This is a genomic window from Nocardia elegans NBRC 108235, from assembly GCF_001612845.1.
GTDB classification, from domain to species: Bacteria; Actinomycetota; Actinomycetes; order Mycobacteriales; family Mycobacteriaceae; genus Nocardia; species Nocardia nova.
In genome coordinates this window covers 1-57671 of record NZ_BDBF01000050.1, presented here as the reverse complement: position 1 = coordinate 57671, position 57671 = coordinate 1, and the positions used below count along the sequence as shown (strand labels likewise).

Sequence of the window (57671 nt, the reverse complement as noted above, 5' to 3'; positions counted from 1 at the left end):
CGGCGACGACGGCGAGGCAACGTGGCTGGTTTGGAGACGTCCCCGATGGTGGTCGTGGCATTGCCCGACACACCACACACACCGACGGCCGTCGAGTTCCTGACGACCGAAGTTCTGCCGAGTTCGGATCTGTTGTTGCGTGCGTGCCGGGGGCACCGCGTGATCGGCGGCCCGATCCTGTGGTTCGCGCGCGACCTGGCGGTGCTGTTCGAACGCCAGCTCGGCCGCGGCGGTTCCACTCCGGATCCGGACTCCGCCCTGATGATCGAAATCGGCAGACGGCGAATGGAATTGGTGATGGCGATCGACGATTGGATCGTCCGCGCCGTGCCGCAGCAGGGTTCCGGCGCCACCTTGCACACCGAAACGATCGGCGCCGTCATCGACCGGCTGGCCGAAGCGTCGGTCCGCGCGCACCACGCGCTGATGACCCTCGACGCGAACGACGATGTGCTGCACAGTGCCTGGCATCACCTGGCCGAATTGGCCGACGGTTACGACGATCTCGTGCGTGAGGTCCTCGCCGGACGGCGTCGCCTGCCGACCTGGTGAGTCGGCCTAGTAGCTCAACGATCGGCACGAGCCCGCCATCCGCGGTGCGCGGCTGAGGCGTGACCGATCCGCCGGCAGCGGTGCCGGATTCAATCGGGTCACCCGCCGTGGTCGTGACCCACCGGCCAGTTCGGTGAAGCGAATCGTGTTCCAGCCGAACGGCATCAGGTGGACCAGTTCGCCGCGTTCCTCCAGGCGCTCGGTGAGCTCGGACACGACGTCCAGCGCATCCGCCAGGCCGGTGAGTACGTCGTCAGGTGCTCCGCCGCCGGCGCGTCGATCGTTTCGTGCCCACGGCGCCACGCTTTCGACGACGATGTAGCCGGCGTCGTTGTGTAGCGCAATGGTTTTCACGACCTCGACCGCCGCCGGAAGTACCGCGGCATCGCCCGGCTCGACCGCGATCTGCAGGACCAGGCAGTCCACGAACATTTTCCGGGCGCGCACGGCCGCCGGATCCAGCGCGACCGCGCACGGCCCTGCCGCGGTGACCTCGTATTCGAAGAGGTGACACGCACTGCTCACGATGCGCATCGTGCACCTCTGTTCGCCCACACCGTCATACCGGAAACCCTAAGCGGTGGATACGCGCAATATCAGTGTCGTATCCGACGCATTCAGTACTGTTTGCGACATGGATGTCGCGGTTTTCGTCGTGGATGGCGTCGGAGACCTCGGTCTCGCCGCCGTGCTGGAGGTCTTCAACACGGCGAACTCGCTCGTCGACGATCCGGAGCTGGAACCCGAGCCGTGGCGGGTGCACACCGTCGCGCTCGGCGGCAGCGTCCGCTCGGGCCACGGCCATCTGATTCCCACCACACCGTTGGCCGAGGTACCCGCCGACATCGGCCCGATCATCGTGCCCGCCGTGCTGGCCATGGATGCGGACGCGGTGGTCGACCTCATCGCCGCGCCCGCCAACAGGCCGGTACTGGAACGCATTTCGCAGGCACACCTGGCGGGGACCGGGCTGGCCGCCGCGTGCACCGGAACCTTCTTCCTCGCCGAGGCCGGGGTGCTCGACGGCCTGCCCGCGACGACGAGCTGGTGGCTCGGTCCGGCCTTCCGTCGCCGCTATCCGAACGTCGACCTGGACGAGGGGCGCATCCTGTGCCGTTCCGGTCATATCGCGACGGCCGCGGCGGCCCTGGCGCACCTCGACCTCGCATTGGCCACGGTGGCCGGTCGCAGTCCCGCCCAAGCCGAACGCGCGGCCCGGATGCTGTTGGCCGGCAGCGGAGGCGAACAACGCGACTACATCGTCCCGCAGGTGATCGCGCGCGGGAATTCGCTGGTGGCGGCGTTCGAACGCTGGGTGCGCGGCCATATCGCCGAGCAGTTCCGGATCACCGACGTCGCTCGCGAACTCGGCGTCACCGTGCGCAGCCTGCAGCGTGCTACCCAGGCCGAAATCGGGATGTCACCACGGGATTTCGTGAACGAGATCCGCCTCGAGCGCGCCACCCGGCTGCTGCGCACCACCAACGCCACCGTGGAGACGGTGGCCGCGCGGGTCGGCTACCTCAACGCGGGCACCCTGCGAAGCCTGTTCCGCCGCCGCCGCGGACGCAGTATCGCCGAAGTCCGGGCGACCCCGCTCACCTGGCAGGACCGCGGCACTCAGTAACCGCCGAACCGCCGATGGTCGGTGGCGAAATCGTCGGCCACCGTCGCGGCCAGTTCGACCAGCGCCCGCTTGGTGTTCTTGTGCAGCCGGGCCAGATCGATCTCGGCGCCCTCGGCCAGATGCGGGTCGTAGGGGATGACGTGCACGGCGCGGCAGCGGGCCAGAAAGTATTCGCGCAGATGCTGAATCGCCACATTCGGCGACCCCTCGCGCGGCAGATTGATCACCACCACGGCATTGCGCACCAGGTGATCGTGCCCGTGCAGGGAGAGCCAGTCCAGCGTCGCCGCCGCACTACGGGCGCCGTCGATCGCCGACGACGAGATCAGCACCAGCGAATGCGCCAGATCCAGCACACCCGCCATGGCCGAATGCATCAGTCCGGTACCGCAGTCGGTGAGGATGATGTTGTAGAACCGCTGCAGGACGCGCAGCACCTGGCGGTACTCGTCCTCGCTGAACGATTCCGACGCCGCCGGATCACGCTCACTGGCCAGCACCTCCAACCGGCTGGTGGCCTGCGACGTGTGCCGCCGCACGTCGCCGTAACTGCGAATCTGTTGATCCAGCAACAGATCTCGCACCGTGGATCGGGTCTGCAGCGGCACCCGCTGCGAGAGTGTGCCGAAGTCCGGGTTGGCGTCGACGGCGATCACGCGGTCGCCGCGGATGGAGGCGAAGATCGAGCCGATGCCCATGGTGGTGGTCGTCTTGCCGACGCCGCCCTTCAACGACAGGGTGGCGATCCGGTAGTCGCCGCGCACCGGCTGCCGGATGCGAGCCACCAGTTCCTGCAGACGCCGCTCCTCCGCGGACATACCCGGATTGATGGCACCGCCCGACATGTGGTGCACCGCGCGCCGCCACCCCGAACCGGGGGCCTTCTTCGCCCGGCGCATCGGCACATCCTCCAGCGAGGGCGTCACGCCGTTCGGTGGGTACTGCTGCGGCGGCTGACCCTGCTGGTACTGCTGATGCTGCGGCTGCGGCTGGTGGGCCTGCGGGTTGGGGGCCTGCTGATACTGCTCGGGCGAATGGGCCTGCTGCCCCGGCATGTACGGATTCGGCTGCGCGTACTGCTGCGGCTGGGAATATTGATCCGCCTGCCGTGCGGCCCACTGCTGTTCGGGACCGGTCGCCGGGCCCGGCACCTGCGGCGGCGGTTGCGGTGCGCTGTGCCACTGGGCGTCCGGGGCCGGCTGTGGGATCCGAGGCTGCGAAACGCCGTGCGGGCCGACGACCATCGTCGATTCGGAATTCGGCGACTGCGGCATCGGGCCGGAATGCGGTGTGTGTGTTCCGAAGTCCGGAGCGGGTGGCTGCTGGTACTGCGTCGTCTGCGGCGCCGCGCCGTACTGCGGACCGGTGCCTTCCGGCAGCTGCTGATGCGTGCCGGGCCGCGGTGCCGGCGCATCCGGTCCGTTCCACGCGGCACCGGCATCCGGTCCGGGTCGCACGACAGGTTCCTGAGCCGGCACCCGTTCGGAGTCGAGCCGATGTCGCCCGCTCCACTGCTGATCTGCCGAACCGGTGCCGGCGTCCCCGGAGCCGTAGAAGCCGACACCGCCGACGACCGACGACGCGCCCGAATCACTTTCCGGCGCATGGGTTCCCACCGCCGGCGGGTGGAGAGACCGCGGTCCGGAAGGTGCGCCACCGTGCGGAACTGCGGCAGTGCCGAGTGCGAAGGCATCCCACGTGCCGGCGCCACCGTTCCCCGTCACATCCGCTGCGGCGGGGAGGTCCGCCTGAGGCGTATTCGATACGGCGGTCTCGCCGGGCGCACCCGAATCCGAGATCGGCGCGACCGAGGCCTCGGCGGCGTCGCGCGCGGGCGCGGAATCGGCCTGCGCGGCCGACTGTTCCGTCACGCGGCCGAGCCAGGCGGGCGCCTCCTCGGTGATGCGGGAAGCCCCGCCGCCCACGTTCTCGGCCCGTTCGCTCGCGTCCGGACCCGAACCGAACGGACCTGCCGCCGATCCGTGCGTCGGAACGGGAGGAGTGGTTCCGGTCAGCGGCATCTCCGCCGAGGCGGGGCGGGCATCCGCCTCCTGCTGCGGCAGGCCGGGCGCGGTTGCTGTCGGTGCGACGGGAGTGTCGGGCAGTGAAAACTGCTGTGCGCCAGCGCTGTTCGGTCCCGACGGCGCGTCCTCGTAACCTTGCGGCACGCCCAGCCGCGGCGGCGGTCCGGAACGGGCGGGGGGAGTCGGGTCCGGCCACTCGGGCAGCGGCGGCGGAGTCGGGGCCGACTGCTGGGGCGGGGGCGGCAGGTCGGGCCGCCGGGTCACCCGCACGGTCAGCTCCGCATCCGCGCCTTCGGCGGCCGGAAGGGGAGTGTTCGACAGATGTTGCGGTGCGGGCGGAATCGGCGGGCGGGCCGGAGTCTGCGGCGGTGCCGCCGGGAACTCGCCGGACAGCGGCGCGGAGGAAAGCGGGCCGGACGCCTGGTCCGGGCCCGGCGTGGTCGGCCGCGGTTGCTCCGGCGCCGGAGCGGGAATCGGCTGTGCGGTAGCGGGCGGGCGGCCGAAGTCGTGGCCCGAGGACGCTGCGGATGGCGACGAATTCCACGCCTGCGCCTGCTGAGCCGGCGGCTGCGCGAACTGATTCTGTTGCTGCGCACGGAAGTCGGCCGGGATCACACCCTGGGCGCCGTCCGAACCGTAGCCCTCGGACGGCTGTTGCCACGGCATCGGCTCGGAGCCCTGAACACCGTTGCCGCGCAACGATTCCGGCCCCGGCTGCGCATCGCCGTGCGGCCCCGCGGTTCCCGGCGGCCCCCACGAGGGTGACGTCTCACCGGCGGCAGGCTCGGCGTCGGCCTTGTCCTTGCGGCGGGATTTCCGCCACTTCCGGTCGGACTCCTTCTTGTCGGACTCCGCCCGGTCGTCGGATTTGCGGGAGAACAACCGTCGCGGACCGCTGTCCTCCGGGATGTACTCCTCGTGCGGGAGGTTCTCGACGGGCGCTTCGTACCCCGTTTGCGTGACGTCGCTCTCCGACAGCCACGGGGGCAGCATGGGCAGATCGTTGTTGTTGCGACTCACGGCAGTACCTCACCGCGGTTCGTGGTCGGGGCCTCGCCGAGGATCGTGCCGATCGGGTTCGAGGGCGCTGCGTCCGTAATTCGCTCGCTGCGCACGCTCACGGGTGTCCCCCTGGGATCTGCTGGACCGATTTCCTGGACAGCCGGTAGTTTACGCGAGGGCTATCGGCCGTGACGGATGTCCTACCCACAGCCGACAAGCCGGTCGGCCGACGCGTCGCGTGGTTCGGTTGCCCCTTATTTGCGAGGTCGGGAGCGTATCGACATGGCAATCACCGCGGGCGATGATCCCCGCGCGGCCCGGTTGGACGAACTTCCCGTCCGGCCGGTCCATCGCAAACTTGTCGCTCTGGTCGGCCTGGGCCTGTTCTTCGATCTCTACGAACTGTTCCTCGCCGGCACCATCACCGGCGTGCTGAAGCAGCAGCTCGCGCTGTCGACCTATCAGCTGAGCGGCATTCTCGCCTCGGCCTTCGTGGGCCAGTTTCTCGGCGCCCTGCTCATCGGCCGGCTCTCGGACCTCTTCGGCCGTCGCCGGATGTTCATGATCAATATCGGGGTGTACGCGGGATTCACGCTGCTCGGCGCGTTCAGCCCCAACGTCTGGTTCCTGATGGCGACGCGGGTCCTCGCGGGCCTCGGTATCGGTGCGGAGATGACCGTCTCCGACACCTATCTGTCGGAGACGATGCCGCCGCAGGTCCGCGGGCGGATGATCGCCATCGCCTACACCATCGGATTCTGCGCCGTCCCGACCGTCGGATTCCTGGCTCGGTGGCTGGTTCCGCTGGAACCGTTCGGCACGGACGGCTGGCGCTGGCTGTTCGTCTTCGGCGGACTCGGCGCCGCCCTGGTGTTCGTCGCCCGTCGGCACATGCCCGAGTCCCCGCGCTGGCAGGCCCGGCACGACAAGGTCACGAGCGACACCGCGGCTGCGAACGGACGGGCGAAGGTGCCGTTCGCCGATATTCTGCGCGGTGCCAATCGCGGCCGCACCCTGCTGTTCTCCGCGGTGATGATCCTGCAGGTCTTCGGCTACTACGGTTTCGGCACGCTGGCGGTGCTGGTCTTACAGCACAAGGGGTTCACGGTGGTGAACTCGCTGGGCTATCTGACCATTACCTATCTGGGCTATCCGCTGGGTTCGCTGCTGTCGATCCCTCTGATCGAGCGCACCGAGCGCAAATACCTGGTGCTGGCGTCGGCCGCGCTGATGGCGGTGTTCGGGCTGATCTTCGGCTTCGCGACGAGTGTGCCGCTGATTCTGCTGTCGGGCGGCCTGTTCACCCTGGCCAGCAACATCTTCTCCAACGCCCTGCACACGTATCTGCCGGAATCGTTCCCCACGACCGTGCGCGGCACCGCCTCGGGTACGGCCTATTCCCTGTCGAAACTGAGCACCGCCGTGCAGCCGTTCGTGCTGCTCCCGCTGCTGGACAACCACGGGCCCGGTGCGGTGTTCACGGTGATCACGGTCGCGCTGGTGCTGATGCTCGGATTGATCGGGGCGTGGGGCCCGCTGACCGGGCGCGGCCCGCTCGCCGACCACTGACCGACGCGGCGTGCGCGGTGCGAAGGACCGCCGCGAACGGCGCGAGGGGACCGCATTTGGCCGGATCGCGAGCGCACGGGTAAGCTTGGTCGGCGGTGCACCTGCCCGACGTCTGTGCTCATGCGAATGCATGTCCGCATGGACTACGAAAAGTATGGCACCGGGTCGACTGGAGTGCACCGGTAACTGCAGTGACAAGCTAGCCGAAGAGTTGAGACCACACAGGGTTTCAGCGTAAGCGGGATCGCGGAGGATATGGCGAAGAAAGACGGGGCCATCGAGGTCGAGGGTCGAGTTATCGAGCCACTGCCGAATGCGATGTTCCGCATCGAGCTGGAGAACGGTCACAAGGTTCTCGCGCACATCAGCGGCAAGATGCGTCAGCACTACATCCGCATCCTGCCCGAGGACCGCGTGGTCGTGGAGCTTTCTCCTTACGACCTGTCCCGCGGTCGCATCGTCTACCGCTACAAGTGAGTTTCCGGGAAGCGATTCCCGGGAGAGTCCGGACGCCGGACTCGCGAGGTTCAGGGGTGGATTCACCCAGGAATCCGCGCCGAAGATTTCCCCAGTCACACGGCTGGGGAAAAGCTGTGTTCACACCCGGTGTGGACCACAACCAGATTGGACGGACGTGAAGGTTCAGCCGAGCGTCAAGAAGATCTGCGAGAAGTGCAAGGTGATCCGCCGTAACGGCCGGGTCATGGTGATCTGCGACAACCTGCGTCACAAGCAGCGTCAGGGCTGACCTGGACTGTGCCCCGACGCAGGGGTTCACCAGCCAAGCACCGAACGCAGTTCGGATTGGCACAGAAAAGAAGACCTCCCAGCGCCAGTCGCCGTCGGCGAGCTCGCCGCCTCGGAAACGAGCGGAGAGCGGACGGACGACCTACCCCCGGAACGGAGGCCGGGGCCCCATTCGAGGGGACGGACAGGGAGCAGACCTCCGCAACAGTTAAGGAAGCTGCCACATGGCACGTCTGATGGGCGTCGATCTCCCGCGCGAGAAGCGCATGGAGATCGCGCTGACCTACATTTTCGGCATCGGTCGTACCCGCGCCAAGGAGATCCTGGACGCCACCGGCGTCAGCCCCGACCTGCGGTCGAAGGATCTCAGCGACGACGACGTCACCCGGTTGCGCGATTACATCGAGGCGTCGGAGTTCAAGGTCGAAGGTGACCTGCGCCGTGAGGTGCAGGCCGACATCCGCCGCAAGATCGAGATCGGCTGCTACCAGGGCATCCGCCACCGCCGCCACCTGCCGGTGCGCGGACAGCGGACCAAGACCAATGCGCGCACGCGCAAGGGTCCGAAGAAGACCGTCGCCGGCAAGAAGAAGTAGGGATAACCGATGCCTCCGAAGAGTCGGGCCTCCGGCCCCAAGAAGTCCCAGAAGGCGCGTCGCCGGGACAAGAAGAACGTTCCGCACGGCCACGCGCACATCAAGTCCACGTTCAACAACACGATCGTCTCGATCACCGACCCCGAGGGCAACGTGATCTCGTGGGCGTCGTCGGGTCACGTCGGCTTCAAGGGTTCGCGTAAGTCGACCCCGTTCGCCGCGCAGCTCGCCGCCGAGAACGCCGCCCGCAAGGCGCAGGAGAACGGCGTCAAGAAGGTCGACGTGTTCGTCAAGGGTCCGGGTTCGGGCCGTGAGACCGCGATCCGCTCGCTGCAGGCCGCCGGCCTCGAGGTGGGCACGATCTCCGACGTCACCCCGCAGCCGCACAACGGCTGCCGTCCGCCCAAGCGGCGTCGCGTCTAGCGGGAAAGGATTTAGCGAAAAATGGCTCGTTATACAGGCCCCATCACCCGCAAGTCGCGTCGTCTGCGTGTCGACCTCGTCGGAGGCGACCAGGCGTTCGAGCGTCGTCCCTACCCGCCCGGCCAGCACGGCCGCGCGCGGATCAAGGAGAGCGAGTACCTGCTCCAGCTGCAGGAGAAGCAGAAGGCCCGCTTCACCTACGGCGTCATGGAGAAGCAGTTCCGCCGCTACTACGAAGAGGCGAACCGTCGCAAGGGTAAGACCGGCGACAACATGCTGCAGCTGCTCGAGTCGCGTCTGGACAACGTCGTGTACCGCGCCGGTCTGGCCCGGACCCGCCGCCAGGCCCGTCAGCTGGTCTCGCACGGCCACTTCCTGGTGAACAACCGCAAGGTCGACGTCCCCAGCTTCCAGGTCTCCCAGTACGACATCATCGATGTCAAGGAGAAGTCGCTGCCGACGCTTCCGTTCCAGGTCGCCCGTGAGACCCAGGGCGATCGCCCGATCCCGGGCTGGCTGCAGGTCGTTCCGAACCGGCTGCGGATCCTGGTCCACCAGCTCCCGGAACGCGCGCAGATCGATGTGCCGCTGAACGAACAGCTCATCGTCGAGTACTACTCGAAGTAAGCCGTTCGTGCTGCTGGTGGGTGAGCACTTTCCGTGCTCATCCACACCCCAGTTCGTGGGCGTCAAATAGCGGGCGCCCCTGAAGGAGGAGATCCTCATGCTGATTTCACAGCGACCCACACTGGCCGAAGAGGTACTGGCCGAGAACCGCTCGAAGTTCACCATCGAACCCCTCGAGCCGGGCTTCGGTTACACCCTCGGCAATTCGCTGCGCCGTACCCTGCTGTCCTCGATTCCGGGGGCCGCGGTGACCAGCATCCGCATCGACGGCGTGCTGCACGAGTTCACCACCGTCCCGGGTGTGAAGGAAGACGTCACCGACATCATCCTGAACCTCAAGGGCCTGGTCGTGTCGTCCGAAGAGGACGAGCCGGTCACCATGTACGTGCGCAAGCAGGGCCCGGGCACCGTCACCGCCGGTGACATCGTTCCCCCGGCCGGTGTGACCGTGCACAACCCGGATATGCACATCGCCACCCTGAACGACAAGGGCAAGCTGGAGATCGAGCTCGTCGTCGAGCGCGGTCGCGGTTACGTCCCGGCCGTGCAGAACAAGGCCTCGGGTGCGGAAATCGGCCGGATCCCGGTGGATTCGATCTACTCGCCGGTGCTGAAGGTGACCTACAAGGTCGAGGCCACCCGTGTCGAGCAGCGCACCGACTTCGACCGGCTCATCCTGGACGTCGAGACCAAGAACTCGATCTCCCCGCGGGATGCGCTGGCGTCGGCCGGTAAGACCCTGGTCGAGCTGTTCGGCCTGGCGCGCGAGCTGAACGTGGAGGCCGAGGGTATCGAGATCGGGCCCAGCCCGGCCGAGGCGGACCACATCGCCTCGTTCGCGCTGCCGATCGAGGACCTGGACCTCACCGTGCGCTCGTACAACTGCCTCAAGCGCGAGGGTGTGCACACCGTCGGCGAGCTGGTTGCGCGGACCGAATCGGATCTGCTGGACATCCGCAACTTCGGCCAGAAGTCCATCGACGAGGTCAAGGTCAAGCTGCATTCGCTCGGCCTGTCGTTGAAGGACAGCCCGGCCTCCTTCGATCCGTCGAGCGTCGTCGGCTACGACGCCGCCACCGGAACCTGGAGTGACAGCGGCTCCTTCGGCGATGCAGACAACGGCGAGCAGGACTACGCCGAGACCGAACAGCTCTAGGCCTTCCGGGGTGGCAGCCCCGTTCGGCCTTTCCTCCCGGCGTGAACGACGGGCCCGTAGGCGGTAGCGAAGCGTAACCACGAAGGGCCCCGAGAACGCCGGAATAGACACAGGAGAACAACCAATGCCCAAGCCCAAGAAGGGTGCTCGCTTCGGCGGGTCGGCGTCGCACCAGAAGGCGATCTTCGCCAATCTGGCCACGGCGCTCTTCGAGCACGGTCGGATCACGACCACCGAGGCCAAGGCCAAGGCGCTGCGCCCCTACGCCGAGAAGCTGGTCACCAAGGCCAAGGCCGGTTCGCTGGCCGACCGCCGCGAGGTCCTCAAGGTGATCCGCAACAAGGACGTGGTGCACGAACTCTTCGCGAACATCGGACCGTCGTTCGAGGGTCGCGAGGGTGGCTACACCCGGATCATCAAGACCGTGCCCCGCAAGGGTGACAACGCGCCGATGGCGATCATCGAGCTGGTCCGGGAGAAGACCGTGACCAACGAGGCCGATCGCGCTCGCCGGGTCGCCGCCCAGCAGGCCAAGACCGAGGCTGCCGAGGCCGAAGAGGCCACCGAGGCGAAGGCCGACGAGGCTGCGGAGGCGAAGGCCGACGAGGCTGCCGAGGCGGAGTCCACCGAGGCTCCCGCCGAGGACAAGGCGGAATGAGTTGGTCCCCGCCGCGTGCGGGGACCTCTCGATCTGCGTCGGGAATTCACGAGTGAGCCCGCCGTCCCCTCCGGGTCGGCGGGCTTCGCTCATGTTAACCAGGAAATGGCTGTGACCATGCAGGATCCGGCGGCAACCTCGGTTGCGGTTCGAGTACGTCTCGATATCGCCTACGACGGCACCGATTTCACCGGCTGGGCCCGTCAGCCCGGTCTGCGGACCGTGCAGGGTGTGCTGGAGGAGTCGCTGAGCAAGGTCCTGCGCGAACCGATTCAGCTGACGGTGGCCGGCCGCACCGACGCCGGAGTTCATGCCGAGGGGCAGGTCGCACATTTCGACGCGACCACGCCGCCCGATCACGACAAGCTGCTGCACCGGCTGGCGCGGTTCCTGCCGAAGGATGTGCGGGTCACCGGAATCCGCCCGGCGCCACCGGAATTCGACGCCCGCTTCTCCGCGATCCGCCGTCACTACGCGTATCGGCTCACCACGGCTCCCTACGGCGCCCCGCCCCTGCTGGCTCGCAGTGTGGTGGCATGCCGCCCCGGTGTCGATCTCGACGCCATGCGGGAAGCGTCACGAAAGCTGTTGGGACTGCACGATTTCGCCGCATTCTGCCGTCGGCGCGAAGGGGCGACGACCGTCCGGGAATTGCAGCGGTTCGATTGGGCCGTGACGCCGATCGATGGTCTCGGCGGGGCCCTGGAGGGTGCCGGCGGAGCCGCCATGCTCACCGCTTACGTCAGCGCCGACGCCTTCTGCTGGTCGATGGTCCGCAGTTTGGTCGGCGCGGTGCTCGCGGTGGGGGAGGGGCGCCGCACTCCCGAATGGGTGGAAGGTCTTCTCGCGGAACGGGAACGGTCCAGTTCCGTCACCGTGGCCCCCGCGCACGGCCTGAGCTTGATCGCCGTCGACTATCCGGCCGATGCGGACCTGGCCGCCCGCAACGCCGAAACCCGCGAGATGCGGACCATTCCGTCCGCCGAGGGTTGCTGCGGCGACTGAACCGCCTACGGGCGATTCTCCGGTCGTCCGCCGGTTTTCACAGTGCCCGGACACGGCGGCGGCCCCGCGAGATCGCGGGGCCGCACGCAGTCGCTATTCGAGGGTTGCGCGCTCTCACCTCCTTCTCGCCGCGACGATCCTCGGTTCCGCCCGCGCACCCGGCCACCTTGCACCGGTGAATAGTGGTGTGCTGCTTGCACTCTCATCTGTCGCCGATGGGCGCGGGCACATCCCTGCCGCGACCGGTCAGCTGCTCTCGGAGTGGCCGGCCTCGATGGTCTTCGGGCCCTGCCCCATACCGCCGATCTCGATGCGCCGCGGCTTGGCCTTCTCGGCGATCGGCAGGGTCACCGACAGCACGCCGTCGTTGTAGGTGGCGCTGATGTGGTCGGCGTCGATGCCCTCACCGAGCGACAGCTGACGCATGTACGTTCCCGCGAATCGTTCCGACGCGATCCATTGCACATGCTCGTCACCGGGCAGGCTGCGCTGCGCCTTCAGCGTCAGGGTGCCGTTGTCCACGCTCACGTCGACCGAGCCGGGATCGACGCCCGGGAGATCGGCATTGAGGACGTAGTGGTCACCGGCCTTGAACAGATCCATCGGCATGAAACGTGGCGCGCGCGTGGTTCCGGCGGCATCCCCCAGGAGCTGCCGGGCGACGGTGTCGATGTCGTGGAACGGGTCGAACCTCAGCACAGGAATCACCTCCATATCCAGTGGTGACGCCCGCCTCGGCGGCGAGCGCCGTAAGCTGTTCGATACCCAATTTAGCACTCTCATGGTGTGAGTGCCAGATCGCGTGACCGGGATTTTTTCCGGTGCCGGGCGGAATAGTCGCCCGCGCAACGGAGTTCGCAACGAATATGACTGAGGCTGCGCGAACCACCACTATCGGAAAATTCGGCGTCTGGCGATACTACGCCGGCTTCGAACCGGGGCAGGCCCGTGAGCTGGAGGGGCTCGGTTACAGCACGCTGTGGCTGGGCGGCTCGCCCCCGGCGGATCTACCGGCCGTGGAGGCGCTGCTCGAGGAGACCGAGACGCTGACGGTCGGAACCAGCATCGTCAACATCTGGTCGGCGCCCGCCGAACAGGTGGCCGAGTCCTTCCATCGCATCGACCGCCGCTTTCCGGGCCGGTTCATCCTCGGCTTCGGCGCCGGACATCCCGAGCAGGATTCGGATTTCCGCAAGCCCTACGACGCGCTCGTCGACTATGTCGACGTGCTCGACGCCAACGGAGTCCCGAAACAGCAGCTCGCGCTGGCGGCGCTCGGACCGCGGGTACTGAAGCTGGCCGCCGACCGCACCGCGGGAGCGCTGCCCTACCTCGTGACCGCCGAACACACCCGGCAGGCACGCGAAATCCTGGGTCCCGATGCGCTGCTCGTGCCCGAACACAAGATCTCGTTCGACACCGACCCGGTCCAGGCGCGCCTGACCGCCCGCCCGCGCACGGAGTTCTACCTGAACCTGCGCAATTACGTGGCGAATCTGCGTCGGCTCGGCTTCAGCGACGAGGACCTGACCCCGCCCGGCAGCGATCGGCTGATCGACGCGCTCGCGCTGCACGGCTCGGCCGATCAGATCGCCGACGCACTGGTCGAACACCTGAAGGCGGGCGCCGATCAGGTCGCCATCCAGGTCACCGACGAGGACCACATCGGGGTGCTGCGCGCGCTGGCGCCGGCGCTGGCCGCGCGAGTCTGATCGTCGTTCACGCGACCGCCGGCCGCATCCGACAACCGGAGCGGTGCGGCGGTCGTGCGGGGATGTCGTCGCGGCTCAGGAACGGACCAACCGCGCGATCGCGTCGGTGGCCTCCTTGATCTTCGCCTCGGCCTCGGGACCGCCCTGGACCGCGGCATCGACCACGCAGTGACTGATGTGATCCTCCAGCAGGCCCATGGCCACCGCCTGCAGGGCTTTGGTCATGGCCGAAACCTGGGTGAGGATATCGATGCAGTACTTCTCCTCTTCGACCATGCGCTGCAGGCCGCGCGCCTGCCCCTCGATCCGGCGCAGCCGCTTGAGGTAGTCGTCCTTGGCGGTGATGTAGCCGTGGGTGGCGTGGTCGTGCCCGGGCTGCACGGCCGCCTCGGCGGTCCGAACCGTGTTGCTCTGATCCTCGGTCACCGGCTGTTCCTCGCTCCCGCCCTGATGGTCCATACCCCCCTAGGGTACATTATTCGAGGGGCACTGTCAGGGTAGCGGGTGGGGGGTGAGGCGGCGGGGGCCGCCGTCGCGGCGTACGCGAGAATTGCGGGCATGAGTTCGGATCCCCGCCCCGCACTGGCCATCATCGGCGGTAGCGGCTTCTACGATTTCTTCGGCGACGATGCGACCACCCTCGAGGTCGAGACACCCTATGGTGTGCCGAGCGCGCCGATCACCGTCGGAGAGGTCGAGGGCCGCCAGGTCGCCTTCCTGCCGCGGCACGGGCGCAAGCACGAGTATTCCCCGCACACCGTGCCGTATCAGGCCAATATGTGGGCCCTGCGCTCGATCGGCGTGCGGCGGATCTTCGCGCCGTGCGCGGTGGGCAGCCTGCGGGCGGACTGGGGACCGGGCACCGTGGCGGTCCCCGACCAGCTGGTGGACCGGACCTCCGGCCGCGCGCAGACCTACTTCGACAACGGCGGCATCCACGTCTCCTTCGCCGATCCGTACTGCGACGACCTGCGTGCGGTCGCTACCCGCGCGGCGGTGCCCGAGCTGCCGATGCAACCGGCCGCCACCATGGTCGTGGTCCAGGGCCCGCGCTTTTCCACCCGGGCCGAGAGCCGCTGGTTCGCCGGACAGGGATGGGAACTGGTGAACATGACCGGATACCCGGAAGCCGTTCTCGCTCGCGAACTCGAAATGTGTTATGCCGCCATCGCTTTGGTGACCGATCTCGATGCCGGTCTGGAGGCCGGAGACGGTGTCAGTGCGGCCGCCGTCTTCGCCGAATTCGAGCGAAACCTGGTGCCGTTCAAAACCCTGGTACGTCGCGCGGTCGCCGGTGTCGAGGGCATGGATACCTGCGAGCACTGCACCGTGCACGCGGGGGTGGCGCTGCCGTTCGAACTGCCCTGACGCCGCATCGACCGCTACGGAGTGGCGGGTTCACGCAGATCGATCCGGGCCAGCGCGAAATGGGGTACGCCGGTGCCGTCCGGGCCGTGGGGTAGGGGTGAAACCTCCACGTCCACGGTGATCCAGCCTCCGGTCGTATCCGCGAGCCGGAGGTTCGGCAGTGTCCACGACGGCGCGCCGGCCCGGATCGCCGTGCGCGCGGCGATGATTCGCTCCCGGTCGCCGGGATGTGGCAGCGTGCGTTCGTCCGTGCCGCCGGACCAGTCCAGTCCCGGCACCGGCGCGCTGATCCACCGGATCACCCGGACCCGCTCGGTGTCGACCACCGCCAGATACATTCCGGGATTGCGGCTGACCAGCGTCTCGACGGTGGCCGCCTCGAACGACTTCGGCTGCGGCGCAACGCTGTCGGTGACATCGGCCAGAATGCCGCGCCACAGGTAGGGATCGGCGGCAGAGTTGCGTGTCGCCATCATCAACGTGCGCAGCCCGTCCGGCGTGCGCACGCAGATTTCGCCGCACCAGCGCGATCCGGGTGTGGCGCGTGCCACGATCGCGGCCAGATCCAGGGCATCGTCGAAACGTTCTACATGTTCGAAGGATTCGGCTCCGATCCAGACGCTGCGCTTGCGGTCGAACGCCGGGCCCAGACCCGCGGATCGCACTTCCGTGCGCCGGGTGCGCGCGTCGAGCAGGTGGGTCGCGACCGGCGGCGGCGCGGGTGGCTCGCCGGGGCCCACCCACAGCTGTACCGCGTGCACCCGGTCGTCGGGCCCGGTCAGCGCGATCGCGCAGGCGCGATGTCCGGACCAGGCATGTCGGGACTTCGGCAGCTGTCGCTCGACCCTCTCACCGCTCGCGGCGGCGGCGGTGAGGATCGGCATCAGCCGGGTGGGAACGGTGCGCGCCAACGACTTCCATCGCCGCGGTGCGGTGTCGACGGCCAGGACCGACCAGGTGGGGGGAACGTCGAGTGTTTCGATCAGCAACCAATGTCCGAGAATCACGAATTTCGCCCCCTCCTGATCGATCCGCGGCGCCCCGTCAGTCGCGGCCATCGGCCATAGCCGTCCAATATGGTGCTCGAAGATTTTCGCCCGGGGCACAGGGTATCGGTGCCGCCGGCGCGGTCGGCGAGCAGGCCGTCGCTGCGGCGAGTGCGCCGACTAGGCTGACGCCATGGACGATCCGCTGCGGTTGGAGGTCATCGTCGCCAGTGTGCGGCCCGAGCGGTTCGCGCCCGTGGTGGCCGACTGGTTCCTGCGCACGGCCCGCGCCGACGCCGGCCTCGACGTCGGGGTCATCGATCTGGCAGACACCCCCCTGCCCACCGACCTGACGACGACGCCGCAGGTCGAGGCCTTCCGCGAGCGGATCGGCGCCGCGGACGGATTCGTCGCGGTCACCTCCGAGTACAACCACGGATATCCCGCCTCGCTGAAGACGGCGCTCGACAGCGCCAAGCGCGAGTGGCGGGCCAAGCCGATCGGATTCGTCGGTTACGGCGGACTGTCGGGCGGTCTGCGGGCTGTCGAGCAATTGCGCCAGGTAGTCGCGGAGATCCATATGGTCTCGATTCGCGAGACCGTGAGTTTCCACGAGGCCAAACGCAAATTCGACGCGGACGGCAACACCGCCGACGGGGCCGCCGTCGACGCCGCGCAACGGCTCCTGCGGCAATGGGCTTGGTGGGCACGTCATTTGCGCACGGCGCGTAGCACCGACCCGTATCCGGGCTGAGCGGGCCGGGTCGCCGCGCCGACGCGGGTATGCCCCGTGCCGCGGGCCCGAACTCGGCGAAATTACCCGTGCGCCTGCGCGACTCGCTGCCGGGGATCCTGCTGCGGCATCGGGCGGCGGCCCCGCGGGCTGCCGATATAGGTCGTCTCCCGGGGAATCGAGACCAGCGTCAGATCGACCTGAGTGGTTCCGGTCCGCATCACCACGTGGTTGCCGATCGCGCCCGGCTGGTGGATCGACAGATCCGGATTGGTGGCCGGCCAGCCCATCGGATCGCCGGTGACGTAGATCGTGGTGACACCGGCGTGCGGTGCGGGCGCGAGCACACCGTCGACCACGGCCGCGGTGAATCCGGCGTCGCTCTGATGGGTTTCCACCGCGATGGTGAGCCGCTCGGGATTGCCGATGGTGGTGACCAGCTGTTCCCACGCGTGCGGGCGATCGGTGCGGATGAGGATGCGCTCGCCGACGGCCAGTGCGCGGAACACCAGCTGCTGCGCCAGATACAGCTCGCCCGCCACGTAGACGGTCGAAATGCCTTGTCCGACAAGGCGAACCGCGACACCGTTGCCGTCCTCGTCGGAGCCGATCAGCTGACCGCAGCCCGAGGAGGGCAGATGCAGCACGCCCACCACGTCGATCGGGTACTGGCTCATCGGAACGGTGTCGTCCACGCCGGGAATCGCGATCGGCAGGTGGGCCAGCAGGCTCTGGCGATGCCGGCCGCTCAGCGACACCATGCCCTTGCGCTTGGTCTTCTCCGGCAGCTCCCGGGCGGTCAGTCGCCACGCCGCGCCGATATTCACCGTCTCGGGCGAACTACCCGGCCGCAGGCGGACCGCCACGGTGGTTCCCCGCGACGGCGCGACCCACAGCTGTGCCAGCAGATCCGAGCCGAGCTGCTTGGGATCGACCGCCGCGCCGATGTTCACGCTGTTGCCCAGTTCCGCGTAGCGCCAGCGATGGGTGAGCGCCCGCGGGTCGACACCGGCGCTGATCTGCCAGACAGCCTTGCGGATCTCGGGCGCGGTGAGCACGCGCGACGCGCAGTCGGCATCCTCGAGTGCGCGCACGATGCGCTGGGTGGCGATGGTGACCGCCCGGCCCGCGCCCTCCGTGCCGCCGCCGCGCCGGGCCGCGGCCTCCGGACAGGCCAGTGCGTCGAAACTGATGGCGAGCCAGACGGTTCGGTGTGCGGTCGCGGGCAGCGGACCGAGCAGCGATTCGTAGATCGGCCCCGCGGGCGTGCCGGAGCGGCTGCGGTGGCCGTGGCTGATGATGTCGATACCGGACAGCAGGATGTCGTGCTGGCTCAGGCACTGCGCCAGTTCGGGCAGCGGCAGCAGATGCGACGCGTGCACGGTGTTGCGGTCGATCCGGGTCAGGCCGCCCTTGGGCGGCAGCACCTCGACGACGGCGACGACGCGGCTGCCTTCCCAGTACAGACCGAGCGAGCGGCCGTCCGGGCCACGGAAATCGACTGTGTCACCGAGGTCGTAATCCTGGCGGGTGACATAGCGCCACGCCGTCGCGATCCACGAGGCGAGGGTGCGCTTGCCGATCGGGATGAGCAGCACCAGGCCGGCCAGGATCGCGGCACCCAGTGCGTACCAGCCGGGTACCCCCACCGCGAGCACGACGACGCCGACGAGCAGTCCCAGTAACTGTGCGGCCAGCACATTCGGCAGCGAGATCCGTCCGAGGAGCGGGCGGCTGTTGGTGCCGCTGGATTCGGCCATCGTCGTCCCCCAAGTACCCGGTGTCGGCCGATTCCTCGATGGCCGAGCTGAACTTCAGTCCTGCTGAACTGTACTGTGTTGGGCGAACGCGAGCACTGTTCGGGGGAGGACTCATGCCTTCAAAGCCCACTACGCGCTGGCAGGTGAGCGGCTATCGCTTCCTGGTCAGGCGAATGGAGCACGCCCTGGTACGCCGGGACGTGCGAATGCTGCACGATCCGATGCGCTCGCAGTCGCGTGCCTATGCCGCCGGGCTGGTACTGGGTGTAGTCGCGCTGGCCGGTTGTGGCGTGCTCGCGCTGCTGCGGCCGCAGGGGTCGATCGGCGACAACAAGATCCTGCTGGGCAAGGATTCCGGCGCCGTCTACGCCGTCATCGACGGCGTCGTTCACCCGTCGTTGAACCTCGCGTCGGCGCGGCTCGCGGTCGGCGAACCCGCAAAAGCGGTGTCCATCAAGGAATCCGAGCTGTCGAAGAAGCCGCGGGGGGCGCTGATCGGCATTCCGGGCGCGCCGTCGTCGCTGAATTTCGACAGCAACGGCAAGGGGCGCGCATGGTCGATCTGCGACGAGCTGAAGAACGACGGCAGCCGCGAGCTGACCACCACGGTGCTCGCCGGCGATCCGTCGCTGGGTTCCAAGGCCACCAAGCTGGATTCGGGTAAGGCGCTGCTGGTGCAGGGCCGCGACGCCGCCTATCTGATCTACGACAATCAGCGGGCCCGGGTCGATATGAACGATCCGAAAGTGACCGAGGCGCTGAAGATCCGCGGGATGACTCCCCGCCCGATCAGTGCAGGTCTGCTGAACGCGGTGCCCGAGGTCCTGCCCATCACGCCGCCGAAAATCGTCGATCCCGGTGGCACCCCGGGGTATTCACTGAGCAATCACCGCATCGGCGATGTGGTGCATGTCGACACCAAGGATCAGTATTACGTGGTCCTGCACGACGGTTTGCAGCCCATCTCGCCGCTGACCGCCGACATCATCCGCAACTCCAACCCCACGGCTTCGGAAAATCCCGAGATCAGCCAGTACGACAGTACCCAGGCGCCGCCGTCGAACGACCTTCCGGTGCAGCAGTATCCGACGTCTGCGCCGGCCATCGTCGATTCGAAGGATCAGCCGGTGGAATGCATGTCCTGGAAGCCACTGTCCGGTGCGGCCGACAAGGCCGACGGCAGTAAGCGCGCGGAATTGGCTGTGCTGACCGGACATTCGCTGCCGATCCCGGACAGCGCGCAGACCACGCCGCTGGCGCAGGCCGACGGGTCCGGGCCGAATGTCGATGCCTTCTACTCCACACCCGGCTCGGGATTCTTCGTCCAGACCACGGGTATCGAGGCCGACAGCCAGCGCCGCGACAGCATGTTCTTCATCGCCGACACCGGCGTGCGCTACGGCATCAAGGACGCCGCGGCGCAGAAGGCGCTGGGAATGGACGCCGACAAGGCCAAACCCGAACTCGCGCCGTATCAGATCGTCGGCCTGCTCGCCGCCGGTCCGACGCTCGGTCGCCAGGAGGCCATGGTGGCCCACGACGGCGTGGCGCCGGACCCGAATCCGGCCAAGCAGCTGGTGCGTTCCAAGCAGGACCAGTCGGCGCAGCAACCGCAGAACTAGCCGACCCGGCTATTGCCGGGCGGGCGTTTCGGGTAGTGCGCTCTCGTTCGTGCCGAAGCGAATTCCCTTGGCCTCCTTGCCGATCAGAGTCAGGAAGGCCACCGCGATCAGCACCGGCACGATGGTGACGGCCAGGGCGAACGGATATCCGTGGCTTTCGGCCACCCGCTCCTGGATCGGCAGATTGAGCGAGGCGAGCAGATTGCCCAGCTGGTAGGTCACGCCCGGATAGAAGCCGCGGATGGCGTCGGGCGACAGTTCGGTCAGATGTGCCGGGATGACACCCCACGCGCCTTGCACGACCAGCTGCATCAGGAACGATCCCAGGCACAGCATGGCCGCGGTCGTCGAATACGCGAACAGCGGCACGATCGGCAGTCCGAGCAGTGCGCAGAAGATGATGGTGTAGCGGCGACCGTACTTCTGCGACAGGCTGCCGAACACCAGACCACCGATGATGGCGCCGATGTTGTACACCACCGCAATCCATTTGGCGGTCGCCGAGGACAACCCGGCGCCGCCGTTGTCGATCGCGGACAGGAAGGTCGGGTAGACGTCCTGGGTGCCGTGGCTCATCCAGTTGAACGCGGTCATCAGCAGGACGAGATAGGCGAAGCGGCGGATCACGACCGGGTTCATCACCACATCACGCAACGAGGTCTGGGTGAGCCGCATATGTTCGCGACTGCTCTCCCACGCCTCCGATTCACCCACGCGGGTCCGGATCACGAGGATGATCAGGGCCGGAATCACCGAGAGCGCGAACAGCCAGCGCCAGGACAGGCCGAGCCAGTTCATCACCAGCAGTGAGGCCAGCGAGGCGAGCAGGTAGCCGAACGAGTAGCCCTCCTGCAGGAGTCCGGAGAAGAAGCCGCGCCGTTCGGCGGGGATCTTCTCCATCGCCAGCGCCGCGCCGAGGCCCCATTCCCCACCCATGCCGATGCCGTAGAGCAACCGAAGTATCAGCAGCACAGTGAAATTCGGTGCGAAGGCGCACAGGAACCCGATCACCGAGTAGAACGCGACGTCGACCATCAGCGGAATGCGCCGGCCCACCCGGTCGGCCCACAGCCCGAACAGCAGCGCGCCCACCGGACGCATGATCAGCGTCGCCGTGGTGATGAACGCGACGTCGGATTTCGGCATATCGAAGGAAGCGGCGATATCGGCATAGACGAAGACGACCAGGAAGAAGTCGAAGGCGTCCATCGTCCAGCCCAATTGGGCCGCGATGAACGAATTGCGCTGATCGGAAGTGAGACGTTGCCTGCCGGCGACTGTCATGGCTGTTCCTGCCCCTCGTGCGACGAGGTCCGATCGACCTCCGTGCCAGAGATACTGAGTCATGTCGCGGGCGCTCGCATCGATCTTGGACGGATTGCTGTCATGTACCGGCGAAGCGCTGCCGAACCGGGCGGCGGCCGGCGGGCGCACACCGGCGTATGCTCAAAATTTGCCGAAATTCATGGAACCGCAAGTGGTTTCGGGCCGTCCTATCTCATGACGGACCACCGTACGGTGCGAAGGACTGCAGGCGCGGCGCATGTCGAGACCGAGTCCTTCCAGTCGGACCGGCTTCGGATGAAAATTTTCGAGAAGCGGGAACCGATCACCATCCGGATGCGTCCGAAACAACAAGCAGGCAATTTTTCGACTGAGGGGGGAACGGTGCTGAACGCGCATCGAAGAAAGTATCGAGCCACCGGTACTTGATTTCCTGATCCTTGTGGAAACGGCGGTTGCGACGCCATTTGCGTCGGCGCCGTGTTCCGTCGTGCCTGTATGTCGTCCGCGTGATTTTCGCGGATAAAAGAAAATGGAACGGAGTAAAAAATGTCTCGACTGGCCACTTCCTACACGGCCTACACCAGTGACGACGAGATGAACACCGCACCGGTGTTCGGTACCGCCGCCCCGGCGACGACACCGCTGACGCCCGAGCTGGCGGTGGTGCTCGTTCGCGCCACCCTCATCGCGCAGAGCTCCTCGCAGGGTTGCGCCATCGCCCTGGCCGGCGGCACCCCGAACGTCGCGAAGACCATCAAGTCGGTCTGCTGATTCGGCGAGACCCTGATTCGGTGTGGCAGACCTTCCGAAGGTCTGCCACACCGGATGTCCGAGTTCGGGAGACTGGGATGAATTATCTGCTCTATGTAACCGGAGCCGCGTCCGCCGCCCTGACGCCGCTGAATCTTCTGACATTCGATGCGATACGTCCCGGCGAAACGATGACGGTGGTTTTGAGCCGCACAGCGGAAACGTTTGTCACCGTGCGAGCATGCTCCGCGTCGGGCACCCGCACGGTATACCGGGATCGCTGGGATGACGAGTTGGCCCTCCATCTGCATCTGGCGGCTGCGGCCGATCGAATCATCGTTCACCCGGCAACTCTGAATTTTCTCGGGCGCCTGAGCTCCGGCATCACCGATACGCCGATGATGTTGGCACTCCAGTGCACCGACGCCCCGGTGTACCTGTGTCCGGCGATTCCGCCAGGAGCGGAGAATTCTGCGGCCTTCGGTGCCGCGCGGAGCTTCGTGGCAGCTCATCCGCAATACCACCTCGTCGACACCCTTCCGGCCTACAGTGCGGCGCTGCGGACGGAGGCCGGACGAGCGCCGGTCTCCTTCGCTGAGGTCCTCGAGCTGTGCACTGGTTTCGAACGGGCGCCACGGTGATCGAATTGGAGTCCCGGCCCACGCTCACCAGCGTGCGTGCGGTGACGAACGAATACACCGATCGGGGCACCACCGTGCTGACGCATCTGCGGTTCGACACCACGGTCGACGACGCGGCCTTGCGATTCGCCAGAACCGCGTTGCAGCATGCGGCTTGCCGTGTCGCCGATCGCGGTGCCGGCGGGTCGCTCGTGTACGACATTCCCGGTGATGTTGTTGCAGCGCTGGATATCTCGCTCGAGGGCGACGCCGTGAGCTGTTATCGCACCCTGGTCGAGGTGATGACATCGGTGCACCACCTGGTCCCGCCCGGTGCGCCGGTACTGCCGTCCCTGCCTCCATGGCTGGTCCGGCTGGACCACCATCTCCGCGGCAGCGGCGACGGTCCGGTGGCGACGCTCACACCGGAGCCGCTCCGCGAACACCTGACATCCGTTGTGCAGCAATCGATCGAGCGTTCGTCCGGTCTGGTTCACGGCGCCCCCTCCTTGGCCACGACCTACCACACCGGGGGCGGCGGTGTGGTTCTGGTCGGTGAGGATCTGGCATGGGGGAGCCCGGAAACCGATTGGGGATACCTACTCGGAGAACTCGAGGAAATCGCCTACCTGTCAACGAATTACGAGCTTTCCGCTTGGGTCGAGCGGCTCATCCGCGAGCTCGACGACTCGCTGCGAGGAACCGACCTCGACCACCGATACATCTGCGATGTGGCCATTGCGAAGCGCTTCACGCACCTCGCCGACTACGAACAGACCTGTCGCATCTACGGAACCGATCTTCCCGATGCGGACACCGTGCGAAATGTCATCTTCGATTTGAACGACCTCGTCCAGTGAGGAAGCCCGTGAATCGACAACCGATTCTGTCCGACTACCCCGACGCCGTGGAATTGCTCGACGCCCTGGGGATTGTCGTCGACGACACCGACGAACAGCGGTTCGTCGGCCGCAATCCGTGCTGGCGGGGTCGCGACCTCAGCGGCGAATCCGTCTTCGTCAAGCGAGAGGACCGCGGAGGCACCCGGAAGTTCTTCCGAATGCGCACGGTGAATGCGGAACTGCGCAGCGCGGTCACCGTGATCGAACCCTCGGCGACATCGGCCGACGGTCGAATCCAGGTCTATCCCTGGCATCAATCGCCGTCCGGCTCTGAACAGCTCGCAGCCGGCAAGCTCGGCAGGAATGTGGTCATCGCGGTCGCGGCAGACATCGCGCGCTTGCATTCGACAGCGACCTCGGCGACCGTCCCCGCCGCCGAACCACTGCCCGGGACCTATGGCATACCGTCGCTTCCGATCGCCGCGCTGCCCGGCCTGTCCGGTGGCCAACTCGCGGTGTGGACGCTGCTGCACTCCGATACCGAGGTTCTCGACACCGCCAACGCGACGGTCCTGGCCGACCCGCCCGAGCATCTGCGGCGATACATCCATGGTGATCTGCGCACCGATCAGATCCTGCTGGACGAGCATGACGAGGACGCGTTCGCCGCGATCATCGACTGGGAGTCGTTCGGTAGCGGAGACCCGGCCCGTGACACCGGCACTTTCATGGGCAATCTGCTCAATATCGTGGCGACCCGGGAGATCGTCACCGCGAAACGAGCCGAAGCCGAGCCGGATTGGCAGCACGAGATGGCGGGGGCGATGATGCGGTCCCGCGAATTCATGGTGGATTTCCTGACGGCCTATTTCGATGGGCGGCCCGGCATTCCGGCGGAATCGATCCGTGACCACATCCGCCGCGCGATCCGGTTCGCCGGCTGGCATCAGTTCGATCGCCTCCTGGCCTGTTCGGACGCCGCTCCCACGGTGACGCCCTTCGCCAAGGCGTTGGCGGGCGTGGGCCGCACCTTTCTCCTGTTTCCCGACGAGATCGACGAAGAATTGAGCCTGACCGATGCCTGCACCCACACTCGTTAGCCGGACCGATCCGCTTACGGTCGGTGCGTTGATCAGCACCGTACTCGCACACATCACCACGCCGACCCGGACCGGCGACACGTGGTCGTTCGAATATCTGGGACGCACGATCGACGGAACCGTCGCCGAGTCGATCGATCTGCTCTCCGAATGCCTGTATCTCACCAGGCATGCCAAGACGGTCGACGTATTCGACGACGACCAGGCGAAGCGGGCGATCGCGGATCATTCGTCCACCCGTAGCGCACTATCGGCGCGCCTGGACGAATTGTTCGCGGCGCGAACCTTTGCCGTCAGGGTTCCCGGGCGCTGTACGGCCGAAGGCCGGTTCGTGCTGATCCACCGTGGCCTGACTCTGCATTGCGGACCCGAGCGAATTGTCGGCGGCGACGATGACAGCGGCTACGAAATGTTGGTGGAGCACTATTCGGCCGCCGTATCCCCGGGGTTCTTCTACGTCTATGGGCCGGGCACCCTGGATCGGCAGTCGCACTACTCGGAGCGCACCTACATAGCTGTGACCGAGGCGGATGCCGTGGTCGAACTCGCGCCCGTCCTCGTCGCCGCGCTCGACGCCCTGGGCCTCGGCTACAATGTGAAATTCCTGACCGACGAGCGCAGCTACCCGCGCACCGACACGGTCACGGTCTACCACGACTGCGCGGAGCAGGTGAATTCCGCGATCGAATCGGTCCTGGCGACCAGCGCGACCGTCACTGGTCCGGTTTCGGATTATTGCGTGTCCGTGGCCCCGGGAGTGGGCCGTGCGCAAGAACCGGTCGGCCGCTACGCTGGCACTCGCAGCTTCGGCCAGCACCGTTCACGTCTGCTCGCCGAGGCAGCGCTCCGGATACTCACCGACGGTGAGGACCCGGTGGCCACCGGGTCGCGCCTCGCACACGAATACCGCGTGGATTCCACATGCATTGCGCTGAACCGGAGTTGAGTACGCCGTCCCTCTCGCACGGGCGCGTGGCCGCGCGGTTACCGCACCGGACGTCGGTTGTCTCCATTCTGATTCCCGGCGGATACTGCGATGACGACGAGGTCGGAATCGACGGCTTCGCGCACCTACGCGAGCACTGGGCACTGCACGCCGTCTCGGCTGTGGTCGCTCCAGCACGGATCGTGCGCCGATCGGCGCGCACACTTCGCTCGACCACGGAGCTCGACCTCGTCGTCTCCGGTCCCTGCGAGGTCGACGCCGACACGGTGCTCGACGAGCTGCGAGGGTATCCGGAGTTCGATCGTGTCGGCGAGATCGAGAAGATCGCCGACGAGGTGCACCGGGCCAGAGCGCACACTTCGGCGACGGCCGTGGACCTGGAGCTCCCGAGATCGACGGGATGGTCGAGCGGTTGGGGCTACGGGGATCCGGTCCGGCTCGTGCAGGTGAGCACCGACGAGTTCCACCGGCTGGTGGACGATACCTGGTCCGGCATTCGGCCGGTCGTCTCTACCGCCGCTGTTGCCTCGCTCGCCGCCGAGTGGCCCACCGCCGACGAGCTGCCCGCGGCGCTGCCGGCCGATCGTGACCTCGAGGTCGCGCCGTCGCGAGCGGAAGACGACGGGAATGCCGAGTATCACCGCGCCGCGGTCGGCTGGGTAGTTCGTTACCGGTCGCCTGCTGGGACGGCGATCGTCGACGATTGCCTCCGGTTCCTCGGCTCGTTTGCCGTTCCCGCAGTGCGGCAGCGGTTTCCGGATCTCGCGATCAACTTTCGGCTCGGGCAGTTCGGCGAACGGTTCACCTCCGCCGAATCGGACCTGGTCGTCGCCTGGGTACAGCGGGCCGATGGGACCACGCGGGCCGACACGATACGGGCCTATCTCGACGCGCTGTTCGCAACGGCGCGAGGTCTGCTCGAGGATGAGGCGATCCCGCTCGGCGCGTTGCACAACCGCCGTCGGCTCGACGCGGTCTTGCACGGCGCGGATGTCCTCGCGTACGCGCGCTGGCGTAGCCGGGCTGCCCACCTCGGCCTGGGACAGGACCATCCGTATCTGTGTCCCCCGGGCCGAGCGCACTTCGCCGAATTCACTGCGCTCCTACAGTTACTCGACGCCCTAGCGTCGGCCGGATTCGTCCTCGTCGATGGAGGCGGGCGATGAGAGTCGCTACGATCGACTCACAACAACCGTGGGTGGAGGTCCGGTTCGGCGTTCGGTTCTCAGAGCTCGCCACAGCGGAAGCAGCCGCAATGCGGCACCTGGCGGATGCGGAACTCCGCGCGACAGCGCGGCGGGAGGGGAGCTCGAACTGGTTTCTGGACAATGGTTGTCACGTTGCCCACCGCATTTCCAGAATCGAGAGCATACTCGCTGTGAGCTGTGTCGCCGACGGCTGCATCGTCGACCCGCTCGGCCGGCTGGCGTCCATCCATCACCTGCTGTGCGCAGCAGCGCGGTCGTCGGCATGCCTCGATGCGGCGTTGGTGAATTGGCTGCTCGTCGCGGGCCCGGCCGGGCTGATGGCCGACTGCGTGACACACATTCTGGGCTGCCCGCGATGATCTACGCCGAAGCGTCGTTGTCCGCCTCGTTTGCCGGCTGTCCGTGCCGGTCCGGTCACGGCAGGTTGCTCCAGCACGCGTTGGGTACCCATCGGGCGTCCTGGGCCGACCATCTCGACGCGGCTGTGCGCGAGAACAACGGATCGTTGGTTTCGGCATCCATCGACGCGGTCGAGCGCGACGGCTGCGCCGTGCGGGCCGAGTTGCAGGTTGCCGCCGCGTCGCCCGGCGTGATCGGACGCATAATCACCGAATGTGCGGAGCGGACCGCCTCGTTCGATTTCTCCGGCGGGAATCTCGTTGCGCTGCAGGACGCAGCGGTCGCCGAAATCGAACTGACGGTGTCCGACCTGTCGCGGTTTGCCGACTGGACTTTGAGCAGCCTTCTGGAACACGGTTGCGCGCCATCGGTTCGGCACCTGCTGGAAGAGATCCGATCGGTGACCGACGGTGAGTTCCGTCGTATCACCACGTCGGTGTTCAGTGGTGCGAACACGGTATGGCGCTACAGCATTTCGAATCCGCAAGAGGTATTCGACTACATGGGTAGGAGAGAATAATGACCGCGTCCGACGTTGAGCAGGTCCTATCGGACAGCATTCTGTACGGAAACGTGCTGGTAGAACGCGCAGAAGATCGTATCTCGGCGCGGTTGGAGTCCGACAACTCCGTTGTGGTGACGATCGAGCGGAAGGGCCCCCGGACCCGGAAGAACGTACCGATCGGCACTCGAAATCCGGAATACCTCCGCGCATCCGTCAACGACCGGGAGATCAAGGTGCTTCCGGGCGCTGGGCGAGTCCTGAAGCGGACCTACCGAATCCTGGTGGAGATCGACGACCGTTGCGTGAGTTTCCGGCCCAAGACCATCGACACCTGCGCATTCATCAACGGTAAGCCGCACGAGATCGAAAAGGTGTTCGGCGAACTCCAGGCGCTGGCCGACGGTTCGATCGATATCTGCTGGGCTACCGCGACGACGATCAAGGTCCTCAACAAGACGATCGAGCCGCCGGAGCCCACGGTCGAGGATGTGCTGGTCGGTTGTGCGCTGGCCGCTGCATTCGGCACCGGCGCCCTCTCCCTGACCTCGATCATCATGGGCATGGTCGCGGCCGCGATTCCAGGCTGAGGTCGCGATGTCGGGGGGATCCGAGCGGTCGGTGACCGGATTCCGGGCGATGGCGCTGCGACTACCCGTGATCATGACGCGGCTCCTGCGGGACTGCTGGGCGGTCAGCCGCATCGATACGGCGTCGGTAGCCGCATGCTCTCTGATCGTCGAAATGCTCACGGCGGCGGGGGTGTTGGCGACCAACAGTATTCTCACCGAACTGTTGATCGCCGGTCCGACGCCGGATCGGCTGCGTGCCGCCGTACCAGGTCTGGGAGTGCTGGTCGCCACCGTCGCGATTCGTGCCGTGCTCGGTCAGCTCACGGATTGGACACGGGCACGGCTCATCCCACAGGTTCAGCGCGTGGTCCGGATGCGAGTGCTGGAAGTGGCCACCGCGGTGGAATTGGTCGCCTTCGACGACCCGCAGTTCCGCAACATCCTGCATCGTGTGCGAGAGCATTCCGCGGACGGGCTCTCGGGACTGTTGTTCAGTGGGCTGCAGACCGTCTCCGGTGTCGTCGGGCTGATCGCAGTCGGCGGCGCGCTCGCCGTCTTGCATCCGATTCTGGTGGTGCTGATGGTGGTGGCGGTGGTTCCGGCCTGGTGGTCGTCGCTGCGTTCGGCGCGGCTGGTCTACGAAGTGTATTCGGGCACAAGCGAATTGCATCGTCGGGTGGACAGCCTCGCCACCCTGATGTCGGAGCGCGCACCCGCGGCGGAAATACGTGCGTATACCATGCGCGCGCACCTGCTCCGGCGCTTCGACCAGCTGGCACGCCGAGCGCAGGACGTACAGATGCGGTCCGAACGCGACCAGGCCCGTACCCGCGCAGTCGGACGCGGTTTGATGGGCGCCGGCACGGGCGGAGTCTATCTGGCTCTGGGTGTGCTGCTCTGTTATGGCGCCATGCCGCTGGCCGCAGCGGGAACTGCCGCCATCGCCATTCGCACGGCGATGACCGCGCTCGTGGCGATCAGCGCGAATATCAACTTTGCGTATCAAAACGCATTGTTCTATCAGGACTACATCGACTTCCGCGACGATGCGGACGGGTGGCGGGAACGGCAGGGCGGCCGGAGACCACCGGCCGAAATGAATCGTGTCGCGCTGCGCGATGTCACCTTCACCTATCCTTCGGCCGATCGGGCGAGCCTGAGCGACATCACCTTCGACCTGGCCCCGGGCGAGGTTATCGCTTTGGTCGGTGAGAACGGGGCGGGAAAGTCTACGCTCGCCAAGGTGATCGCGGGCCTGTACCAGCCGCAGAGCGGGCTGGTCAGCTACGGCGGCGTGCCGATGGGCGGTCTCGACTTGGATCGGCTGCGTCGCGAGATCGCCGTGGTGGCACAGGATTTCACTCGTTGGCCGTTGTCGTTGCACGACAACATCACGGTGGGTGAGGACCGGCCCGACGGCGCCCGCCGGCTGGCGGAGGCCGCCGCAGCGACCGGAGCGGATCGGGTGATCGAGCGCTTACGCTACGGCTTGGACACGGTCCTGGACCCGACATTCGCCGACGGGACGGATCTGTCGGGCGGCCAGTGGCAGCGAATTGCGTTGGCGCGCGGTCTCTACCGTGACTCGAAACTGCTCATCTTCGACGAGCCGACCGCTGCTCTGGATGCCCGAATGGAGACGTCGCTGTTCGACACCATCCGCGAACATGCGGCCGGGCGCGCGGTGGTGATCGTCACCCATCGGCTCGCCGGAATTCGATTCGCGGACCGCATCTACGTCCTGAATCAGGGAAGAATCGTCGAGCACGGTACCCACGAACAGCTCATGGCCGGTGTGGGAATCTACCGCGATCTCTATTTGCTGCAAGCCTCGCCCTATCGGACCGATGCTCGCGCAAGACAGTGTACGACGTAAAAACCTGTTACGGAGCCAAATAATTGGCACTTTTCGGATATTCTGCGTTCAAGATCCAATCAGGTGGCCGGGTTGATGCGTGAGGAACGAACAACCCGCCGGGGGGCAAAATGAAGATGGATATACCTGCAGTGCAGGCTATTTCGCTCGATCTGCAACGGTCTGCCCAGCAGTTGAACGACAGCGCGCGCCGGTTGTCCGATGTCGTGCGAGGTTTCACCGCCGGCCAAGCCGGCCGCGACTACGGTTCACGCGGGGAGCGGGTCGCGACCGGTCTGGACGGACTGTGTAACCGGATGTTCACGTGGGTCAACTGCATCAACGACACCGGTGTTGCGTTCGGGCAGGTGGCGACAACGAACCGTGAGGTCGATCTGGGATCGGCCACCGCGATCTCATCGGCCGGCAGCGTGACGGTATGAGGCAGAGCGATTCGGCATTGACCGGAATCGACAAGCTGCTCGATTCCGGTAGAGACGGACTGAAATTGTTCGCCACGTTTATTCCCAGGTACAAGTCCTGGACGGGCGGGAATCCACCCGGTGGTGATGTGGACGCGCTGACCTCCCGCTACGACCAGCAGCGGGGGATGGATGTGGAACCGCTGCGCGCGATCGGCACGACCATCAGCGAGGAACTGGCCGGGAGTGTCGGCGACGGCATCAGACTGCAGCAGCTTCGACTGGGCGAACTTCCTGCCCACTGGAGTGATTCGCCCGCGGCGGACAATGCGGCCCAGCTGGTCCAGCGGGTGAACGGCCAGGTCGGCACGGAACGCGACAATCTGTCCGGTATCGCACAGGCGTTGTCGGCGGCCGCCGACCAACTGGAGAACATAGTCCGGACCAAGGCGGACGCCGTCCGCACCGATCTCGCCACCGATACCCTGGCCGGGAAGAACGGTGATCAGATCGACCGGATAATCGCCTGTGCCCGAGGGCAATTCGGGGGTGCGACTTCACCCGACGAACAGCGTACGAAGGTATGGGACCTGCTGCCGGAGATCGGCGACACCGACGATCCGGCCGCCTACGCCGAACGGTGGCTGGACGAGGTGTTCGTACCAACACTGGACGGAAAGATCACGGCATTCACCGCATTGACCGACGCCACCGATACGGCGGTGTCGGGGGTGTACGACTTGTTGGCAGCCGCGCTCGAGGCTGTGGGCACCTCGCCGTACACCTCACCGAACGGGCAGCCGTCCGCCGCCACCGAGCTTGCCGCCCGCCCGCCGACGGTCAGCGCATCGCAGGCTCTGTTCACCGGTATGCCCCTCGGTGGCACATCGGTGGTGGCGACCGCACCGGCCGCCGCGAGCGCCGCGTCGGCGACGATAGGGCTCGATGCGTACGTCCCGGCAGAGTCGTCCGATTCGCCGGTGTCCGCTCTCACCGGTACGACCGGGCAGCTGTCCATGCACGGCGTTCCCATCGCTGCGGCTGCCCCTGCTTCCCAACCCGCGAATCCGGCTGAGGGCGGCCAGAAGAAGGACGACACCGGGCAACCCGGCGCCCCCACGACTACGGGTGGCCTGGATCAGTCCGGTGGGTCCGCAGACCCCTCCGAACCATCCGCCCCGGCCGATCCTGTTTCGACGTCGGCGCCGACATCGGTCACGGATATGGGCAAGGTGGGTGAATGGCGTCCAGGCGATATCGCGAATGTGCTGACCGCAACGAGTCAGATCACGGGCAAGGCACCCGATATCTTGACCCACATCGGTGATCCGCTGAAGGCTGTGGGAGAGACGGCAAAGGATTTCGGGGAGGCCTTCAAGTCCGTGGTCGGTACCGAGGGGATCACCGGTCTGGTCAAGGAGGGCCTGGACGCCGTCGAGCGGATCGACAAGCTCGTCGACCACCACATGCATCCCGGCGAGGTGACCGAGCAGCCGTCGGACCCGGGGTCGTCGACCGACACCACAACTGCTACGCCTGGCAACGGCACGCCGAAACCTGCATCTGCACAGGGTGATCCGCAGGGTGACAGCGTGCCCATCCACGGGGCCGCCCACCCGGCCGGTGTGCCACAGAGCGGCACGCCCGAGAACAATCCTTCTGCCGACAACGAAGGAAAGTCGATTCCGGGCACGCCGGCCGCCCAGGCCGCCGCGACACCGACTGTGTCGGCCGCCGCTGCCACGACCACACCGAACGCATCGTCCGCAATGTCGCCCGCCGGGTTCTTCGGTGGAGCGCACGGTTCCCCGGCGCGCTCGGAAGGCGACGGGGAGCATCGGCCGAAGATCCAGTACGTCGCACCGGTCGTCCAGGACGAACCGGATTTCGTCGACGAGGACCAAGCCGACAGCGCGAACGTGCGAACAGATGGTCCGGGCGAGCCGGATCAGGTCGGAGTGCATCCGGACGGAATGCCCTCGGACACAGAGGATTTGGAAGTAGCGAGTGCCGTTGAGGGGGTGCGGTACCCATGAATTGGGCCGCGAAGATCGAGCGGATCGCCGGTGACCATGCCGACAGTGTCCGCCGCATCCGATACCGCATAGAGGAAGTGGATGACGAGGCGCGACAAACCAATGCCGCGTTCGGCGTGGTGAATTCCGGTGCCAAGGGCGCTGGATCCCGCAGCAAGAACATCCAAAGCGGCGCAGACAGCCGCTCGGATTCCCGGTGATCATCCCGTCGGCCGGCGGGATCCTCGAGTGAAGGGATCGGTGATTGCCGGGTAGGCGTAGCCGTTGGCTTTGCCGTTTACCGGCGGTAGGAGGCGGATCACGGTGTTCCGGGAGTGACAACCCCCGGAACACCATTCCGTGATCAGCCGTTACTGCCGAACTTCCGGCGTAGCGGGAACGAGATCAGAATTCCGAGGACCACCAGGAATCCGGTCACGATGGAGCCGATCAACGCGACGTTGCGGGCCGTGTGGTCCGGTGGCGGCGGGGTCTTCGGCACCGCGAGCTGGCGAGACTCGGCTCGATGCAGGGCCTTCGGCGGCAGCGATGCCGACACTTGATCCGTCAGGGCGGCCACCGGGTCGATGACTCCATAGCCGATATAGGGGTTCCAGCCCTCCGCCGGTGCATGGGCGGTGGCCTCGATGCGCTTGATCACCTCGGGTGCGCTCAGGTCCGGGAATCGGCTGCGCACCAGCGCTGCCAGGCCCGCGACATACGGTGCGGCGAAACTGGTTCCGGAAATCGGCTCGAGTTTCTGCTGCAGGTCGTATTTACCGGTCGCGGTCCCCTTGCTCTGCGCGTCGCCGAAATGGGGATCGAGCGAGATGAGATTCTCGCCCGGGGCCGCAACACCGAGCCACGGCCCGGGAACGGTGAACTTCGACGGTTGACCGTTCGTATCCACCGAGCCGACCGAGAGCACATAATCGTCGTAGCGGGCGGGAGAGACGTCGAAATCGATCTTGCTCCACGGATCCGCAGTCGGATCCAGTGGATCGAATACCGGATTCTTCGCGTCCTTGCAGTCCTTGTCGGTGTTGCCGGCCGCGGCGACCACGACGACGTCGTGGTCGGCGGCGTAGCGAACGGCAGCGCCCAAAGAGCGATCCTCGATATGAGCGGATACCGGCTTACATGCCGTCAATGACATGTTGATGACGGTGGCATGCATATCCACCGCATGCCGGACCGCCCACGCGAGTGTGCCTGTCGTGCCGTAACTGTCGGGCATTTCATCGGGGCCCTTCTCGCGGCTCCTGCCCTTCTTCTGAAAGTATCCGGAGGTCTGGCGGATGGTGAGAATCCGCGCGTCAGGAGCGATACCCGCGAATCCCTGACCGGGGACCTGGCTGGCCGCAATGATTCCCGCGACGAAGGTGCCGTGCGCGTCGCAGTCCTCGGTGCCGTCCGTATGTGCTACATAGTCACCCCCACCGATCAGACCGGGGAGGCGTGGATTGGGAGCTACGCCGGTATCGATAACCGCAACCAATTGCCCTGCGCCCCTGGAAAACTGCCACGCCCTATCGATCCCGAGGGCACGTTGTGCATCGGGCACCGTCGGGCCGTCACCCCCCGTCTGGGTGCTGGCACATGGCGAGTTGGAGGCTTGCTCCGTCTCGTCCGGCGGCCCCATCGGCGGGCCCGGCGGCATGACCCCCGGATCGACGACCGGCGGGCGATCTGCCATCGCTGTGCCGACGCCCACCGATGAAGACAACCCCACCGCTGCCGCCACCGCAATTCGAACGAGTTTCTGCCCGAACATTTTCGGTCTCATCTGCGGCTCAGAGCGATCGAACGAGCGTGTACAGCTCGGCTACCCAGAACACCAGCGGCAGGACGGCGGCGACGAACCCGTACTCCAGCAGCTCCACCGCGCGGCGCATCGGCGGCGTCGCCGACTGGTTCGGCACGATGGTGCCCAGGATCAGCGCGGCGATGAGCATCACCATGGCGGCGCCGAACACCGCGAGCGGCTGTTCCACCACGAAGGCCGCGCCGACCGTCATGATCAGCAGGATGGCCGCACCGCCGGCGAGCAGCACCACCGCCAGCTCGGCGCTGACGTAGGTGCGGCTGCGGAACATCAGCACCACCGCGCAGACCAGCGCCAGCGCGATGCCGGGCCAATAGGGGCTGTCCGCGGACGGATCGGTCGAGGCGAGCGCTCCGATCACGGTCACCAGTGTGGTCGCGCCGACGAGGCCGGCCAGATACATCCGCGCGCGTTCGGATTTCGTGCGCAGCACGTCCATCGTGGGCAGCGCGCGGTGGTCGTCGGGATCGTCCTCGGTGGGATCGATCGGGGTGCCGGGCGAAGGCACCGGCGGCAGCGGCAGTTTCGCCAGCAGCATCGACACTCGCGGTGCCAGCGACAGGGCGCCGAGCGCGAGCGCGGCGGCGACCGCGCCGATGGCCTTGACCGGCTGCGAGGTGAGCAGGCCGACCAGCGCGGCGGGGATGGCGAACACGGAAAGTGTTGTGGCGCCGATGAACAGGGCCAGACCGACTCCGCTGACCCGCCAGGCCAGCAGTGCCGTGGCACCGACGAGTACCGAGCCGAGCAGCAGATTCGCCCATCCGTAATGGTCGGGCACGATCAACATGCCCGCGGCGAACGCGCTCGGCAGCGCACAGCCGCCGAGAACCAGCGCGGAGGCGGTGTCGCCGTACATGCGGCTCATCACCGTGCCGGCCACTACCAGCAGAATCGTCAGCACCGCGGCGATGGACCCGGTGATCCAGCCCGCCATCGCATCCGGCGCGGCCAGCAGGCCGGTGCATCCGGCGAGCATGGTCAGCACCGCGATGATCGATCCGGTGATCCGCGCGACCTGCGGCGACCAGCTGCGGAAATGGTCGGCGTCGGCGATCGCGACGTTGTACATGATGTCGTCGAACAGCGGACTGGGCGCGACGTGATCGGCGCTTTCCAGCATGAGCAGCTCGCCGTCGCGCACCCCCTGCTCGCCCAGGCTGAGCGAATTGGAGAACGGCGGCTGCCCGATTCGCGCCAGCACCCATTCGGCCGGCTGGAACTGTTCGCCGCTGTTGTCGAAATCGTTGGTGCGGCTGTGCTGCGCCACCATGTCGACCACGCTCGGAATGACCAGTGCGACCGGAACGTCGACCGGAATCGCCATATCGACCTGCGTGTGCTTGGCCAGAATTGTCACCCGCGCCAGATCGGGCGCCCGGACGATTCCGCGGCTCGAATCCTCTTCGATATGGTCCAGTCGCGCGTGCGTCACGCTTCCCCCAACTCCGTCTCTACCTGGTGTTTCAGCATGCGCTCCGGTTTGCGGTCGCGCGGCCGATCCGTGCAGAATGCTGGTCGAACTGTACGACATGTCGGCCGCTGCCTCTACACTGAGTCCGCAGTACAGCAGCCGAAGGGGGATCTTCCGTCGATGAGCACTGTCAGGTTCCAGCGTCGTGCGCGCCGGGAGGTTCCGCGGTCACCGGGTGGCGAAGTGACACTGCAACCGCCGCCGGAGATTCCACGCGCGATACCTGGCAGTCTGCTGGGCAAATTGATGCCCGTCGTGATGGTCGTCGGCATGGTCGGAATGATGGCCATCATGTTCACCCGCGGTGGAGGTATCGCCTCCAACCCGATGAGCATGATGTTCCCGATGATGATGGTCTTCTCCATGGTCGGCATGTTCGCCGGTCAGGGTGGTAAGGGACAGAAGGCCGCCGAGGCCAACGAGGACCGCAAGGACTATCTGCGCTACCTGGACCAGGTCCGCAAGGACGTCGACGAAACCGCCTCCCAGCAGCGCGCGGCGGTCGAATGGAGCCATCCGGAACCGGGTTTGGTGTGGATGCTGGCCGGCACCAGCCGCATGTGGGAACGCCGTCCGGGGGACAAGGACTTCTGCCACGCGCGCATCGGCCTGGGCGGGCAGCGCCTGGCCACCCGGCTGGTCTCGCCGGAAACCGGCCCGGTCGAGGAACTCGAGCCGATCGCGGCCGTATCGTTGCGTCGTTTCGTGCGTACGCATTCCACGGTCCCGGACCTGCCCACCGCCATCGCGGTCAAGGGCTTCGCCACCATCCAGCTCAACGGCGACCGCGCCCAGGCGCGCGATATGACCCGCGCGATGTTGTTGCAGCTGTGCATGTTTCAGGCGCCGGACCAGGTGCTGGTCGCGGTGGTCTGCGGTCCCGACACCGCCGCCGAATGGGAGTGGACCAAATGGCTCCCGCACACCCAGCACCCGGATTCCCAGGACGGCGTGGGCACCGAGCGTATGGTCTACGGTTCCATCCGCGAACTCGCCGACGGCTTGAATCCGTTGCTGCACAACCGCGTTCGCTACTCCCGCAACCAGCCGGCCAATCAGAATCTGGTCCACATCGTCATCATCGTCGACGGTGGTCTGCTCGAGGCCGAGGAGGATTCGCTGCGCGAATCCGGCTACGAGGGCGTCACCATCATCGATCTGTGCAGTTACGCTCCGCGCCTGGCGGTTTCGCGCGGCATTCAGATGGTCGTCGAGAACGGTGAATGCGTCGGCCGCGGCGCCACCGGCAATATGGAACGCTTCGCCCTCATCGACCGCATCAGCGCGCGGCAGGCCGAACAGGTCGCGCGGCGCCTCGCCCCCTTCCGGGTGGCGGCCGTCCAGCGCGGTGGCGAAGCCGTGGTCGAGGAGAATGGAGAGGTCATCGATAGCTGGGCCAAACTGGTAGGCCTGGGCGATATCGGGACCTTCAATCCGGAAAACGGATGGAAACCACGTTACGGTCGCGACCGGTTGCGGGTGCCGTTCGGTGTAGGCGCGGACGGCTTGCCGGTTTATCTGGATATCAAAGAGGCGGCCGAGGGTGGAATGGGGCCGCACGGCCTGTGTATCGGTGCGACCGGTTCCGGCAAGTCGGAATTCCTTCGCACCCTGGTGCTCTCGATGCTGGCAACGCATTCGCCGGACCAACTGAACCTGGTTCTGGTCGACTTCAAGGGTGGTGCGACCTTCCTGGGCTTGGAAGGTGTTCCGCACGTAGCGGCCATCATCACCAACCTGGAAGAGGAAGCGGACCTCGTCGACCGCATGAAGGACGCGCTGGCGGGCGAGATGAATCGCCGCCAAGAGGTGCTCCGTGACAAAGGCAACTTCGCGAATGTGCTCGAATACGAGAAGGCTCGCGCTGCCGGAGCCGACCTCGACCCGATGCCGGCGTTGTTCGTCGTGCTCGACGAGTTTTCGGAACTGCTCAGTCAGCACCCCGATTTCGCCGAGCTGTTCGTGATGATCGGCCGTCTCGGCCGATCGCTCCACGTACATCTGCTCCTGGCCTCGCAGCGCTTGGAAGAAGGCAAGCTCAAGGGCCTGGAATCGCATCTGTCCTACCGCATCGGTCTGAAGACGTTCTCGGCCAACGAATCTCGTCAAGTATTGGGTGTTCCCGATGCCTACAACCTGCCGAACAATCCCGGTGGTGGTTATCTGAAGTCCGATTCCGGTGAGATTCAACGGTTTCAGGCTTCCTACGTTTCCGGCCCCTATGTGGGTGGCGGTTCCCAGCGAGAAGTGACTCAGGCGGGAATCGTCGGCGGGGAAATCGATATCAACGCCCGCCCCTTCATTGCCGGGCAGGTGCCCTTCCGCGCCAGCGACCGGCTCCCGTTGCCTCCCGAGCCCAGCATGGTCGAGGAGGTTCAGCAGGACGAAGGCGCCGAGAAGATCTCCAACCTGGGCATGCTGGTGTCGCGCATTCAGGGACACGGTCGCGCGGCCCACGAAATCTGGTTGCCGCCGTTGGATGACGCGCCGACTCTCGATCAGCTCATCCCACGCTCGATTCTGACCGGTGACTACAGTCCGGTCGCGAGTTTGCGCACTGCCATAGGAACAGTGGACCGCCCGTACGATCAGCGGCGCGACCCCATGGTGATCGATTTGTCCGGTGCCCGCGGCAATGTCGCCATTGTCGGTGGCCCCCAGTCCGGTAAATCGACCGCACTCCGTTCCTTGATCATGGGTATGGCGTTGACCCACACCGCAGAACAGGTGCAGTTCTACTGCCTCGATTTCGGTGGTGGCACGCTGGCCGGTCTCGAGGGCCTCCCACACGTCGGTTCGGTGGCGGGGCGCCTGGACGTGGACAAAGTCCGCCGCACCATCTCCGAGATGACCACCATCGTCCGTCAGCGCGAAATGCGTTTCCGCCAACTGGGCATCGAGTCGATGGCCGACTTCCGCAGGCTGCGCGGTACGGATCCGTCGACCAGTCCGGGTGCGGTGGGCGTCCACGAGGATCCTTTCGCAGACGTCTTCCTGGTGATCGACGGCTTCGGCTCCATTCGCCAGGATTTCGATTCGCTCGAACAGCCGATCATGAACCTTGCGACGCAGGGTCTTTCGTACGGTGTCCACGTCGTGATCGCGCTGAACCGCTGGGCGGAAGCACGCCCTGCTCTCAAGGACCAGATCGGGACCCGAATCGAACTGCGCCTCGGCGACCCGATGGATTCCGATCTCGGTCGCAAGGTGGCCTCGTTGGTACCCCAGGGCCGCCCGGGCCGCGGGATGACGCCGGACGCGAAGCATATGCTGACGGCTCTGCCGCGCGTGGACGGAGATTCGAATCCCGAAAGCTTGGGTTCTGGTGTGGCCGACGCAGTGCGACGGCTGACCGCCTCCACTCCGGGCCGCCCGGCACCCGCCGTCCGGATGCTGCCCGAACTGCTTGGACGAGAAGAACTGCTACACGGAATGGGCGGGTGGCCGGCGGGCCTCGATCCTGCCGTGCCGAACTCGTCCGTCCCGATCGGCCTCAACGAAGCCGAATTGGCTCCGGTATTCCTCAATTTCAACGAACTGCCGCACTTCATCATCTTCGGTGACACCGAATGCGGTAAGACGAACCTACTGCGCAACATCGTGCAGAACCTAGTTGCGTCGAATACACCGAAACAGGCCAAACTGGTGATCGGTGACTACCGTCGGACGATGCTGGGCCTGGTCGAAACCGATCACCTGGCGGGGTACGCGCCATCGAGCGAAATGCTCAGCGGCATGATGCAACAGGTCGCAGAGATCCTGCGTCAGCGTATGCCCGGGCCGAACATCACTCAGCAGGAGTTGCGCCAACGGTCGTGGTGGTCCGGCCCCGAGTTGTATGTGGTGATCGACGACTACGACCTCGTAGTCACCCAAAGCGGCAACCCGCTGAACGTTTTGGTCGAGTACATACCGCATGCCAAGGACGTCGGCTTCCACCTCATCATTGCGCGCCGCTCCGGCGGTGCATCGCGTGCGATGTACGAGCCCGTGCTATCTCGGATGAAGGACGTCGGCACGCACGCCTTGGTGATGAGCGGCAGCCGTGACGAGGGGAATCTGATCGGCAATGTGCGCCCGAGCGAAATGCCGCCGGGCCGCGGCACATTCGTCAACCGCCAAGGTGCCAGCCTGATCCAGCTTTCGTGGAGCCTGGAGCAATGACGGCACCTGCCAGGTACTGTGGCGTACGCCACGCCGGGAGATCCGGTTCGAATTCGTCTAGTCGCTGGCGCTCATGGCCCGAAGATGGCAATCTCAGATCTGAACATTTCGGAAGACGGCAGCGCAGCAAGGGGGCGCCGGATGTTCGTGCGTGGCATGGCCTTCCAGTGTCGCCGATGAACCATCGGAGTAGCTCACTGGCCGCGGCCAAGGCTTGAGGGCGGGCACGAGAAGGGGGAGGTGGGAGTCGACACGAGTCCACGTGTGAGCGCGTCGTGCGGTCGCCAGCCGACCTCCGGTAGCGGGTTCGCGGAATTCAGGGGGGAACCGATGGAACCGATGACGAGGGCCACGCGTCCAAGCAAGATGTAGGACCAGTCCACTTGGGCTGCCTGGGGCAGCAACTTATCAACTTCAGGAGTAGACATGGGCTTTAGCGCCTCCGTGCCGGAGATGAACGACTTCTCGGGCAAAATGCAGCAGAAGCACGACGCGATCGGCGGGATGATCACCGCGGCGCAACAGGCCGCCACCGCGGTCCGCAACGGTAAGGACTTTCAGGGAACGGCGGGCGACACTTTCGAGCGTGCGATGGAGAACTTCCTGCGCGCCGCTCAGAAGCTGAACGACGAGCTGAACGAGAACGCTCAGAAGGTGAAGACCATCGCATCTCAGTTCTCCGACAACGAGCTCGAGAACTACAAGCGCATCCACGCCGCCGACGTCGTCGAGGTGCCGCAGCTCAATATGTGAGCGTGTGTCGTCCGAGCTTTACCACCTCAACCATTCTGAAGGGGATATCACATGAGTGACTTCGAGCTGCTGTCATATAACTTCGATTCGATTCGTGACGCCGGTACCAATCTCGGTAAGCAGGCGCAGGACATCACCAACGAGCTGGAGAACTTCGAAAAGATGTTCCAGGCGTTCATCACCCATCACTGGACGGACGGTCTGGGTACCACCGCGTTCCAGGAGATCCAGCAGAAGTGGCGCGCGTCATCGGACGATCTCGTGGCCAAGCTGGCACAGCTCGGTGTCGCGGTGACCGCGGGTGGCGACCACATGCAGGAAGCCGATGCGTTGGCGGCCAAGACCTTCGGACTCTGACCGAGCCCGGGCAGCACACAGAGAAGGTGGCGAGGTGGAGACGACCTCGCCACCTTTTCTGTCCCAAGAGAGTGGGAGAAGTCGTGACGACGCGCCCGATAGTGCTGATGATCTGCCTTTTTGTCGCCGCAGTCACGGTTTCTGGGTGCTCGTCACCGGTTGCCGGTACCGCATCGCCGGCGGAGATCGATGTTCGCACCTTGGATATGGGCAGTTACTCGTCGGACAAGCCGCGGGTGGCGCGTACCGTTCTGCCGGGCACGCTCCCGGTCCTCGAAGGTGTGCGCTTTGCCGACGCCGTCATCAGCCCTTTCGAGGTCGAGCCCAGATATAAGTACGGAATGGGTGCGAAGCTGGAGATGACGCCCGACGTCGTCACGGCGCAGCTTCCTTCGTTCGTCCAGCCGATATTGGAGAAGTATGGAATGCTGATGGCATTCCGTGCCGCAGCTGCTGACAGCGACAGCAAAGAGGGAGAGTCGCTCGGCAACGGTGCGTACGAAGGTATGAGCGCGACCGTCATTCGTTTCCCCGACGATAATTCGGCCAAGGCTGCCGCGCGCGAACTGGACGCCGTCGACTTGGCGCGCAATACTGATAACGAATCGGTGATGATACCGGACTTTCCGGACGCGTTTTCGCATTGGCGTCCCTCCGTGCCGACTATCGGTGTATCCGCTCCACATGGACCATTCGTTATCGCGGTCTACGCCGGGCGGCATTCTGTGGACAAGGACGCCTTGATATCGATGTGCCGGAAGTATCTGAGCGCACAGGTCAAGTCCTTGGACAACTTCCATCCGACTCCTGTCGCGAACTATAGGTCATTGGCCATCGATCCGGACCATATGCTGACTCGCGTATTCCACGGGTTTTGGATCCCAGAAGTTGGAGGTGTGCTCGGCCCGGAAGAGGACGTCGTCTATACGGATCACGCATTTCTTCATTTTCAGTCGGATCTTCCCGGAAGAGCTGCGGTTATCCACAAGGCAGGCGTCGACCGCGTCGCAGTGGCCTCGCAGGCGCTTCTCTTTCGGGCCCGAGACGAGGCGGCGGCGCAGCAATTTCTCGTCGACGTCGGGACACCGAAGAACAAGGCCAAGGACGTTCCCCCGCCGCGTGGTGTACCCGGTGCGATCTGCAGCCAGAACGAGACGGGTATGTACAAGTTTCAGTGCTACGTTTCTTATCGGCGCTATGTGGCGCAGGTGAAATCGGAACAGCTGATCGATGTTCAGCAGCGGGCCGCGGCGCAGTACGCACTCCTTGCCAAAAACCAATAATCGGGGTCTTGAATTGGAACCTACGAAGTTGCGCAGATTGCTCGCGGTGGCTGCTTCGGTCTTGGTGTTGGGCGGCGTGGTGGCGGCTTGTGGGGTAGAAGGTACGCCCTTGCCGTCCGAGGAAAAGGTGGACACATCGATGTTGTCTCCGGGCCCCTATCGGACAGTGGCGCGTGTGGCGCCGGAATCATCGGTGGGGCCCGATGTACGGTGGCTGCGCGAGGCCCAACGTATGGCCGGCTACATTCCCGATCCGGTCGACATCGACAGTGAGCTGACCACGAAGACAGATCCGACGGGGGTTCTCCGAAACGGCGCCAGTCTGGTAAACGCGGAAAGCGGCGGAATAGGTGCGAATGATCTGGGCGCACTGGCAGATGTCGCCGGAAAGTATCATTTCCTCGGCGGCTTCTCGACTGCGCGCGGTAACGATCAAGGGGTGAACTCCCGGTATCTCGTGAATTCGTTGCTGCGCTTTCCTGATCCTGAATCGGCGGCACGTGCTGCCATGGAAATGAAGCAAGCCGTGATGGATTGGAACAATAATCCCAAGTATTCCTCTGTTACCGGGCTGGGGCCGCCGACGGACGTAGCAGTAAGGGGCTACCCAGACGCTCGGGCATTCTACTTTCCGACTGGGATGGTCTCCTCGTGGTACGCAACCGGCCCACTGGTTGCTCACACGGTTGCGGTGGATCCGGAAAAACCTGCCGACGCTGTCTCGCAGCGGGTCACGAAAGCGCTCGACGCCCAGGCTGATCTACTCAGAGATTTCGTTCCTACCGCCGCTGAGAATTTATCGACATTAACGATCGACCGTGACGGGATACTTGCGCGCACACTCGCGTTCCGGGAAGGTCAGAGTATCAACACATCGCAAGAAGCCTACTATTCGGCACGCGGAATTCTGCACTTTGCGGAGAATGGAACTTTGTACCGGAATATGTTGCGGGACAACGGTGTCGACCTGGCTGCATACAACAACGCGGTCGTACTGCGGGCCCGCGATCGGGAGGGTGCGTGGCACTTGCAGTCAGGGTGGCTGCAGAGTCATCGGCAAGGTTACGACGGTTACGACCCTCAAATCGGGCAGCCGGCGATCACGTGTGTCAAGAAGCGGGACTCCCACGACGATACAGCTGAGAAGTTGGCGAGCACCCGATTCCAATGCGCAATCACATTCGGTCGGTATATGGCTGAGGTATCCAGCGGTCAAGAGTTGGATATCAAACAACGAGCAAGCGCTCAGCTAGCGTTACTGGTGAACAATCCGTAATCGCTCGGCAGAGCCGTGCTGGGCTCAGTTGATTTGCTTTCGAAGCACCGGCACCAACTTGCTCAGTAGAGTTTGTTCCGACGCGCTGCTCCAGTTACGTAGTGCGGACACAGCCGCAGGATCGTCGACTGGGATGACAGTCGCCTTCGCGCCGGTGATGCTGTAAGGAAGCCCGAGTAATCCACCGCCACCGGCGTTCGGGTCACTTCGGACGGCGAGAATGTAGCTATCGGCCGAGGTCTTGAGATCTTGGTATGGATCAGTGATCGGCCGAGGCGAGGGCTCGTCACCGTTTTTCGGATACTGCAAATTGTAGACGAAGCCCAGGTCCTGCAAGAACTGCGTCGGCGAAGTGCCGCCGAGGAAGACGCCGAACGTCTTTTCTCCGGTCACGTCCAACATCGTGATGGTCTTGCCCGCGAATGCCGGATTCGCTTCGCGCGCTTGCGCAACCGACGTGTACGCTGCTGCGGTCGTCGTCGCTGCCGCCGATGCCGAGGTGGTCGCCGGCCCCGTCCCGCCCGAATTGCCCTGGGTTGCCCACACTCCGATGCCGGCGGCCAAGGCTACGGCGACGAGTGCTCCGACTCCGCCGAGGAGCAAGGGTTTGCGGCTCTTGGGTTTCGGTTCGAGGAGGCGGGAGAGGTCCGGGGTGGGGCGGTGGGAGAGGTCCGGGGTGGGGCGGTGGGAGAGGTCGGGGTCGGGGCGGTGGCCGGTTTGGGTGGGGATTGCGGATTGGGTCCGGTGGGGGATCGGGGTGCGAGGGTCGGTCTGGGGGCGGGGGTCGAAGACCTGGATGGGGTAGGTCGGGGAGGTGGTGGTGCGGATCGGGCTGTGGCCGGGGGTGAGGGCGTTCGCGGCGGCGTCGGTGAGTTCGCGGCAGCTGCTGAAGCGGTCGGCGGGATTCTTCGCCAGGGCGCGCGCGAAGACGTGGTCGATCGCCGGTGGTAGCCCGGAATTGACGGCGGTGGCGCGAGGCGGCGGCTCGTAGAGGTGCCCCATCATGACCATCGCGGGTTGGGTTGCGGGATACGGGTTCTGGCCGGTGATGAGCTTGTAGAGCGCGCAACCCAGGCTGTAGATGTCGGCTCGGCTGTCGACCGCCATGCCTTGGAGTTGTTCCGGCGGCGCATAGGCGATCGTCGCGACGAAGCTGCCGGTCTGGGTGAGTTCGGTGGCGTCGTCGGCGGATTTGGCGACACCGAAATCGGTGAGCAGGACGCGTTCCTCGTCATCGTCCTCGGGGGTCGACAGCAGGAAGTTCGCGGGTTTGACGTCGCGGTGCAGGAGTCCGCGGCGGTGCGCGTAGTCCAGGCCCTTACCGACCTCGGTGACGATGCGCAGGGCGCGCAGCGGAGTCATCGAATGCGGGTCGCGGGCCAGTTCGGCCGAGGCGTCGGTGCCGTCGACGTACTGCATGGCGATCCACAACTGGCCGTGCTCTTCACCGCGGTTGTAGACCGAGACGATATTCGGATGATCCAGGCCGGCAGCGAGATTGGCCTCGCGTTCGAATCTGCCCCGGAATTCGTGGTTGGACGACAGTTCACCGCTGAGCACCTTGATGGCGTCCATGCGGGGGAGGCTGGGATGTTTGGCGAGATACACCGTGCCCATGCCACCGGCGCCCAGCTGGCGAACGATCCGATACCCACCGACGATGGTGCCGGGACTCATCACCATCAGCAACAAACTCCTGGTAGTTCGGCGGGCCGCGTATCGTCGCGGAGCTTACTGGACTTCGAGGTGGGCGGTCGAGTCACGGCTGCCACTGGCTGTTGGCGAACAGGGCGTACTGCGCGGCCGCGCGTTGATGCACGTCGACCAGCTGATTCGAGGTCACATAGCCGACATAGTTGCGGTAGGCGACGATGCAGGTATAGCGCTTCAGCCCGCCGTCGACGTTCTTCGTACCGTTCTCCACGCATGCCGAATCCGTGAGCTGGGGAACCGGATCGACGGCCGGACCACCACCCTGGAAGATGATGCGATCGGTGACAGCCTTTTTCGCCGATGCGGCGTCGGCGGCGCGCAACACCAGAGCGTCGGAGGTTTTGGCGAATTCGTCGGCCTTCAGGGCGGCGACGCTCTGCGCGGCGGCCTTGCGATCGGACATGTAGTGCAGAATTCCGTGCGGACCGAATACGCCGTTGTCGTCGCCGAATTGGGGACGCCCGGACTGACCGGTGTTGAGCGCCCGGCTGAGCAGGTAATCCGGATCCCAGGGAAGTTTGACCGTGTCCTCGTCGGAAATCGGCGGCAGCCGGTCCAGCAGGGGGAATTCGACGTCCAGGGCCTTCTCGGTGAGCGAGGTGAGGCTGTTCAGGTTCGGTGTCGGAGTGAGGGCCAGTACCGACATCACATAGGAGCCGTGCGCGAGGAAGGAGCGGATCGACGGTGTTCCGGGGAGCCAATGTGCGTGCGCATCAGGATATTTCGCGAGCGGCACCGGCTGGTTCTGGTCTTTGTAGGCGTTGAAATCGGCGTTGTAGAAATCGGTGGCGGCCCGGGTGGCGCTTGCGGCGTCGTCGAACTGCATGACCGACAGTGCGAGCACGGTGGAATAGGGCTTCTCGGGCTTCGGCCAGCCGGCGAAACCCCAGCCCGCGTCCTTGTCGCTGGCCGCGGTCGAGAATCCGTACACCATGTGGTCGCGCTTGGCGACGGCCTCCATATCGTTCTCGTTGCCGAGCGCATCGGGCAGGACGCCGGCGGAGAAGCTGCCCGCCTTCTCGCGTTTCGTCAGCGACGGGTCGACCTGATCCGCGGTTACCACGTACTCGGCGAGGCGCATGCCGGCGGCCTCGGGTGCGTTGACGAAGCCCGGCCGATAGTCCACGTGGATATCGAGCGGCCGCACATCGTAGTTGCCGACATCGAGCTTCCGGACATCCATTTCCGACGGGCCGGCCCAGCCGCCGATGGTCGCGCCGCACCCGGTCGCCGCCAGAACTCCGCCGAGGCAGGCCACGGCGGCCGCCGCCCGGACGAATCGTGTGGTCATTTCGGATCCGCCTTTACCAAGATGGCGTACTGGGCCGAAATGCGTTGCTGCGCATCCAGCAACTGCTCACCCCAGGCCAGCGAGGCATATCGGCCGTAGTACACCGAGCAGTAGAAGCGGACGGCCAACATCTCCTTGCCATTGTATTCCCGGCATTTCGCGACCGGAAGATTCCGCGGGGACGCCGCCTGCTTGAAATGTTTTTCCGCTCCGCCCAATTCGTCGCGAATATCCGCGGCGGCCACGGCATCGCGGGCTCGGTACAGTTCGTTGCCGTAATCGGCGAAGCGGTCGACGCCGTCGCGGTCGTACCACGCCCGGGACTCGCCCGGATCGCTGCTGAAGTGCAGCCCGGAATGTCCGAGGTAGACACCGGGCGGGTTGAGCCATTCGCCGGTCGCCTCCTTCGGCCGGATCATGGTCCGGCCGAGCATCCCGTCGATGTCGATCGGGTGGTCCATCAGTTTGTCCGGGGGTGTCGGCTGAAACTTCGCGAGCGCGGGCACGACGGTGTCGAGACTTTTCTGCACGCGCGAGACGAGCGCCGGGAGATCGACCTTGTTGAACCAGTTCTTGGCCTGGTCGTAGACCGCGGTGAAGACGACCAGCCGACCCGCCGGATACCAGTTGCTGATCGCCTGTTTGGTCGGCACCCAATGCGCATGCGCCAGCGGATAATTGGGGATGGCGACCGCTTGGGTCTGCGGGTCCCGGCCGAAATCGCGCCGCTCCAGGGCCGCGGCGACCTCGGCCGCGCGCTGCTCGGTCGGGAAGATCATGGCCGCGTTGACCAGCTCGCTTCCCAGGTTGTCCGGGTCGTCGCGGCCGTAGGACGCGAAGCCGCCGATCAGATCCGGGGCGTCTTCGGCGAAGTTGCTCAGGTCGGTGAAGTCCTTCATCACCGACGTTTTCGGATCGAGGAAGACCAGGGTGTCGAGTTTGCCGGTGTGGGTGAAGGCCGGGTCGATCTCCATCGGCAGCGGCATCGCGCTGCCGAGTCGCTCCGCCTCGAAGAATGCGGCCTGACCCGGATTGGCGGGCTTGCCCATATCGCGCGGTGTGGCGTCGTACGGCCCCACGTCGAGACCGCTGAGATCGACGGTCGGTTCGGCGGCCGGAGGGGGAGCCGGATCGGAGCCGCATCCCGTCGCGGCCAGCGCCAGCGCGGCCACGGCAGCGGCCAGCACACGCACGGAATTTCGCATAGTCCCCTCCCACAGGCTCCACGCCGGTGAACACAGGTGCCTGCTCGGCCGACGCTGCGAAGAAGATAGCACCCGTCTCCGACGGGTGCCCTTCACCGGCGGCGGTACCCGATGGGCGGGCGTCGCCGTGGGCGGGGTGTCAGGCCCCCGCCCGCAGATCGCCGACGAACTTCTCACACACCGCCGCCATGGGCTGCCAGCCGCCGGCAGGGTATTGGCAGCCGACGCTGACCTGCAGGCCGGAATCCACCAGAACCTGCCAGCGCACCGTGGTGCCGTCGCCGGGAGTTTCCTCGTAGGACAGTCCGGGGCGGCCGCCGAAGATCACGTTGCGCTGCAGCGGCCCGACCGTGCCGGCCGGTCGTTTGGCGATCTGGGTTTCGAGCGTGGCGGCGACGTCCTCGATGCCGGAACCCGCGGCGAGATCCTTCTGGACCAGCGAAATACGTTCCCGCGCACCGTCGTTCGGAGACAGGTCGACCCTGGCGCCGGAGCGATTGGTGATATGCCAGCCCGCCGGGACCACCGCCTCGACTCGCCCGAAGGACTCCGCGGGTGGTGCCGTCGGTGAGGCGACGGCGGACGGGTGCGTACCGGTGGATTCCGCCGTCTGCGACTCGCCGCCGGATCGGGTCAGCACGACGGCGGCCGCCACCGCGGCGACGATCACCGCGAACACAGCGGCGCCGATGAAGAGCGGAGTGCGGAGCTTCGGTGGCGGCGCGGTCGCGGCCGCATGCTCGTGCAGCGAGCCGACCCACGGTGTCTGCGGGGCGAACCGCGCGGGTTGAGCCGCGGGGGACATCGCGGGCCCGCCCCGGACCAGGTCCACACCGGACATCGCGCGCAGGTCGACACCGAAGCCGTAGCGCCGGGACAGCTCCGCGCGCATCGCTTCCAGCAGTGCGGGTTCGGCGGCGCCGACGACCACGAGATAGCTGGGTTTGCGGCCGCCGAGCAGTCGATCGACGATATCGACGACGGCCTCAACGCCGCGTCCCTCGGCCAGGTCCGCGGAGCCGATCGTCGGCTCGTATTCGCAAGCCTCGATCCAGGTCTCGGTGCCCGAACGGCCGGTGAGGGTGACGGTCGTGGTGAGCGGATTCAGTTCCACCACCGCGATGCGCTGCTGCTGCGAGGTGCTCGCGGACAGTCCGGCCACCCGTAACGCCAGCGGTTCGACGCTGATCTCGCCGGCCAGACGGCGGGCGCCGGCCTCGAGCGCGGCGCGGCGGCGCGTGCCCCACTCCGACGGGCTCACCACCGTGAGCCGCTCACACGCGCTGGGCAGCCGCAGATTCGTCAGCACCGCGCCGAAGATCGCGGCGAAGGCGTCGGCGACGGTCGGCAGCATCGGGACGAAGGCGATGCGGTCGGCCGCGGCCAGCCGTACCACGGAGACGGCGGGGGAGGGCGGCTGAAGTGGTTCTCCCACAACGAGACTCGCGCCATCGCTGGCGGGGACCACCGAGGGAGCGCCGTCCCAATGAGTGGATTCGCTGCGCGTCCACAATCGGCTGTCGGTCAGTATCAGATCGACCGTGGACATCAGCTCCCCCTTCCAGGCTGGGTCTCGCGGCATAGTACTCCAGCACGGTGACGCTCCCGCGCCGCCCGGGCTCGGTCAGAAGCTGTTGGCCAGCAACGCATACGCCGCGTCGACTCGCTGATCGATATCGTCGCGGCTGTTGGCGTTGACGACCTCCACGTATCGCCGGTAGGGCACGTAGCAGCGGAAACGGCTGTCCTTCTGGGGATCTCCCGAACTGTTGAGCGTCAGGCATTTGGCCCCGGGCACCGTCTTGGGCGCGTCGGCCGGCTCGTACTGCTCACCGGAACCGGAGATCAGCCCCTTGATCATGCGCGCCCCCGCATCGGCGTCGCGGACGCGCAACACCGAACTGTTGTCGGCGACGGCGATGGCATCCATGCCGGTGTCGTCGACGAGGCGCTGGCGCGTGGTCTCGTCGGAGGAGATGTGGACGAATGCCGGTGCGGCATAGACCGCGAAGCGATCGGCATCGGGTGTGCGGTTCGAGCGGTCGCGCACGACGGCGCGGGCGAGCAGGCCGTCCGGATCCACCGGCAGCGCGTCGAGGCCGCCGGCCGCCGTCGCCTGGAAGTGATCGAGTGCCGGCACCTCGGCATCGAGTGTTTTCTGGACCCAGGCCAGCAGGTCGGCCTCCTCGGAGCGAGGCCGCTCGATGAACAGCGAGATCACGAACTGCTTGTAGGCCATGAAGGTGCCGATGGTGGGGATCCCGGGACGGTAGTGGATATAGGCGTCCGGGTATTTCGGCAGTGCGAGTTTGCGATTGAGGTCGGGTGCCACACCGAAGTCGACATCCTCGAGTTCGCGCGCGGCCTGCCGGGCAGCGGACTCGTCCGGGAAACGCAGCACCAGATCGGTGACCGAGGTCGCCGCGGCCGCGCTGTCCAGCGAGCCGGGCTTGTCGGAACCCGCCGCGACATAGGCGACGATCATCTTGTTGCGGTCGAGCACCGGTTTGGAGACCGCGGCCAGCAGGCGACGGGTGGCCTCGGTGCTGTCGGCGACGACTCGCCCGCCGGCGCCGACCGTCAGCGACGGGTCGATGCGAACGGCCGGGACCACGGCCTGCGACATCCGCATCCCCTCCGCCAGCGCGCCCTTGCTGCCCGCGGTGGCGTCGTAGCTGTGGCGGTCGACCGGATACGGACCGACGTCGAGCGTGCGGACATCCAGTTCGGCGGCGGTCGGGGTTCCCTGCACGCCGCAACCGGTCAGCGCGGCAAGCAGTGCGGCGCAGGTGAAAACAAGAGATCTGCGAATCGTCCGGCCCATGGACCGCCCCCTTCTCCCGGTGCTCTCCCGGTTCTCCGACATCGAAATTACCGGACCAAACCCGACAGCGGGGACTCATGGACAACGATTGCCTTAACCTTGTCCGTGTGTTGACCGCTGCGCTGATCTCGCTCGGAGGCCGATTCCGTTGATGGATCGGCAGGTCGAGGTTGTCGCCGGTAACCATGTCGTCGTGCGCGTCGCGGGGGCCGTCGTGGTCGTCGCGCATCGTGGTCGCGGCCGGGTTCACCCCGACGCACCGGCGATGCGGGCCGCCGAGACGCTGGCGCAGTTGGTGTCCGAGGCGTCCGAGCATGCCCCACAAGGACCCGGGCGGATCATCGCGCGCGAGGCTACCCGCTGGCTGATGCAGGAGGCCGAACAGGTCGACGGCAGCCCGGTCGACCTGGGAATTCTGTCCGGCTCGGATACCGGTGGGGTGGCGATCTTTCTGCACGGTTCGGTCACCGCGGTACTCGCGGGCGCCCGGGGTGTCGAGTACTACCGCGGCGTGGATGCCGCCTTCACCGTCGACCGGTTCACCGAACCGCCGGCCCGTGCCGCGGCGCTGTTCATCGACGACGATCGCGGCCGGATTCCGGAACTGCCCGAACGTGGCATCGGCTCCCTGGTGGAGGGGGTGGCAGCCGCCGCGGGTGCGGTGGTCTGGTTCGAGGGCGAGCGGACCCGCGCGCGTGATCGTGTCGCCCGTCCCGCCGCCGGTGCACACCATCGCGCCGAGCCCTCGCCCACGTCGCAATTGGACGCGCAGCGGCCCGAACCGCAGCTGCCCCCACCACCGACCCGACCGGATCGGACGCCGGAAGCCGATGCGCGGCAAGGGATATCGCGTCCCGAACCGGCGGAGGATCCCCGGCTGGCCGAAACCCGGTTGCGCGGTACGAATCCCGCCCCCGGTCCCGATCCCGAACTGGAACGCCGAATGGAGGCGACCGCCCGCGCGACCTCGCTGACCGTGCGGGTGATGGGATTCACCTGCGCTCGTGCTCATCCCAGCGATCCGCGCTCGGCGTTCTGCACGGTCTGCGGAATGCCGGTCGACCAGACGCAGCAACCGGTCGAGGTCGTCCGGCCGCCGCTGGGCATGCTCGTACTCGACGACGGCATGACCTATCTGCTGGCGGCCGACGCCGTGATCGGACGGGACCCGGAGAACTCGGAGTCCGCCCAGCGCGGTCTGGTGCCGGTCAAAATCGAGGACTCCTCCGGCGGAATGTCGCGGGCCCACGCCGAAATCCGGCTGATGAACTGGGATATCACCGTCGTGGATAGGGGCTCCACCAACGGCACCCGGGCCCGGCCGGCCGGATATCGCGATTGGATTCGGCTGCAACCGAATCAGCCGATGGTGCTGGCCCACGGCTCGGAGATCCAGCTCGGCAACCGCGTACTGCGATTGGAGCCGGCCGCGCCCCCGCCGTTCGGTTGAGCGACCGTAGCGACGCGGCCGAGGAGGCAGCGCGTCAGGAGTAGCGCGCCTCGCAGATCTCCTGTGTGCCCAGCACACCGGCCCGGAACGCGTCCACCCGGGAAAACCCGCTCGGCACGGTCTTGCCCTCCACATCGCTGGCCGCCAGCCCATCGCTGAGCAGTCCCGAAACCGCCTTGTCGAGATCGCCTGGAGACAGCGCGATATCGCCCTGGCCGGCGTCGCGACGCGGATCGGCGAGCTTCGCGGTGATCACGCCCGACAGACAGGCGGCCCGCAGACCGGTCTTCGCTCCGGTCAACTGCTGGTGCGCATTGCGCTGCACCGCGAGCGCGTAGCGGGAGACGAACACGACGTAGGCGTTGTAGTCGCCGCCGACGCGAGTCGGAAAGCCGTCCTGCTCATCGGTATCCGCCGCACCGCGCTGTGCGAGGGCCGGAATGTCGGTGCCGATCGTATTCGTCGCGGGGCAGTAGGTGACGGGCACGGTGTCGGCGCCGTTGCTGCAGTGCATGAGGGCGCCGTGATAGTCGTAGGTCGGTTCGGACGGGATCGGCATGATCGCCGCCATCGCCTTGCTCAACTCCTTGAGACTGTCCTTGGTGATCGCCAGTTCGCCGCGATTGACGTCGTCGCCGAAGGACTGCGGCAAATTCTTGCGGCGGCGATCGATGTCCTTCATATCGATCGCCTTGCAGCCCTTGGGGCCGTCGGTGAAACCGATCTGCACCGCGGTCACCCGCTCGAAGGCCGAGCCGTGCACCGATTCCGGATCCTCGGGATTGGCGTCGCGGATGGCGACCGTCGCGGCCAGCACGTTGTTGAGGCCGTCGGAGGTGTTGATCGTGAAATGCGCGGCCTTGTCCTCGGCGACGTGACGCATGAACGCGCCGGCGAAACAGTCGGCCTGCTGCTCTTTCACGATGACCGGATCCTTCGCGGTGACGATGCGCGACATCGTCTGGATGGCGTGGCCGTATTCGTGCGCGAGCACCATCACCACGGCCATCTTCCCGAAGCTGTCCTGCATCATGGGCAGCAGTACGCCGCGATCCCAGCCGACGGAATTGTCCAGCCGGCAGTAGGCCGCGTTGACCAGGTGATAGGTCGTGTCCTTGCAGAACTGCGTCTCCTGCGAGCGCGGCGCCTTCGCACTCCAGGAATAGAACTTGGTGACGGGGGTGAAGTCGCCGTCGAACTCGTTGTGGTACTCACCGCGCCAATAACTTTGGATATCGTCGATGGCATTGAGCGCCAACGTGTCGACCGCGCCCTTGTCGCCGCCCGTCGCGGTCAGCGGGGAATCGGGAACACCGGAACGAGGACCGCTGGGGCCGCTGGTGGTGGGCAGTCCGGCGACCTGGAACGGGTCGTCGTAGATGGATACGGCGTGCCCACCGGTCGTCATGGTGCACCCGGCCAGTAGACCGACCGCCAGCACCAGTACGGCGAGGGTCGCCGTCACCGGGCGTTTCGCCATCTCCCCATCCCTCCCCGGGCCGGTAGTCGCTGCGTCACCTGCGCCGCCCCCGGCGATCGGGGGCACGTTCGAGCCCCACCGATGTCACGGCCATCGCATATTATCCGGCTCATGTCATTACCGGGGGCGCAGAAGATCACCGTGCGCCATGAGGGAACCGATCGGATCTTCGAAAACACTCAGCAGGTGACCCTGGGCCGCGCGCCCGAGGTGACGGTGTTCGTCGACAGTCCGCTGGTCTCTCGTGTGCACGCGACACTTGGCTGGCAGGGGGGCGCCTGGGTGCTCGCCGACAACGGCAGTACCAACGGGGTTTTCGTGGACGCCCAGCGGATCACGCGTCCTGTCCCGGTGGATCGGCCGATGCTGGTCCGGCTCGGCGACGCGATCACGGGCCCGCTGGTTCATCTGCTGCCGGAGGCGCAATTCCGGCCGCCCGCACCGCCCACCCGGGCGCAGTCGCCGGGCCGTGCGCCGAATCCGCCTGCCCGGGACGCGGGGCCGCGTGGCAGCGGCCCACACGATGGTAATCAGCACGGTGGGGGTCAGCAGCAGCGCCGGCAACCGTCCCATCCCACACCGCAATCCGGTCAGATGCGCCGCCCGGCTGCGCCGCAGCCGCCGTCGCGGCCTGCGCAACGGCCGAATCAACGCCCGTCTCAACCGATTCCGGCGGCCCACGGCTCCGGCGGTGTGCCGAACGTCAATATGACCACCAAGGCCGACACCTCGGCACTGCCGCCGGTGCGTGCGCGGGCCTCGACCGCGCCGATCGCGCGGGCCGACCGCATTCCGGCCGGCGGCCTGACCATCGGCCGTACCAGCGACAACCAGATCGTCGTCAACGATCCGCTGGCTTCGCGTCGGCACGCCCGCCTGGTCAAGAGCGGCGAGGGCCTCGTCCTCGAGGATGTGGGCTCGGCCAACGGCACCTTCGTCAACGGCCGCCGCGAGCAGCGGGTGGCGCTGCGCGAACGCGATATCGTCACCATCGGCAACGTGGACTTCGTCGTGCAGGAAGGCACGCTGAAGCACCGCAAGAAGCCGGTCACCGAACAGGGATTGAGCGTTCACGGCGTCGGTTTCGTCGTCGAGGGCAACAAGCAACTGCTCGTGGACGTCAACATGCAGGCCGGGCGCGGCACCCTGACCGCGCTCATCGGACCCTCGGGCGCCGGTAAGTCGACGCTGTCGAAACTCATTGCGGGAACGACACATCCGTCGGCCGGCGTGGTCACCTTCGAGGGCCGCAACCTGCACGCCGAATACGAGGCCATGCGCAGTCGTATCGGCATGGTCCCGCAGGACGATGTGCTGCACCGCCAGCTGACCGTGCGCCAGGCACTCGGATTCGCCGCCGAACTGCGGCTGCCGCCGGACTCCTCGAAGGCCGATCGGCAGCAGGTCATCGACGGCGTGCTGAAGGAACTGTCGCTGACCGAACATGCCGATACCCGCGTCGACCGGCTCTCCGGCGGTCAGCGCAAGCGCGCCTCCGTGGCGCTGGAACTGCTGACCGGTCCGGCCCTGTTGCTGCTCGACGAGCCCACATCGGGTCTCGACCCGGCACTGGACCGCCAGGTCATGACCATGCTGCGTGAACTGGCCGACGCCGGGCGCACCGTCATCGTGGTCACCCACTCGGTGGCCTGCCTGGACATGTGCGATCAGGTGCTGCTGCTGGCGCCCGGCGGCAAGACCGCGTTCTGCGGACATCCGGCCGGGGTCGGCGACTTTCTCGGGACCAGCGACTGGGCGGAGATCTTCGCGCGGGTCGCCGCCGAACCGGACCGCGCCTTCGCGAACTACCGGTCCCGGCAGGCGGCGCTGCCACCGCCACCGCCGGCCGTGCCGCGCGGTGTGATGGGGCAGCCACCGAAATCCAGTGGCTGGAAACAACTATCGACACTGTCGCGGCGGCAGGTCCGGCTGATCCTCGCCGACCGCGGCTACCTGGCCTTCCTGGTGGTCCTCCCGTTCGTGCTGGGTGTGCTGTGCCTGGTCGTGCCGGGGAAGAACGGTTTCGCGGCCGCCCCACCGATTCTCGGCCCGGACGGCCAGTTGCATCCGCAGCTCACTGGAGGAAGTGAATCCCAGCAGCTGCTGGTCGTGCTCATCCTCGGCGCGTGCTTCATGGGGTCGACGCTGACTGTCCGCGACCTGGTCGGGGAACGCCCGATCTTCCTGCGGGAGCGAGCCGTCGGCCTGCTGCCCTCGGCGTATCTGCTGGCGAAGGTGATGGTCTTCGGTGTCGCGGCGCTGCTGCAGTCCGCGGTGCTGGTGGCCATCGTGCTGGCCGGGAAGAATCCGCCCGGAAAGGGGGCGCTCATCCCGTCCGGCGGTATCGAGTTGTACGTCGATATCGCGCTGACGGCGGTGACGTGTGTGGTCGTCGGATTGTTGTTGTCGACCGTGGCGAAGTCGAACGAACAGGTCATGCCGTTGCTGGTGGTCATGATCATGTGTCAGCTGGTGATGGCCGGAGGCATGATTCCGGTGACCGATCGCGTGGTGCTGGAACAGCTTTCGTACGTCTTCCCGTCGCGCTGGGGATTCGCCGGCGGCGCCTCGACCATCGATCTGCGGACCCTGTTCGTCAACGCCCAGCCCGATGCGATCTGGCAGCACAAACCCGGTTTCTGGTTCCTCGACGCCGGCATGTTGATCGTGCTCACCGCGGCGCTGTCCACGCTGACGTGGTGGCGTCTGCGGCTGAAGAAGTCGGCCGCGTGAACGGGTCCGGAAACGAGCGTCGACAAGGGATGTCCGCACTAATCGGCCCTGCCCCGAGCGTGCCGACGCGACAGCAGGCACACTTATGCATGTGACGGCTCGAGTTGGGGCGATACATCTCGGATGGGATGTGGTGTCCGTGGCCGCCGGTGGCGGTGGGATACCGATCCGCCCGGTCCAGGTGGAAGGCACATATACGCCGCCTGCGTATTTGCTGGCGGACAAATCCGGGCGACTGCACACCGCGGGCGCGGACCGGCAGCGGCCCGATCTGGGCATCGCGGTCTCCGACGTGCGTGACATCCTCGGGCATCAGCAGATCCGCATCGCCGGGGCGACCTGGCCGGCGGAGTTGGTGTTCCGCGCCCGGCTCTACAACCCGCTCGCCGCGATCGGCTCCCGGTTGCGGGGCAAGCCCGACGTGGTGGCGTTGCCGTTCCCGGACGACTGGGCCGACGAGAAGGTCGAGGAGTACTGCCGTCTGATCGAGCAGATGGACGTCGTCACCGACCCACTGCCCGAATCCGTGGCGCTGTCCGGTTACGTGCGGGCCCTGGGCCTGGTACAGCCGCCCGCGCGCGGCCGCCGCGGTGTCGGCGCGACCGGCGTCTACTCCGACGGCCGGGTGTGCCTGGTGGTGGCCGTCGACGGGGACGACGAGCAGCCCACCGAATCGGTCGGGGTCCCGATCACCCCGGATTCGATGCGGGACGCGCATTCGGCGGACAACGTCGTCATCGAGGTGATGGCCGCCGCCCGTTCGATCGGCGCCGACACCTCGACGGTGCTGCTCACCGGCAACGTGTGTTTCAACGACGCGTTGCGGCTGGCGTTCCAGAACCATCTGGGCAACCGGTTGCGGGTCGCCGATCATCCGATGCACGCCCTGGTGCTGGGTGCTGCGCATCTGCTGGTCACCGACAGCGAATACGCCGAGGCGGAGCAGGGGCCGGCTCCCGCGCCGGGTCCGGCGGTGCCGAATCAGCCGAACCCGGCGGTACCGAATCAGCCGAACCCGGCGGTACCGAATCAGCCGGGTCCGCCGCGACCCGGCCCGATGCAGGCGGCGTCGAATCAAGGCAGCCCGAATCGCGCTGTGCCGCAATCGGATTCCCGGATCGAGAACGCGGGCCGGCATGCGGGGCTGCCGGATCCCGC

General features: G+C 66.3%; 52 protein-coding genes. 37 read left to right on the top strand and 15 right to left on the bottom strand.

Annotation, left to right across the window (positions count from 1 at the left end; translation table 11 throughout):
- The first annotated feature begins 30 nt into the window (after window positions 1–30).
- Window positions 31–552, top strand: a complete 522-nt coding sequence (locus NE2_RS28515) for a DUF4254 domain-containing protein (RefSeq protein WP_228796215.1) — start codon at window positions 31–33, stop codon at window positions 550–552.
- 6 nt (window positions 553–558) lie between these two features.
- On the opposite strand, the gene NE2_RS28510 is transcribed toward NE2_RS28515, so the two are convergent.
- Complete coding sequence (locus tag NE2_RS28510) at window positions 559–1077, bottom strand: hypothetical protein (RefSeq protein ID WP_146165371.1); 519 nt, start codon at window positions 1075–1077, stop codon at window positions 559–561.
- A gap of 109 nt (window positions 1078–1186) precedes the next feature.
- On the opposite strand from NE2_RS28510, the gene NE2_RS28505 reads away from it, so the two are divergent.
- Entirely contained in the window at window positions 1187–2179 is a 993-nt protein-coding gene (locus NE2_RS28505) for a GlxA family transcriptional regulator (protein ID WP_063031067.1), read from the top strand.
- Here the strand turns inward: NE2_RS28505 and NE2_RS37565 are convergent.
- Complete coding sequence (locus NE2_RS37565; protein WP_307618109.1) at window positions 2173–5223, bottom strand: MinD/ParA family ATP-binding protein; 3051 nt, start codon at window positions 5221–5223, stop codon at window positions 2173–2175. The two genes, NE2_RS28505 and NE2_RS37565, sit on opposite strands and share 7 nt — an antisense overlap.
- Before the next feature lie 264 nt (window positions 5224–5487).
- Between NE2_RS37565 and NE2_RS28495 the strand changes: the two genes are divergently transcribed.
- The 9 genes from NE2_RS28495 (at window position 5488) to truA (ending at window position 11986) form a co-directional block, all read left to right on the top strand.
- Window positions 5488–6774 (top strand): MFS transporter, encoded by a 1287-nt coding sequence (locus tag NE2_RS28495; RefSeq protein ID WP_063031065.1) that lies wholly within the window; start codon window positions 5488–5490, stop codon window positions 6772–6774.
- 255 nt (window positions 6775–7029) lie between these two features.
- Window positions 7030–7251: a translation initiation factor IF-1 gene (gene infA / locus NE2_RS28490; RefSeq protein WP_003886926.1), complete on the top strand. Its 222-nt coding sequence runs from the start codon at window positions 7030–7032 to the stop codon at window positions 7249–7251.
- 157 nt (window positions 7252–7408) lie between these two features.
- Window positions 7409–7522 (top strand): 50S ribosomal protein L36, encoded by a 114-nt coding sequence (gene rpmJ / locus NE2_RS28485; RefSeq protein WP_025347279.1) that lies wholly within the window; start codon window positions 7409–7411, stop codon window positions 7520–7522.
- Window positions 7523–7745: 223 nt separating this feature from the next.
- Complete coding sequence (gene rpsM / locus NE2_RS28480; protein WP_030513443.1) at window positions 7746–8117, top strand: 30S ribosomal protein S13; 372 nt, start codon at window positions 7746–7748, stop codon at window positions 8115–8117.
- A 9-nt stretch (window positions 8118–8126) separates the two neighbouring features.
- Window positions 8127–8540, top strand: a complete 414-nt coding sequence (gene rpsK / locus NE2_RS28475; RefSeq protein WP_025347281.1) for a 30S ribosomal protein S11 — start codon at window positions 8127–8129, stop codon at window positions 8538–8540.
- A gap of 21 nt (window positions 8541–8561) precedes the next feature.
- The gene (rpsD, locus tag NE2_RS28470; protein ID WP_030513444.1) at window positions 8562–9167 is read left to right on the top strand and encodes a 30S ribosomal protein S4; all 606 of its coding nucleotides are present in this window, start codon (window positions 8562–8564) and stop codon (window positions 9165–9167) included.
- 97 nt (window positions 9168–9264) lie between these two features.
- Window positions 9265–10323: a DNA-directed RNA polymerase subunit alpha gene (locus NE2_RS28465; protein WP_030513445.1), complete on the top strand. Its 1059-nt coding sequence runs from the start codon at window positions 9265–9267 to the stop codon at window positions 10321–10323.
- Between the two features lie 124 nt (window positions 10324–10447).
- Window positions 10448–10981: a 50S ribosomal protein L17 gene (gene rplQ / locus NE2_RS28460; protein WP_030513446.1), complete on the top strand. Its 534-nt coding sequence runs from the start codon at window positions 10448–10450 to the stop codon at window positions 10979–10981.
- 105 nt (window positions 10982–11086) lie between these two features.
- A complete protein-coding gene (truA, locus tag NE2_RS28455) occupies window positions 11087–11986 on the top strand; it encodes a tRNA pseudouridine(38-40) synthase TruA (protein WP_063031063.1) in 900 nt (299 codons plus the stop codon).
- Window positions 11987–12232: 246 nt separating this feature from the next.
- Here truA and NE2_RS28450 read toward each other — a convergent pair whose 3' ends face one another.
- Window positions 12233–12685 (bottom strand): Hsp20/alpha crystallin family protein, encoded by a 453-nt coding sequence (locus tag NE2_RS28450; RefSeq protein WP_063031079.1) that lies wholly within the window; start codon window positions 12683–12685, stop codon window positions 12233–12235.
- A 167-nt stretch (window positions 12686–12852) separates the two neighbouring features.
- Here NE2_RS28450 and NE2_RS28445 point away from each other — a divergent pair, with 167 nt between their 5' ends.
- Window positions 12853–13698 carry an LLM class F420-dependent oxidoreductase gene (locus tag NE2_RS28445; RefSeq protein ID WP_063031061.1) on the top strand — a complete coding sequence of 282 codons (846 nt, stop codon included), beginning with the start codon at window positions 12853–12855 and terminating at the stop codon, window positions 13696–13698.
- A 75-nt stretch (window positions 13699–13773) separates the two neighbouring features.
- On the opposite strand, the gene NE2_RS28440 is transcribed toward NE2_RS28445, so the two are convergent.
- Window positions 13774–14157: a metal-sensitive transcriptional regulator gene (locus NE2_RS28440; RefSeq protein WP_228796217.1), complete on the bottom strand. Its 384-nt coding sequence runs from the start codon at window positions 14155–14157 to the stop codon at window positions 13774–13776.
- Window positions 14158–14256: 99 nt separating this feature from the next.
- Here NE2_RS28440 and NE2_RS28435 point away from each other — a divergent pair, with 99 nt between their 5' ends.
- On the top strand, window positions 14257–15066 hold the full coding sequence (locus tag NE2_RS28435) for an S-methyl-5'-thioadenosine phosphorylase (protein WP_063031059.1): 810 nt from the start codon (window positions 14257–14259) through the stop codon (window positions 15064–15066).
- Between the two features lie 14 nt (window positions 15067–15080).
- Here NE2_RS28435 and NE2_RS28430 read toward each other — a convergent pair whose 3' ends face one another.
- Complete coding sequence (locus NE2_RS28430) at window positions 15081–16124, bottom strand: GAF domain-containing protein (protein ID WP_228816535.1); 1044 nt, start codon at window positions 16122–16124, stop codon at window positions 15081–15083.
- A 121-nt stretch (window positions 16125–16245) separates the two neighbouring features.
- On the opposite strand from NE2_RS28430, the gene NE2_RS28425 reads away from it, so the two are divergent.
- Window positions 16246–16806, top strand: a complete 561-nt coding sequence (locus tag NE2_RS28425) for an NADPH-dependent FMN reductase (protein WP_063031057.1) — start codon at window positions 16246–16248, stop codon at window positions 16804–16806.
- Between the two features lie 62 nt (window positions 16807–16868).
- On the opposite strand, the gene eccE is transcribed toward NE2_RS28425, so the two are convergent.
- A complete protein-coding gene (gene eccE / locus NE2_RS28420; RefSeq protein ID WP_063031055.1) occupies window positions 16869–18545 on the bottom strand; it encodes a type VII secretion protein EccE in 1677 nt (558 codons plus the stop codon).
- A gap of 113 nt (window positions 18546–18658) precedes the next feature.
- Here eccE and eccB point away from each other — a divergent pair, with 113 nt between their 5' ends.
- The gene (gene eccB / locus NE2_RS28415) at window positions 18659–20167 is read left to right on the top strand and encodes a type VII secretion protein EccB (RefSeq protein WP_063031053.1); all 1509 of its coding nucleotides are present in this window, start codon (window positions 18659–18661) and stop codon (window positions 20165–20167) included.
- 9 nt (window positions 20168–20176) lie between these two features.
- On the opposite strand, the gene NE2_RS28410 is transcribed toward eccB, so the two are convergent.
- Window positions 20177–21451, bottom strand: coding sequence for an MFS transporter (locus NE2_RS28410; RefSeq protein ID WP_063031051.1), 1275 nt, complete (start codon window positions 21449–21451; stop codon window positions 20177–20179).
- Between the two features lie 42 nt (window positions 21452–21493).
- On the opposite strand from NE2_RS28410, the gene NE2_RS36025 reads away from it, so the two are divergent.
- The 14 genes from NE2_RS36025 to NE2_RS28345 all read left to right on the top strand — a co-directional run bounded on the left by NE2_RS36025 (window position 21494) and on the right by NE2_RS28345 (window position 32906).
- Window positions 21494–21880 carry a hypothetical protein gene (locus tag NE2_RS36025; protein WP_146165372.1) on the top strand — a complete coding sequence of 129 codons (387 nt, stop codon included), beginning with the start codon at window positions 21494–21496 and terminating at the stop codon, window positions 21878–21880.
- 120 nt (window positions 21881–22000) lie between these two features.
- A complete protein-coding gene (locus NE2_RS28405; RefSeq protein ID WP_063031049.1) occupies window positions 22001–22225 on the top strand; it encodes a hypothetical protein in 225 nt (74 codons plus the stop codon).
- 77 nt (window positions 22226–22302) lie between these two features.
- Entirely contained in the window at window positions 22303–22845 is a 543-nt protein-coding gene (locus NE2_RS28400; protein ID WP_063031047.1) for a flavoprotein, read from the top strand.
- A complete protein-coding gene (locus tag NE2_RS36445) occupies window positions 22815–23684 on the top strand; it encodes a hypothetical protein (protein WP_167356792.1) in 870 nt (289 codons plus the stop codon). The genes NE2_RS28400 and NE2_RS36445 overlap by 31 nt, the downstream gene beginning before the upstream one ends.
- Before the next feature lie 8 nt (window positions 23685–23692).
- Window positions 23693–24766, top strand: coding sequence for a phosphotransferase (locus NE2_RS28390; protein ID WP_063031043.1), 1074 nt, complete (start codon window positions 23693–23695; stop codon window positions 24764–24766).
- 28 nt (window positions 24767–24794) lie between these two features.
- Complete coding sequence (locus NE2_RS28385; protein ID WP_063031042.1) at window positions 24795–25712, top strand: T3SS effector HopA1 family protein; 918 nt, start codon at window positions 24795–24797, stop codon at window positions 25710–25712.
- Complete coding sequence (locus NE2_RS28380; RefSeq protein ID WP_167356791.1) at window positions 25688–26878, top strand: hypothetical protein; 1191 nt, start codon at window positions 25688–25690, stop codon at window positions 26876–26878. Before NE2_RS28385 ends, NE2_RS28380 begins: the two co-directional genes overlap by 25 nt.
- 212 nt (window positions 26879–27090) lie before the next feature.
- Window positions 27091–27279: a hypothetical protein gene (locus NE2_RS36020; RefSeq protein ID WP_106958707.1), complete on the top strand. Its 189-nt coding sequence runs from the start codon at window positions 27091–27093 to the stop codon at window positions 27277–27279.
- A 125-nt stretch (window positions 27280–27404) separates the two neighbouring features.
- Window positions 27405–27839, top strand: a complete 435-nt coding sequence (locus NE2_RS28370) for a hypothetical protein (protein WP_146165374.1) — start codon at window positions 27405–27407, stop codon at window positions 27837–27839.
- A complete protein-coding gene (locus tag NE2_RS28365) occupies window positions 27839–28411 on the top strand; it encodes a hypothetical protein (protein WP_063031034.1) in 573 nt (190 codons plus the stop codon). Before NE2_RS28370 ends, NE2_RS28365 begins: the two co-directional genes overlap by 1 nt.
- A gap of 7 nt (window positions 28412–28418) precedes the next feature.
- Window positions 28419–30269: an ABC transporter ATP-binding protein gene (locus NE2_RS28360; RefSeq protein WP_063909508.1), complete on the top strand. Its 1851-nt coding sequence runs from the start codon at window positions 28419–28421 to the stop codon at window positions 30267–30269.
- 116 nt (window positions 30270–30385) lie between these two features.
- A complete protein-coding gene (locus NE2_RS28355; RefSeq protein ID WP_146165375.1) occupies window positions 30386–30691 on the top strand; it encodes a hypothetical protein in 306 nt (101 codons plus the stop codon).
- Window positions 30688–32706 carry a hypothetical protein gene (locus NE2_RS28350; protein WP_063031028.1) on the top strand — a complete coding sequence of 673 codons (2019 nt, stop codon included), beginning with the start codon at window positions 30688–30690 and terminating at the stop codon, window positions 32704–32706. The genes NE2_RS28355 and NE2_RS28350 overlap by 4 nt, the downstream gene beginning before the upstream one ends.
- Window positions 32703–32906, top strand: a complete 204-nt coding sequence (locus tag NE2_RS28345) for a hypothetical protein (RefSeq protein WP_063031026.1) — start codon at window positions 32703–32705, stop codon at window positions 32904–32906. Before NE2_RS28350 ends, NE2_RS28345 begins: the two co-directional genes overlap by 4 nt.
- 143 nt (window positions 32907–33049) lie before the next feature.
- On the opposite strand, the gene mycP is transcribed toward NE2_RS28345, so the two are convergent.
- Window positions 33050–34459: a type VII secretion-associated serine protease mycosin gene (gene mycP / locus NE2_RS28340; RefSeq protein ID WP_063031024.1), complete on the bottom strand. Its 1410-nt coding sequence runs from the start codon at window positions 34457–34459 to the stop codon at window positions 33050–33052.
- 19 nt (window positions 34460–34478) lie between these two features.
- Complete coding sequence (eccD, locus tag NE2_RS28335; RefSeq protein ID WP_063031023.1) at window positions 34479–35945, bottom strand: type VII secretion integral membrane protein EccD; 1467 nt, start codon at window positions 35943–35945, stop codon at window positions 34479–34481.
- Between the two features lie 159 nt (window positions 35946–36104).
- Here eccD and eccCa point away from each other — a divergent pair, with 159 nt between their 5' ends.
- The 5 genes from eccCa (at window position 36105) to NE2_RS36015 (ending at window position 43817) form a co-directional block, all read left to right on the top strand.
- Window positions 36105–40148, top strand: a complete 4044-nt coding sequence (eccCa, locus tag NE2_RS28330) for a type VII secretion protein EccCa (RefSeq protein WP_063031020.1) — start codon at window positions 36105–36107, stop codon at window positions 40146–40148.
- Between the two features lie 426 nt (window positions 40149–40574).
- Complete coding sequence (locus tag NE2_RS28325; RefSeq protein WP_084494391.1) at window positions 40575–40901, top strand: WXG100 family type VII secretion target; 327 nt, start codon at window positions 40575–40577, stop codon at window positions 40899–40901.
- 51 nt (window positions 40902–40952) lie between these two features.
- Entirely contained in the window at window positions 40953–41258 is a 306-nt protein-coding gene (locus NE2_RS28320; RefSeq protein WP_063031016.1) for a WXG100 family type VII secretion target, read from the top strand.
- A gap of 83 nt (window positions 41259–41341) precedes the next feature.
- Entirely contained in the window at window positions 41342–42541 is a 1200-nt protein-coding gene (locus NE2_RS28315; protein WP_146165376.1) for a DUF7373 family lipoprotein, read from the top strand.
- A gap of 46 nt (window positions 42542–42587) precedes the next feature.
- Window positions 42588–43817 (top strand): DUF7373 family lipoprotein, encoded by a 1230-nt coding sequence (locus NE2_RS36015; protein WP_146165377.1) that lies wholly within the window; start codon window positions 42588–42590, stop codon window positions 43815–43817.
- A gap of 24 nt (window positions 43818–43841) precedes the next feature.
- Here NE2_RS36015 and NE2_RS28300 read toward each other — a convergent pair whose 3' ends face one another.
- From NE2_RS28300 to NE2_RS28280, 5 genes are all read right to left on the bottom strand, one after another.
- Window positions 43842–45500 carry a serine/threonine-protein kinase gene (locus NE2_RS28300; RefSeq protein WP_063031007.1) on the bottom strand — a complete coding sequence of 553 codons (1659 nt, stop codon included), beginning with the start codon at window positions 45498–45500 and terminating at the stop codon, window positions 43842–43844.
- A gap of 76 nt (window positions 45501–45576) precedes the next feature.
- On the bottom strand, window positions 45577–46821 hold the full coding sequence (locus tag NE2_RS28295; protein ID WP_063031005.1) for a DUF7373 family lipoprotein: 1245 nt from the start codon (window positions 46819–46821) through the stop codon (window positions 45577–45579).
- Window positions 46818–48026: a DUF7373 family lipoprotein gene (locus NE2_RS28290; RefSeq protein ID WP_063031003.1), complete on the bottom strand. Its 1209-nt coding sequence runs from the start codon at window positions 48024–48026 to the stop codon at window positions 46818–46820. Before NE2_RS28290 ends, NE2_RS28295 begins: the two co-directional genes overlap by 4 nt.
- Window positions 48027–48165: 139 nt before the next feature.
- Window positions 48166–49575 carry a type VII secretion-associated protein gene (locus tag NE2_RS28285; protein ID WP_063031001.1) on the bottom strand — a complete coding sequence of 470 codons (1410 nt, stop codon included), beginning with the start codon at window positions 49573–49575 and terminating at the stop codon, window positions 48166–48168.
- 75 nt (window positions 49576–49650) lie between these two features.
- A complete protein-coding gene (locus tag NE2_RS28280) occupies window positions 49651–50850 on the bottom strand; it encodes a DUF7373 family lipoprotein (protein WP_063030999.1) in 1200 nt (399 codons plus the stop codon).
- Between the two features lie 151 nt (window positions 50851–51001).
- Between NE2_RS28280 and NE2_RS28275 the strand changes: the two genes are divergently transcribed.
- Entirely contained in the window at window positions 51002–52300 is a 1299-nt protein-coding gene (locus NE2_RS28275; RefSeq protein WP_063030997.1) for an FHA domain-containing protein, read from the top strand.
- A 34-nt stretch (window positions 52301–52334) separates the two neighbouring features.
- Here NE2_RS28275 and NE2_RS28270 read toward each other — a convergent pair whose 3' ends face one another.
- A complete protein-coding gene (locus tag NE2_RS28270; RefSeq protein WP_063030995.1) occupies window positions 52335–53780 on the bottom strand; it encodes a neutral zinc metallopeptidase in 1446 nt (481 codons plus the stop codon).
- Window positions 53781–53891: 111 nt separating this feature from the next.
- On the opposite strand from NE2_RS28270, the gene NE2_RS28265 reads away from it, so the two are divergent.
- Window positions 53892–56513 (top strand): FHA domain-containing protein, encoded by a 2622-nt coding sequence (locus NE2_RS28265; protein ID WP_063030993.1) that lies wholly within the window; start codon window positions 53892–53894, stop codon window positions 56511–56513.
- An 85-nt stretch (window positions 56514–56598) separates the two neighbouring features.
- Window positions 56599–57671 (top strand): hypothetical protein (locus tag NE2_RS28260; protein WP_233429900.1); only part of this gene is annotated, 1073 nt, incomplete at its 3' end.

Bases quoted from the DNA above. Each gene is read 5' to 3' on its own strand.
- NE2_RS28505 (WP_063031067.1), top strand. From the start codon at position 1,187: ATGGATGTCGCGGTTTTCGTCGTGGATGGCGTCGGAGACCTCGGTCTC.
- NE2_RS28495 (WP_063031065.1), top strand. From the start codon at position 5,488: ATGGCAATCACCGCGGGCGATGATCCCCGCGCGGCCCGGTTGGACGAA.
- infA (WP_003886926.1), top strand. From the start codon at position 7,030: ATGGCGAAGAAAGACGGGGCCATCGAGGTCGAGGGTCGAGTTATCGAG.
- rpsM (WP_030513443.1), top strand. From the start codon at position 7,746: ATGGCACGTCTGATGGGCGTCGATCTCCCGCGCGAGAAGCGCATGGAG.
- rpsK (WP_025347281.1), top strand. From the start codon at position 8,127: ATGCCTCCGAAGAGTCGGGCCTCCGGCCCCAAGAAGTCCCAGAAGGCG.
- rpsD (WP_030513444.1), top strand. From the start codon at position 8,562: ATGGCTCGTTATACAGGCCCCATCACCCGCAAGTCGCGTCGTCTGCGT.
- NE2_RS28465 (WP_030513445.1), top strand. From the start codon at position 9,265: ATGCTGATTTCACAGCGACCCACACTGGCCGAAGAGGTACTGGCCGAG.
- rplQ (WP_030513446.1), top strand. From the start codon at position 10,448: ATGCCCAAGCCCAAGAAGGGTGCTCGCTTCGGCGGGTCGGCGTCGCAC.
- truA (WP_063031063.1), top strand. From the start codon at position 11,087: ATGGCTGTGACCATGCAGGATCCGGCGGCAACCTCGGTTGCGGTTCGA.
- NE2_RS28445 (WP_063031061.1), top strand. From the start codon at position 12,853: ATGACTGAGGCTGCGCGAACCACCACTATCGGAAAATTCGGCGTCTGG.
- NE2_RS28440 (WP_228796217.1), bottom strand. From the start codon at position 14,157: ATGGACCATCAGGGCGGGAGCGAGGAACAGCCGGTGACCGAGGATCAG.
- NE2_RS28435 (WP_063031059.1), top strand. From the start codon at position 14,257: ATGAGTTCGGATCCCCGCCCCGCACTGGCCATCATCGGCGGTAGCGGC.
- NE2_RS28430 (WP_228816535.1), bottom strand. From the start codon at position 16,124: ATGGCCGCGACTGACGGGGCGCCGCGGATCGATCAGGAGGGGGCGAAA.
- NE2_RS28425 (WP_063031057.1), top strand. From the start codon at position 16,246: ATGGACGATCCGCTGCGGTTGGAGGTCATCGTCGCCAGTGTGCGGCCC.
- eccE (WP_063031055.1), bottom strand. From the start codon at position 18,545: ATGGCCGAATCCAGCGGCACCAACAGCCGCCCGCTCCTCGGACGGATC.
- eccB (WP_063031053.1), top strand. From the start codon at position 18,659: ATGCCTTCAAAGCCCACTACGCGCTGGCAGGTGAGCGGCTATCGCTTC.
- NE2_RS28410 (WP_063031051.1), bottom strand. From the start codon at position 21,451: ATGACAGTCGCCGGCAGGCAACGTCTCACTTCCGATCAGCGCAATTCG.
- NE2_RS28405 (WP_063031049.1), top strand. From the start codon at position 22,001: ATGTCTCGACTGGCCACTTCCTACACGGCCTACACCAGTGACGACGAG.
- NE2_RS28400 (WP_063031047.1), top strand. From the start codon at position 22,303: ATGAATTATCTGCTCTATGTAACCGGAGCCGCGTCCGCCGCCCTGACG.
- NE2_RS28380 (WP_167356791.1), top strand. From the start codon at position 25,688: ATGCATTGCGCTGAACCGGAGTTGAGTACGCCGTCCCTCTCGCACGGG.
- NE2_RS28365 (WP_063031034.1), top strand. From the start codon at position 27,839: ATGACCGCGTCCGACGTTGAGCAGGTCCTATCGGACAGCATTCTGTAC.
- NE2_RS28360 (WP_063909508.1), top strand. From the start codon at position 28,419: ATGTCGGGGGGATCCGAGCGGTCGGTGACCGGATTCCGGGCGATGGCG.
- NE2_RS28355 (WP_146165375.1), top strand. From the start codon at position 30,386: ATGGATATACCTGCAGTGCAGGCTATTTCGCTCGATCTGCAACGGTCT.
- NE2_RS28350 (WP_063031028.1), top strand. From the start codon at position 30,688: ATGAGGCAGAGCGATTCGGCATTGACCGGAATCGACAAGCTGCTCGAT.
- NE2_RS28345 (WP_063031026.1), top strand. From the start codon at position 32,703: ATGAATTGGGCCGCGAAGATCGAGCGGATCGCCGGTGACCATGCCGAC.
- mycP (WP_063031024.1), bottom strand. From the start codon at position 34,459: ATGTTCGGGCAGAAACTCGTTCGAATTGCGGTGGCGGCAGCGGTGGGG.
- eccCa (WP_063031020.1), top strand. From the start codon at position 36,105: ATGAGCACTGTCAGGTTCCAGCGTCGTGCGCGCCGGGAGGTTCCGCGG.
- NE2_RS28325 (WP_084494391.1), top strand. From the start codon at position 40,575: ATGGGCTTTAGCGCCTCCGTGCCGGAGATGAACGACTTCTCGGGCAAA.
- NE2_RS28320 (WP_063031016.1), top strand. From the start codon at position 40,953: ATGAGTGACTTCGAGCTGCTGTCATATAACTTCGATTCGATTCGTGAC.
- NE2_RS28300 (WP_063031007.1), bottom strand. From the start codon at position 45,500: ATGGTGATGAGTCCCGGCACCATCGTCGGTGGGTATCGGATCGTTCGC.
- NE2_RS28295 (WP_063031005.1), bottom strand. From the start codon at position 46,821: ATGACCACACGATTCGTCCGGGCGGCGGCCGCCGTGGCCTGCCTCGGC.
- NE2_RS28290 (WP_063031003.1), bottom strand. From the start codon at position 48,026: ATGCGAAATTCCGTGCGTGTGCTGGCCGCTGCCGTGGCCGCGCTGGCG.
- NE2_RS28285 (WP_063031001.1), bottom strand. From the start codon at position 49,575: ATGTCCACGGTCGATCTGATACTGACCGACAGCCGATTGTGGACGCGC.
- NE2_RS28280 (WP_063030999.1), bottom strand. From the start codon at position 50,850: ATGGGCCGGACGATTCGCAGATCTCTTGTTTTCACCTGCGCCGCACTG.
- NE2_RS28275 (WP_063030997.1), top strand. From the start codon at position 51,002: ATGGATCGGCAGGTCGAGGTTGTCGCCGGTAACCATGTCGTCGTGCGC.
- NE2_RS28270 (WP_063030995.1), bottom strand. From the start codon at position 53,780: ATGGCGAAACGCCCGGTGACGGCGACCCTCGCCGTACTGGTGCTGGCG.
- NE2_RS28265 (WP_063030993.1), top strand. From the start codon at position 53,892: ATGTCATTACCGGGGGCGCAGAAGATCACCGTGCGCCATGAGGGAACC.